Annotated in this window: 48 protein-coding genes, 1 tRNA gene and 3 pseudogenes (2 of these 52 only partly in view); 28 read left to right on the top strand and 24 right to left on the bottom strand. The window is 72.1% G+C overall.

Going from position 1 to position 56,846, the window contains the following annotated elements:
• Together LHJ74_RS27055 and LHJ74_RS27050 are read right to left on the bottom strand one after the other, a co-directional pair.
• A protein-coding gene (locus tag LHJ74_RS27055; RefSeq protein WP_260220882.1) for a peptidoglycan-binding protein crosses the window boundary here: on the bottom strand, positions 1-774 show its 5' portion. Its footprint begins 372 nt before the window's first position; only the first 774 of its 1,146 coding nucleotides appear in the window; the start codon lies at positions 772-774; its stop codon lies beyond the left edge, outside the window.
• Positions 741-1,193 (bottom strand): hypothetical protein, encoded by a 453-nt coding sequence (locus LHJ74_RS27050; RefSeq protein WP_260220881.1) that lies wholly within the window; start codon positions 1,191-1,193, stop codon positions 741-743. Before LHJ74_RS27050 ends, LHJ74_RS27055 begins: the two co-directional genes overlap by 34 nt.
• 289 nt (positions 1,194-1,482) lie before the next feature.
• Here LHJ74_RS27050 and LHJ74_RS27040 point away from each other — a divergent pair, with 289 nt between their 5' ends.
• Positions 1,483-1,980, top strand: coding sequence for a sensor histidine kinase (locus tag LHJ74_RS27040; RefSeq protein ID WP_311203357.1), 498 nt, complete (start codon positions 1,483-1,485; stop codon positions 1,978-1,980).
• Positions 1,981-2,264: 284 nt separating this feature from the next.
• Here the strand turns inward: LHJ74_RS27040 and LHJ74_RS27035 are convergent.
• The 11 genes and pseudogenes from LHJ74_RS27035 to LHJ74_RS26985 all read right to left on the bottom strand — a co-directional run bounded on the left by LHJ74_RS27035 (position 2,265) and on the right by LHJ74_RS26985 (position 15,107).
• Positions 2,265-2,352: transfer RNA gene (locus LHJ74_RS27035), tRNA-Leu, on the bottom strand.
• A gap of 269 nt (positions 2,353-2,621) precedes the next feature.
• Positions 2,622-3,668, bottom strand: a complete 1,047-nt coding sequence (locus LHJ74_RS27030; protein WP_260220879.1) for a sugar phosphate isomerase/epimerase family protein — start codon at positions 3,666-3,668, stop codon at positions 2,622-2,624.
• Between the two features lie 231 nt (positions 3,669-3,899).
• Positions 3,900-5,270, bottom strand: a complete 1,371-nt coding sequence (locus LHJ74_RS27025) for a ThuA domain-containing protein (RefSeq protein WP_260220878.1) — start codon at positions 5,268-5,270, stop codon at positions 3,900-3,902.
• A gap of 86 nt (positions 5,271-5,356) precedes the next feature.
• Positions 5,357-6,829, bottom strand: a pseudogene (locus LHJ74_RS27020) (PQQ-dependent sugar dehydrogenase); the annotation flags it as partial.
• A 266-nt stretch (positions 6,830-7,095) separates the two neighbouring features.
• Positions 7,096-8,106, bottom strand: a complete 1,011-nt coding sequence (locus LHJ74_RS27015) for a sugar phosphate isomerase/epimerase family protein (protein WP_260220877.1) — start codon at positions 8,104-8,106, stop codon at positions 7,096-7,098.
• A 14-nt stretch (positions 8,107-8,120) separates the two neighbouring features.
• Positions 8,121-9,329 carry a Gfo/Idh/MocA family protein gene (locus LHJ74_RS27010; protein ID WP_260220876.1) on the bottom strand — a complete coding sequence of 403 codons (1,209 nt, stop codon included), beginning with the start codon at positions 9,327-9,329 and terminating at the stop codon, positions 8,121-8,123.
• 29 nt (positions 9,330-9,358) lie between these two features.
• Positions 9,359-10,429: a substrate-binding domain-containing protein gene (locus tag LHJ74_RS27005; RefSeq protein ID WP_260220875.1), complete on the bottom strand. Its 1,071-nt coding sequence runs from the start codon at positions 10,427-10,429 to the stop codon at positions 9,359-9,361.
• A complete protein-coding gene (locus LHJ74_RS27000; protein ID WP_375546851.1) occupies positions 10,426-11,430 on the bottom strand; it encodes an ABC transporter permease in 1,005 nt (334 codons plus the stop codon). The genes LHJ74_RS27005 and LHJ74_RS27000 overlap by 4 nt, the downstream gene beginning before the upstream one ends.
• Positions 11,427-12,962 carry a sugar ABC transporter ATP-binding protein gene (locus LHJ74_RS26995; RefSeq protein WP_260220874.1) on the bottom strand — a complete coding sequence of 512 codons (1,536 nt, stop codon included), beginning with the start codon at positions 12,960-12,962 and terminating at the stop codon, positions 11,427-11,429. The genes LHJ74_RS27000 and LHJ74_RS26995 overlap by 4 nt, the downstream gene beginning before the upstream one ends.
• Before the next feature lie 264 nt (positions 12,963-13,226).
• Complete coding sequence (locus LHJ74_RS26990) at positions 13,227-14,408, bottom strand: ROK family transcriptional regulator (RefSeq protein ID WP_260220873.1); 1,182 nt, start codon at positions 14,406-14,408, stop codon at positions 13,227-13,229.
• Between the two features lie 213 nt (positions 14,409-14,621).
• Positions 14,622-15,107 (bottom strand): phosphatase domain-containing protein, encoded by a 486-nt coding sequence (locus tag LHJ74_RS26985; protein ID WP_260220872.1) that lies wholly within the window; start codon positions 15,105-15,107, stop codon positions 14,622-14,624.
• 192 nt (positions 15,108-15,299) lie between these two features.
• On the opposite strand from LHJ74_RS26985, the gene fdhD reads away from it, so the two are divergent.
• Positions 15,300-16,154, top strand: coding sequence for a formate dehydrogenase accessory sulfurtransferase FdhD (fdhD, locus tag LHJ74_RS26980; RefSeq protein ID WP_260220871.1), 855 nt, complete (start codon positions 15,300-15,302; stop codon positions 16,152-16,154).
• A 29-nt stretch (positions 16,155-16,183) separates the two neighbouring features.
• Here the strand turns inward: fdhD and LHJ74_RS26975 are convergent, their stop codons facing one another.
• Positions 16,184-17,098, bottom strand: coding sequence for a sulfotransferase family protein (locus tag LHJ74_RS26975; RefSeq protein WP_260220870.1), 915 nt, complete (start codon positions 17,096-17,098; stop codon positions 16,184-16,186).
• A gap of 449 nt (positions 17,099-17,547) precedes the next feature.
• Here LHJ74_RS26975 and LHJ74_RS26970 point away from each other — a divergent pair, with 449 nt between their 5' ends.
• The 3 genes and pseudogenes from LHJ74_RS26970 to LHJ74_RS26960 all read left to right on the top strand — a co-directional run.
• Positions 17,548-19,374, top strand: coding sequence for an AMP-dependent synthetase/ligase (locus LHJ74_RS26970; protein WP_260220869.1), 1,827 nt, complete (start codon positions 17,548-17,550; stop codon positions 19,372-19,374).
• A 95-nt stretch (positions 19,375-19,469) separates the two neighbouring features.
• Positions 19,470-20,309 carry an aldo/keto reductase gene (locus LHJ74_RS26965; protein ID WP_311203356.1) on the top strand — a complete coding sequence of 280 codons (840 nt, stop codon included), beginning with the start codon at positions 19,470-19,472 and terminating at the stop codon, positions 20,307-20,309.
• Positions 20,310-20,397: 88 nt separating this feature from the next.
• Positions 20,398-20,726, top strand: a pseudogene (locus LHJ74_RS26960) (sigma factor); the annotation flags it as partial.
• A gap of 19 nt (positions 20,727-20,745) precedes the next feature.
• Here the strand turns inward: LHJ74_RS26960 and LHJ74_RS26955 are convergent.
• Positions 20,746-21,051 carry a 4a-hydroxytetrahydrobiopterin dehydratase gene (locus LHJ74_RS26955; protein WP_260220868.1) on the bottom strand — a complete coding sequence of 102 codons (306 nt, stop codon included), beginning with the start codon at positions 21,049-21,051 and terminating at the stop codon, positions 20,746-20,748.
• Positions 21,052-21,351: 300 nt separating this feature from the next.
• Between LHJ74_RS26955 and LHJ74_RS26950 the strand changes: the two genes are divergently transcribed.
• A complete protein-coding gene (locus LHJ74_RS26950; RefSeq protein WP_260220867.1) occupies positions 21,352-22,227 on the top strand; it encodes a helix-turn-helix domain-containing protein in 876 nt (291 codons plus the stop codon).
• Between the two features lie 207 nt (positions 22,228-22,434).
• Here the strand turns inward: LHJ74_RS26950 and LHJ74_RS26945 are convergent, their stop codons facing one another.
• The 4 genes from LHJ74_RS26945 to LHJ74_RS26930 all read right to left on the bottom strand — a co-directional run bounded on the left by LHJ74_RS26945 (position 22,435) and on the right by LHJ74_RS26930 (position 24,927).
• Entirely contained in the window at positions 22,435-22,605 is a 171-nt protein-coding gene (locus LHJ74_RS26945) for a hypothetical protein (RefSeq protein ID WP_260220866.1), read from the bottom strand.
• Between the two features lie 33 nt (positions 22,606-22,638).
• Positions 22,639-22,995, bottom strand: coding sequence for a PRC-barrel domain-containing protein (locus LHJ74_RS26940; RefSeq protein WP_260220865.1), 357 nt, complete (start codon positions 22,993-22,995; stop codon positions 22,639-22,641).
• 128 nt (positions 22,996-23,123) lie between these two features.
• A complete protein-coding gene (locus LHJ74_RS26935; RefSeq protein WP_260220864.1) occupies positions 23,124-23,489 on the bottom strand; it encodes a nuclear transport factor 2 family protein in 366 nt (121 codons plus the stop codon).
• 169 nt (positions 23,490-23,658) lie between these two features.
• The gene (locus LHJ74_RS26930) at positions 23,659-24,927 is read right to left on the bottom strand and encodes a hypothetical protein (RefSeq protein ID WP_260220863.1); all 1,269 of its coding nucleotides are present in this window, start codon (positions 24,925-24,927) and stop codon (positions 23,659-23,661) included.
• A 126-nt stretch (positions 24,928-25,053) separates the two neighbouring features.
• Here LHJ74_RS26930 and LHJ74_RS26925 point away from each other — a divergent pair, with 126 nt between their 5' ends.
• The 13 genes and pseudogenes from LHJ74_RS26925 (at position 25,054) to LHJ74_RS26865 (ending at position 40,457) form a co-directional block, all read left to right on the top strand.
• On the top strand, positions 25,054-26,037 hold the full coding sequence (locus LHJ74_RS26925; protein ID WP_260220862.1) for an ABC transporter substrate-binding protein: 984 nt from the start codon (positions 25,054-25,056) through the stop codon (positions 26,035-26,037).
• 8 nt (positions 26,038-26,045) lie between these two features.
• Positions 26,046-27,119: a FecCD family ABC transporter permease gene (locus LHJ74_RS26920; protein WP_375546847.1), complete on the top strand. Its 1,074-nt coding sequence runs from the start codon at positions 26,046-26,048 to the stop codon at positions 27,117-27,119.
• Positions 27,116-28,135, top strand: coding sequence for a FecCD family ABC transporter permease (locus LHJ74_RS26915; protein ID WP_260220861.1), 1,020 nt, complete (start codon positions 27,116-27,118; stop codon positions 28,133-28,135). Before LHJ74_RS26920 ends, LHJ74_RS26915 begins: the two co-directional genes overlap by 4 nt.
• Positions 28,136-28,180: 45 nt before the next feature.
• Positions 28,181-29,006: pseudogene (locus tag LHJ74_RS26910) on the top strand (ABC transporter ATP-binding protein).
• Between the two features lie 59 nt (positions 29,007-29,065).
• Positions 29,066-29,185 (top strand): streptamidine family RiPP, encoded by a 120-nt coding sequence (amiA, locus tag LHJ74_RS26905; RefSeq protein ID WP_260220860.1) that lies wholly within the window; start codon positions 29,066-29,068, stop codon positions 29,183-29,185.
• Positions 29,186-29,267: 82 nt separating this feature from the next.
• Positions 29,268-30,182: a hypothetical protein gene (locus LHJ74_RS26900; protein ID WP_260220859.1), complete on the top strand. Its 915-nt coding sequence runs from the start codon at positions 29,268-29,270 to the stop codon at positions 30,180-30,182.
• Positions 30,179-31,810 carry a CocE/NonD family hydrolase gene (locus LHJ74_RS26895; RefSeq protein ID WP_260220858.1) on the top strand — a complete coding sequence of 544 codons (1,632 nt, stop codon included), beginning with the start codon at positions 30,179-30,181 and terminating at the stop codon, positions 31,808-31,810. Before LHJ74_RS26900 ends, LHJ74_RS26895 begins: the two co-directional genes overlap by 4 nt.
• Positions 31,807-33,189 carry a YcaO-like family protein gene (locus LHJ74_RS26890; protein WP_260220857.1) on the top strand — a complete coding sequence of 461 codons (1,383 nt, stop codon included), beginning with the start codon at positions 31,807-31,809 and terminating at the stop codon, positions 33,187-33,189. Before LHJ74_RS26895 ends, LHJ74_RS26890 begins: the two co-directional genes overlap by 4 nt.
• 10 nt (positions 33,190-33,199) lie before the next feature.
• Positions 33,200-34,537: a nitroreductase family protein gene (locus LHJ74_RS26885; protein WP_260220856.1), complete on the top strand. Its 1,338-nt coding sequence runs from the start codon at positions 33,200-33,202 to the stop codon at positions 34,535-34,537.
• Positions 34,534-36,318: an ABC transporter ATP-binding protein/permease gene (locus LHJ74_RS26880; protein WP_260220855.1), complete on the top strand. Its 1,785-nt coding sequence runs from the start codon at positions 34,534-34,536 to the stop codon at positions 36,316-36,318. Before LHJ74_RS26885 ends, LHJ74_RS26880 begins: the two co-directional genes overlap by 4 nt.
• Positions 36,315-38,150, top strand: a complete 1,836-nt coding sequence (locus LHJ74_RS26875; protein WP_260220854.1) for an ABC transporter ATP-binding protein — start codon at positions 36,315-36,317, stop codon at positions 38,148-38,150. The genes LHJ74_RS26880 and LHJ74_RS26875 overlap by 4 nt, the downstream gene beginning before the upstream one ends.
• Before the next feature lie 182 nt (positions 38,151-38,332).
• Positions 38,333-39,073 (top strand): VOC family protein, encoded by a 741-nt coding sequence (locus tag LHJ74_RS26870; RefSeq protein ID WP_260220853.1) that lies wholly within the window; start codon positions 38,333-38,335, stop codon positions 39,071-39,073.
• 292 nt (positions 39,074-39,365) lie between these two features.
• Positions 39,366-40,457 carry a fatty acid desaturase family protein gene (locus tag LHJ74_RS26865; protein ID WP_260220852.1) on the top strand — a complete coding sequence of 364 codons (1,092 nt, stop codon included), beginning with the start codon at positions 39,366-39,368 and terminating at the stop codon, positions 40,455-40,457.
• A gap of 117 nt (positions 40,458-40,574) precedes the next feature.
• On the opposite strand, the gene LHJ74_RS26860 is transcribed toward LHJ74_RS26865, so the two are convergent.
• Positions 40,575-42,677, bottom strand: a complete 2,103-nt coding sequence (locus tag LHJ74_RS26860; RefSeq protein ID WP_260220966.1) for a phage holin family protein — start codon at positions 42,675-42,677, stop codon at positions 40,575-40,577.
• Between the two features lie 310 nt (positions 42,678-42,987).
• On the opposite strand from LHJ74_RS26860, the gene LHJ74_RS26855 reads away from it, so the two are divergent.
• Complete coding sequence (locus LHJ74_RS26855; protein ID WP_260220851.1) at positions 42,988-43,764, top strand: MBL fold metallo-hydrolase; 777 nt, start codon at positions 42,988-42,990, stop codon at positions 43,762-43,764.
• Complete coding sequence (locus tag LHJ74_RS26850) at positions 43,761-44,432, top strand: DedA family protein (RefSeq protein WP_260220850.1); 672 nt, start codon at positions 43,761-43,763, stop codon at positions 44,430-44,432. The genes LHJ74_RS26855 and LHJ74_RS26850 overlap by 4 nt, the downstream gene beginning before the upstream one ends.
• 46 nt (positions 44,433-44,478) lie before the next feature.
• Here the strand turns inward: LHJ74_RS26850 and LHJ74_RS26845 are convergent, their stop codons facing one another.
• Positions 44,479-45,357: an alpha/beta fold hydrolase gene (locus LHJ74_RS26845; protein ID WP_260220965.1), complete on the bottom strand. Its 879-nt coding sequence runs from the start codon at positions 45,355-45,357 to the stop codon at positions 44,479-44,481.
• 220 nt (positions 45,358-45,577) lie between these two features.
• Here LHJ74_RS26845 and LHJ74_RS26840 point away from each other — a divergent pair, with 220 nt between their 5' ends.
• Positions 45,578-47,611 (top strand): AfsR/SARP family transcriptional regulator, encoded by a 2,034-nt coding sequence (locus LHJ74_RS26840; RefSeq protein ID WP_260220849.1) that lies wholly within the window; start codon positions 45,578-45,580, stop codon positions 47,609-47,611.
• Positions 47,612-47,766: 155 nt separating this feature from the next.
• On the top strand, positions 47,767-48,411 hold the full coding sequence (locus LHJ74_RS26835) for a dihydrofolate reductase family protein (RefSeq protein WP_260220848.1): 645 nt from the start codon (positions 47,767-47,769) through the stop codon (positions 48,409-48,411).
• 317 nt (positions 48,412-48,728) lie between these two features.
• Here LHJ74_RS26835 and LHJ74_RS26830 read toward each other — a convergent pair whose 3' ends face one another.
• The gene (locus tag LHJ74_RS26830; RefSeq protein ID WP_260220847.1) at positions 48,729-49,889 is read right to left on the bottom strand and encodes an aminotransferase class I/II-fold pyridoxal phosphate-dependent enzyme; all 1,161 of its coding nucleotides are present in this window, start codon (positions 49,887-49,889) and stop codon (positions 48,729-48,731) included.
• Between the two features lie 280 nt (positions 49,890-50,169).
• Between LHJ74_RS26830 and LHJ74_RS26825 the strand changes: the two genes are divergently transcribed.
• Positions 50,170-52,626, top strand: coding sequence for a ThuA domain-containing protein (locus LHJ74_RS26825; RefSeq protein ID WP_260220846.1), 2,457 nt, complete (start codon positions 50,170-50,172; stop codon positions 52,624-52,626).
• A 24-nt stretch (positions 52,627-52,650) separates the two neighbouring features.
• Here LHJ74_RS26825 and LHJ74_RS26820 read toward each other — a convergent pair whose 3' ends face one another.
• Complete coding sequence (locus LHJ74_RS26820) at positions 52,651-53,151, bottom strand: ribonuclease FAU-1 family protein (RefSeq protein WP_260220845.1); 501 nt, start codon at positions 53,149-53,151, stop codon at positions 52,651-52,653.
• Positions 53,152-53,240: 89 nt separating this feature from the next.
• Between LHJ74_RS26820 and LHJ74_RS26815 the strand changes: the two genes are divergently transcribed.
• The gene (locus LHJ74_RS26815) at positions 53,241-53,597 is read left to right on the top strand and encodes a VOC family protein (RefSeq protein ID WP_260220844.1); all 357 of its coding nucleotides are present in this window, start codon (positions 53,241-53,243) and stop codon (positions 53,595-53,597) included.
• A gap of 97 nt (positions 53,598-53,694) precedes the next feature.
• Here the strand turns inward: LHJ74_RS26815 and LHJ74_RS26810 are convergent, their stop codons facing one another.
• Positions 53,695-54,477: a PaaX family transcriptional regulator C-terminal domain-containing protein gene (locus LHJ74_RS26810; protein WP_260220843.1), complete on the bottom strand. Its 783-nt coding sequence runs from the start codon at positions 54,475-54,477 to the stop codon at positions 53,695-53,697.
• Positions 54,478-54,564: 87 nt separating this feature from the next.
• Between LHJ74_RS26810 and LHJ74_RS26805 the strand changes: the two genes are divergently transcribed.
• The 3 genes from LHJ74_RS26805 to LHJ74_RS26795 all read left to right on the top strand — a co-directional run.
• Positions 54,565-56,241, top strand: coding sequence for an acyl-CoA dehydrogenase family protein (locus LHJ74_RS26805; RefSeq protein ID WP_260220842.1), 1,677 nt, complete (start codon positions 54,565-54,567; stop codon positions 56,239-56,241).
• Positions 56,201-56,476: a hypothetical protein gene (locus LHJ74_RS26800; RefSeq protein ID WP_260220841.1), complete on the top strand. Its 276-nt coding sequence runs from the start codon at positions 56,201-56,203 to the stop codon at positions 56,474-56,476. Before LHJ74_RS26805 ends, LHJ74_RS26800 begins: the two co-directional genes overlap by 41 nt.
• 348 nt (positions 56,477-56,824) lie before the next feature.
• Positions 56,825-56,846, top strand: the beginning of a protein-coding gene (locus LHJ74_RS26795) for an SseB family protein (RefSeq protein ID WP_260220840.1). Its footprint extends 251 nt past the window's final position; 22 of the gene's 273 nt are visible here — the first part of the coding sequence; it begins with the start codon at positions 56,825-56,827; its stop codon lies off the right edge, out of view.

Raw genomic sequence — 56,846 nt, 5'->3', positions numbered from 1 at the left:
GGCCGCGTCGGGCAGCGTGACGGTGACTTTGTCGTTCTTGTGTACGAGCTTCTGCTTCTTGGTATCGAGGTCGATGCTGATCTGCCGCTCGGTGCCGGTGTACTGCATCACGGTGGCGCCGGGCTGCAGGGTCTGGCCGGGCTGAGCCTCGAGGCTGACCACGCGCACTTTTCCCCGGGCGACGACCGCATCACCGGCGTCGAGGGTGCCGGTCTCCTTCAGGCCGAGATGCTTCTGCCAGCGCTTGAGTGCCTGAGCGGTCTTGAAGGTGTACTCGTCGTCGACGGTGAAGCCGACGTAGCCGAGTCGGGACAGGCTGGACTCGAGCTGCCGCACATCGGGTCCCTCGACTCCGGGCTTCAGCTCACGGAAGAGAGGAGTGCCGCCGTACAGCAGCGGCACCTTACGGCCGTCGACATTCAGCACGGGCTCGCCGATGCTGATCGTGGCCCCCGGGCGCGGCAGCCAGGTCACCGTGCCGGCGGCCCCGCCCGGCAGGGGCTTGGCGTCGCCGTAGCCGAGGGTTCCGGGGACGGATTCCTGCTGGGCGAGGTCGGTCCTGGTGACAACGGCGGTGGCCGGCGGCAGATCGCTGCGCCTACTCTCCGTCTCCCGCTCCCCGCCGAAGCCGACGGTGGCACCACCGGCGGCCAGCACGACCAGGATGGCGACGACAGCCAAGGTGCGCCCCCGGCGGCGCGGGCGGGGAGGCCCCTCGCCGCTCAACTCCTCGGCACCCATCACTTCTGGTTCGCCGGGTTGAGGTCGCGGCACTTCTCGCTGGCCGCCTTGAGCTTGTCAAGGTCCCCCATGTCCCCCTGGCCGACATCCAAGCCGCCGGTCTCAGGGTCGGGGTCCGGGGCGTCGTAGCCATTCTTACGCAGGCACTGCACGTACTTGCGGCTGTTCTCCAGTTCACCGGCGGTGGGCTTCTGGTTCCGGCCATCCGCCACGGTGGGCGCATAGTCCTTGCATGCCTTGAGCGCGGCCTCGACCTCCTCTTCGGAGGCCGTCTGCTCGGGTACGTCTTCGCCCACCTTGCCGCTCAACGGGGCCACACCGCGCTCGGCCAGGCATGCCTTGTACTTCTTGGCCTTCTCCTCGCCGCTGAGCTTCTTCCCGCTGCTCTGCTTGTCGCCGCCGGCCGAGGCGACCGAGTCCTCGTTGCCACTGTCGCTCCCGCCGCAGGCCATGAGGGCGAGGCTCAGCAGTGCTACAGCTGCCGACAGGCGCCGATTCCCACGCATAGTGTCCTTTCCGCTCCGGGGCTCTCCCGGTGCGGGGCCAACTAGACGGGCAGCGGGGTATCCGCCGCGTAACCGATTCTGGTTACGCCCCGGTTATGCCGTCCCTGCGAGCCTGTGGGCCGGACAGTTGTACGACGGGGGGCAAGGATCGTCATGCGTGTACTTGTTGTGGATGACGAGCGGATGCTCGCCGACGCCGTGGCCGAGGGCCTGCGGGACGAGGCGTTCGCCGTCGATGTCGTCCGGCGACCGCGAGATCCGCGACCGCTCCACGGTCGACCTCGCCCACATCGCCGGTCACGTCGCGGAACTGCGGCTCGGGGAGGCGAATGACGTCGGCATACAGCTGCGGCTCTCCCCCGGGCCGGCCCTGACGAGCGGTGACCCTGTGATGCTGGAGCGGATCGTGCACAACCTGCTGGAGAACGCCATCAGCTACAACAATCCGGGCGGCTGGGTGTCCATGACGACAGCGGCCGAACCCGACGGAACGGCAGTCCTGGCTGTCACCAACACAGGCCCCACCGTGCCCGGTTACGACATGGAAGCGATTTTCCAGCCCTTCCGCCGGCTACAGGCCGACTGGGTCGACTCCGAACGAGGCTCGGGCCTCGGCCTCGCGATCGTCCGCAACATGGCCCGCGCGCACGGCGGCGATGTGACCGCTGTTCCACGCGAAGGAGGAGGCCTGGTGGTCACTGTGTGGCTGCCGCCCGATGCAGCCACACAGTGACCACCAGAGCAACGTCAGGTTGCCCCGGCCGCTCTTCACGCCCTGCGGTGAATCCGTCAGAGGCCGCTGTCGCTGATGAGTCACGGGTGATCGTTGCACGCTCGCACATGGAGCGTGGAGGGGCACCCGCGCACAAGGCACAGCGAAACAGACAGCACATGCGCGGGGCCCCGCTCGAGGGTTCCGAACGGGGCCTGAAGCAAGATCGCTGACGTGTTGGTCACGCGGTTGGTCACGATGACCTGCGATCCAGTAGGAACCTGCAGGTCAGAGACCTCTTTAGGTGGTGTCCGAGGGGGGACTTGAACCCCCACGCCCGATAAAGGGCACTAGCACCTCAAGCTAGCGCGTCTGCCATTCCGCCACCCGGACAGGTGTTGTCTCACGGCGCTTGCCGTGGCGACGAGAACCACCATATCAAGACTTCGGAGTGGTTCTCACCTGCATAAAAGGTGGGTGAACGTGTGGTGCCGCGGTGTGTGTGAGCGGACACGCGGTGTGAGGGGCGCGGCGGGCGAAGGGTCGGCGTTCCCCTCGCCCGCCGCCGGTGTCGCCGCGGCCCCCCTCGGGCCACGGCGACGTCTCGGTGGCGGCGCGCTGCAGTGCGGGGGCTGGGTCGCCCGCGGGCACGGCGCCGCCGGTCAGCAGCCGGGGGCGCGGAGCGAGCGCAGGTGCCTGCTGGAGCGGCGTGCGGTGCTCAGGGATCCGGCGGGGTTGGTCTCCGGGTCGGGGGCGCCGTCGTGTTCGACCAGCCAGTGGTGGCGGCGGCGCTGGCCGGGGACCTTGCCGACCTCGTGGAGGAAGCGGCGGTAGTCGATGTCGCCGTCGCCGACGTCCACCATGCGGTAACCGTCGGTGGCGGATTCGTCGTGCTCGCCGTCCTTCACGTGGAAGAGCGGGAAGCGGTCCGGTGCGGCAGTTACGTAGTCGAGGGGCTCGAAGGGTGCCGGAGTGCCGTCGGGGCGGGTGCTGAACCGGTACTGGGCGACGAACGCCCAGTAGATGTCCAGCTCCAGGAACACCAGCTCGGGGTCGGTTTCGGCGAGCAGCACGTCGTAGAGGCGTACGTCCGGCTGGTCCTCGGCGAAGCCGAACTCCTCGGCGTGGTTGTGCTGGTAGAACTTGATCCCGCGCGCACGGGCGGCGGCGCCGTAGGTGTTGAACTCCTCGGCAGCGCGCTTCCAGGCGTCGACAGTGTTGCCGTACCTGTTGGGACTGGCGGGTGTGCCGACGTGCGGCAGCCCCATCGCCTGCGCGTCGTCCAGCACCTTTTCCAGCTGGGTGGCGAAGGTGTACGCGCCGGGGTCGCCGCCGTCGGCGTGGTAGCCGACGTGGCTGCCGATACCGCGGAGGCCGTTGTCACGCAGGAGCCGGCGCAGCTGCCGCAGGCTGATGTCGCCGGTGCCCTGGGTGTATCCGGCGAACTCGACCTCTTCGTAGCGGTAGCGGGCCAGTTCCTCGAAGACGCGGGCGAAGCCGATGGACTGCACCTGGTCGCGCAGGGTGTAGAGCTGGATGCCGAGCCGTCCGGGCGGCAGGACGGGGCGCCCGCGCCCGCCGTGCCCGGCTTCGGCTGCCGTGGCCGGTGCGGCGGTGGCGCCCAGCAGCGCGGCGGCGGTGGTCCCGGCCGCGACGCCGAGGAAGCCGCGACGGCGCAGCCTGCGGTCGAGTTCGGGATCCTGTGTCATGAGATCTCATCTCCTTGGGGCGGGTGGTGCGGTGGCGGGTGAGGGTCGGCGTTCCCCGCACCCGCCACCGCGCCGCCGGCGGCCCCCTCGGGCCGTCGGCGACAAGTGGGGGGATCCGGCCCGGGTGGGGGCCGGACCGGACCCCCGGGGTGGTGGTCCGGGCTGGATCAGGCGTCGGAGTCGGGGCGTGATCAGAGGACGGGATCAGGGGACGGGATACGGGGGACGGGATCAGGGCGCGGGAGGCGTCAGGTCCTTGAGCTGGACGTCGCGGAACGAGACCTCGTCCGCGTCCCCGTGGTTCTGCAGGCCGATGTAGCCGTCGGTCAGGCTGCGGGCGGGATCGGTGTTCGTGTACTCGTTGATCAGTTCGCCGTTGAGCCACACCTGGAGCTGTTCGCCCTCGACCCGGATCTCGTAGGAGTTCCACTCGCCGGGGGGATTGAGCGCGGCGTCGCGGGCCTCGAGATCGGCGGACTGGAAGCCGTAGACGGAGCCGGTGGTCCGGTCCGGGGTGTCGGTGGCGTCGATCTGGATCTCATAGCCGTTGTTCACGGCGCTCCAGGGGTCGTCGGAGGCCGGGAAGCCCACGAAGACGCCGGAGTTGTCGTCGCCTGCCATCCGCCAGTCGAGCTTCAGGGAGTACGAGGACAGTTCTCTGGCCTCGTACCAGAGCATGCCCATGCCGCCGGTCGAGGTGATCGTGCCGTCCTCTTCGCTGAGTTCGAACGACCCCGGTCCTGCCTGGGACCAGCCCTCCAGTGAGGTGCCGTCGAAGATCGGTGTGTACTCCGGTTCCTCGCCGTCCTCCCCTGGTGCGCACTCGGCGGCGACGGCGCCGGTGGCGTACTGGATGCCGCCGAGCAGGTGCTGCTGGTACTCGGGCTCGGTGAACGACTCGTTGGTGTGCCCCAGCCCGGTGTAGAACGACCGGCCGCCTTCGAAGTCCTGGCACCAGGTGATGGGGTGGTCGCCCATGTTGCCGCCGGTGTAGGTGCCTTCGTCCAGGGTGGCCAGTACCCGGGTCTTCTCGCGCGGGTTGGACTTGTAGTTGTAGAGCTCGTCCTCGCGCTGCCAGGTGTCGCCCAGATGGGCGGTCGCCGGGTGGTCGTGGTCCTCCACGTTCACCGTGACGCCCTGGATCTCCGGGTGCGAGTCGAACCACGCACCGGTCAGTTCGCCGTACCACGGCCAGTCGTACTCCGTGTCGGCAGCCGCGTGGACGCCGACATAGCCGCCACCGCTCCGGATGTACTCCTGGAACGCGGTCTGCTGGGTGTCGTTGAGCACGTCGCCGGTTGTCGACAGCCATACGACCGCGTCGTAGCGCTCCAGGTTCTCCGGGGTGAACCGGGAGGCGTCCTCTGTCGCGTCGACCTTGAAGCCGTTCTGCTTGCCCATCCGCTCGATGGCGGCGATTCCGTCCGGGATGGAGCCGTGGCGGTAGCCCGCGGTCTTGGAGAAGACCAGTACGTTCTCGCCTTTCATCGGCTTCTTCTCGCCGTGCGGGCGGTCGTCCTGTGCGGCGTACCCGGAGGGGATCGCGGACGAGCCGAGGAGCAGGGCACCCGCGAGAATTGCCAGGCGTGCGGTGCGCTTCATGCGTTCCTCCCTATCGCTCTGATCTCTGCGTCTCTGATCTGTGCGCCTCTTGCCTGCGCCTCTGACCTCGGGGGCTACTGGGAGGCTTCGATGCGGTAGAGGGCGGAGTTCTCGTCGCCGCCGAAGTAACCGGTGCCGTAGTCGAGTACGTAGAGGGCGCCGTCCGGGCCGAACTCCATGTCCATCACCTGGGTGCCCGTCCAGGGGAAGTCGTTGATGGACTGCACGTTGCCCCTGCGGTCCTGCTCGATGCGCTTGATCCAGCCGCGCGCGAACTCACCGGCGAAGTTGTCGCCGTCGAACGCCTTCGGGAACTTGACGGACGAGTCGAGCTTCTTGTCGTAGCGGTAGACCGGGCCGCCCATCGGGGATTCGGCGCCGTCGCCGAACTCCGGTACGGAGGGGCCGTCGTAGGCGATCCAGGCGGGCTTGGCCGAGGGCAGCCACTTGCGGCCGGTGTTGTGCGGCGACTTGTTGACCGGGCGCGCGCAGTTGAACTTCTCACCGGAGGTGCCGTCGGCGAAGTCGTAGTCGGTGTAGGCGTCGTTCTTGCCGGTGCAGTACGGCCAGCCGTAGTTCCCGGCCTCGGTGATGCGGTTGAACTCGACCTGTCCGCCGGGTCCCCGGGCGGGATCGGCAGCGGCGGCGTCGGGGCCGTAGTCACCGACGTAGACGGTGTCGGTCTTCTTGTCCACCGACATCCGGAAGGGGTTGCGGAAGCCCATCGCGTAGATCTCCGGGCGGGCCTTCTTGCTGTGCCGGTGGAAGAGGTTGCCCCTGGGGATGTCGTAGGTGCCGTCCGCGTCGACGTCGATGCGGAGGATCTTCCCGCGCAGGTCGTTGGTGTTCGCCGACGAACGCTGGGCGTCGAAGGCGGGGTTGCGGTCGGCGCGCTCGTCGATCGGGGTGTACGCGTCCGACTGGAAGGGGTTGGTGTCGTCCCCGGTGGAGAGCAGCAGGTTGCCGCGGGAGTCGAAGGCGATGTCACCGCCGACGTGGCAGCAGAGACCGCGGTTGGCGGGGACGTCGAGGATCTGCTTCTCGCTGCCGAGGTCGAGCTTTCCGTCCTTGCCCAGGACGAACCGGGACAGGCGGTTGAGGCCGTCGAAGGGCTCCCAGTCGGCCGGCTTCCCGGTCTCGGTGACGTCACCCTCCGGAGTGTCCAGCGGGGGCGCGTAATAGAAGTAGACGAAGCGGTTCTTGACGAAACCGGGGTCGATGCCGACGCCCTGGAGTCCCTCTTCGTCGTGGGTGTAGACCGGGATCTCGCCCGCTACGGAGGTGTTGCCGGCGGCGTCGGTCAGGCGGACCGTGCCGTCCCTGGAGGTGTGCAGTACGGAGCGGTCCGGCAGCACGTCCAGGGTCATCGGCTCGCCCATCTCGGGCTCGCCCTTCGCCATGGTGACCTGGGTGAAGTCGACCGCCGAGGCTGCGTCGGCGGGGGTGCCGGGTGACGGTGCGGCCTGGGTGGGAGGAACCCCGACCGCGAGACCTCCGACCAGCACACCGCTGGCGAGAACAGCTACTCGGGTGCGGAGCCTGTGGGTTTTCCTGTGCACGCTTGTCCTCCTGGGACGTAACGGTGGTTGACGACATGCCGTCGACCGTCGTGCCTGGAACAGGCGCGCGCCGCCGCGCCGGGGTGGCCCCCCGAAGCGGGCCGGGATGTGTACGGGCACGGAGAACGAGGGGGAAGATCATGGCCCGTACACATCAAGAACCGTAGCTAGCTTCGTTGAATTCGAAAACCCCTTTCACAAAATCCGGGTCGGCTTCATCCATTGACTGGACGAAGTCGCGCCTGACTCCCTGCCCTGGCCGCCGGTCAGGCGTCCTCCGCCCCGCCGAAAGCGGCGTCGAAGGAGGTGGAGGGAGGTTCGTAGTCGTACGCCTTCAGGCGCCGCAGCGCCTCCGGCGCGCCCTGGAGCCGGTCCATCCCGGCGTCCTCCCACTCCACCGAGACGGGGCCGTCGTAGCCGATGGAGTGCAGCATCCGGAAGACGTCCTCCCAGGCGACGTCGCCGTGACCGGCCGAGACGAAGTCCCAGCCACGGCGCGGGTCGCCCCAGGGCAGATGGGAACCCAGCCTGCCGTTCCGCCCGTCCAGGCGGCGGCGGGCCTCCTTGCAGTCGACGTGGTAGATCCGGTCCCGGTAGTCGTAGAGGAAGCCCGCGGGATCGAGGTCCTGCCAGACGAAGTGGCTGGGGTCGAAGTTCAGCCCGAACGCGGGCCGCCGGCCGACCGCCTCCAGCGCGCGCTGGGTCGTCCAGTAGTCGTACGCGATCTCGCTGGGGTGGACCTCGTGCGCGAAGCGCACGCCCTCCGCGTCGAAGACGTCGAGGATCGGGTTCCAGCGATCGGCGAAGTCCTCGTAGCCACGCTCGATCATGTGCGGGGGTACGGGCGGGAACATGGCGACCAGGTGCCAGATGGAGGACCCGGTGAAGCCCACCACCGTACGCACCCCGAACGCCGCCGCCGCCCGTGCCGTGTCGGCCATCTCGGCCGCCGCACGCTGACGTACGCCCTCCGGGTCGCCGTCACCCCAGATCCGGGCGGGCAGGATCGCCTGGTGCCGTTCGTCGATCGGGTTGTCGCACACCGCCTGTCCGACCAGGTGGTTGGAGATGGCCCAGCAGCGCAGCCCGTACCTCTCCAGCAGCCGGTGCCTGCTCTCCAGATAGTCCGGCTCGTTCAGCGCGCGGTCGACCTCGAAGTGGTCGCCCCAGCAAGCGAGTTCGAGCCCGTCATAGCCGAAGTCGCGGGCGTGGCGGCAGACCTCCTCCAGTGGCAGGTCCGCCCACTGCCCCGTGAAGAGCGTGAAGGATCGCGGCATCGTGCACTCCTAGTTCAGGCCGGTGAGCCCGGGATGGGGGTGTAGACGGAGTTCTTCTCGGCGCTCTCCTCGACTGCGGCGAGCACCCGCTGGACCCGCAGGCCGTCCTCGAAGTCCGGCTGGGGGCCTTTCCCTTCGGCGACCGCGTGCACCAGATCGCGCGCCTGGTGCACGAAGGTGTGCTCGTAGCCGAGCCCGTGGCCCGGCGGCCACCACGCCTCCAGGTAGGGGTGGGCGGACTCGGTGACCTGAATGCGGCGGAAGCCCGCCTCGGCCGGGTCCTGCGTGTTGTCGTAGAAGTTCAGCTCGTTGAGCCGCTCCAGATCGAAGGTCAGCGAGCCGAGCGTCCCGTTCAGCTCCACGCACAGCGCGTTCTTGCGGCCCGCCGCGACGCGGCTGACCTCGAAGGAGGCCATCGCACCCGAGGCGAGGCGGCCGTGGAAGACCGCCGCGTCGTCGACCGTGACCGGGCCCCTCGCCCCGCTCGGGGCGTCGTTGCGCGCCCCGGCCCGGACGCCGGACTGGCCGTCCAGCAGCGGGCGTTCGCCGACGAAGGTGACCGACTGCGCGGACACCCCGGCCAGCGGCTCGCCCGCCAGATGCTGGGCGAGGTCGACGGCGTGGGCGCCGAGGTCGCCCAGCGCGCCCGAACCGGCCGTCTCCTTGCGCAGCCGCCAGGTGAGCGGGAAGTCCGGGTCGACCAGCCAGTCCTGCAGGTAGGTGACCCGGACGTGCCGCAGGGTGCCCAGGCGCCCTTCCGCCACCATGCGGCGGGCCAGCGCGAGCGCGGGTGTACGGCGGTAGTTGAATCCGACCATCGCCAACTGGCCGCGCTCGCGGGCGGCTCGGGCGGCCTCGACCATGGCCTCGGCCTCTTCGACCGAGTTGGCCAGCGGCTTCTCGCAGAGCACATGCTTGCCCGCCGCCAGTGCGGCGATGGCGATCTCGGCGTGGCTGTCGCCGGGTGTGCAGATGTCGACGAGCTGGACGTCGTCGCGCTCGATCAGTGCCCGCCAGTCCGTCTCGGCGGCCGCCCATCCCAGCCTGCCGGCCGCCGCCTTGACCCCCTCCGGATCACGACCGCACACGGCGCTCATGACGGGGCTCAGCGGCAGGTCGAAGACCCTGCCCACGGTGCGCCAGCCCTGCGAGTGGGCGGCGCCCATGAAGGCATAGCCGATCATGCCCACGCCCAGAGCGGGCGCGGAGTTGTCGTACGGCATGTAGCTCCTCCCTGTCGGGGACGTACCTGTCAGCTGAAGCCGGAGGGCAGGTACTCGTCGACGTTGTCCTTGGTGACCACGGCGGAGTAGAGGGTCAGCGAGGCCGGAATCTCCAGCGACGCGAGACCGCTCACCCCTTTGCCCTGGCCGAGCGCGCGGGCCAGGTCGATGGCCGAGGCAGCCATGGTGGGGGGATACAGGACGGTGGCCTTGAGCACCGTGTTGTCCGCCTTGATGGCGTCCATCACGTGCTTGGAGCCCGCGCCGCCGACCATGATGAACTCGTCGCGGCCGGCCTGCTTGATGGCCCGCTCGGCGCCGACGCCCTGGTCGTCGTCGTGGTTCCACAGCGCGTCGAACGAGGACTCCGCCTGGAGCAGTTCGGCCATCTTCGACTGGCCGGACTCCACGGTGAACTCGGCCGACTGCCGGGCCACCTTCTTGATGTTGGAGTAGTTCTTGAGGGCGTCGTCGAAGCCCTTGGTCCGCTGCCCGGTCAGCTCCAGGCTGTCCGTGCCGGCCAGTTCGACGACCTTGGCGTTCTTCTTGTCCTTGAGCTGCTCACCGATGTAGTGCCCGGCGTTCAGGCCCATGCCGTAGTTGTCACCGCCGACGTAGCAGCGGTACGCCTGGGGCGAGTTGAAGACCCGGTCCAGGTTGATGACGGGGATGCCCGCGCGCATGGCCTTGAGCCCGACCCGGGTCAGGGCCTTGCCGTCGGCCGGGAGGATGACCAGGACGTCGACCTTCTTGTTGATGAGGGTCTCGATCTGGCCGATCTGCTGCGCCGTGTCGTTGGAGCCCTCGGTGTTGACGAGGGTGACGTCCTCGTACTCCTCGGCGCGCTGCTTGCCCTGGTCGTTGATGGCGTTCAGCCAGCCGTGGTCGGCCTGCGGCCCGGCGAAGCCGATCGTCACCTTCTTGCCCGGCTTCTTGTCGTCGGTGTCCGCGGCCTGCTTGTTCTCGGAGTCCGACTCGTCGTTGCTCTCGTTGCTGGTGCACCCGGTGGCCAGCAGCGCGCCTGCGGCGGCGGTTCCGAAGATCAGTCCTCTTCGGGAGGAGAGCAGCGGGCTGGACGGGGTCCGCGCGATCTTTCTCATGGTGTTTTACGACCCTTCTGGATCAGTACGGCGGCGACGATGATGGCGCCCTTGGCGATCTGCTGGACGGCGCTCTCCAGGTTGTTGAGCGCGAACAGGTTGGTGATGGTGGTGAAGACGAGGACGCCGAGCACGGAGCCGGTGATGGTGCCCCGGCCGCCGCTGAGCAGCGTGCCGCCGATGATCGCGGCGGCGATGGCGTCGAGTTCGTAGAGGTTGCCGTTGCTGTTCTGGCCGGAGCCGGTCAGGACGATCAGCATGAAGGCGGCGATGCCGCAGCACAGGCCGGAGAGCAGATACAGCATCAGCCGCTGCCGCTTGACCGCGATGCCCGCGAGGCGGGACGCCTCGGGGTTGCCGCCGATGGCCACGGTGCGCCGGCCGAACGTGGTGCGGTTGAGCACCAGCCAGCCGATGATGCTGACGGCGGCGAAGATCATCACCAGCGGCGGCACACCGAGCACGTAGGCGTCGGGAAGCCCGAGGTCGAGCACCGAGTTCACGGTGACGATCTGGGTCTTGCCGTCGCTCATCTGCTCCGCGAGACCGCGTGCGGAGGCCAGCATCGCGAGGGTGGCGATGAAGGGGACCATCGGCCCGTAGGCGATGAGCATTCCGTTGATCAGCCCGCAGCCGACGCCGACGAGCACGGCGCAGCCCAGGATGCCGAGGAGTCCGTACTCCTGGGTGGCCACCGTGGTGGCCCATACGGAGCAGAGCGCGACGATCGCGCCGACGGACAGGTCGATGCCGCCGCCGATGATCACGAAGGTGACCCCGACGGTGACCACGCCGATGACCGAAGCCTGGGTGAGGATGAGCTGGAGGTTGTCGGTGCTCAGGAACTCGCTCGGTTTGGTCAGCCCGCCGACCAGGGTGAGGATTGCCAGAACGGCGACAAGGGAGACGTGGCCCAGGTCGAGGCGGCCGACCGCCACCTTGGCCCGGGACTTGGCCGGCGGCGGCGGACTCCCCTTCCCTGGACTGGTCGTGGTGCTCAGCACGTCGGGTTTCCTTCCATGACGAGGTCGAGTACCCGATGCTCGTCGAGCTCCGGGGCGGGGGCCGTGTGGACGATCCGTCCTTCGCGGATCACCAGCACCCGGTCGGCGAGGCCGAGGACCTCGGGGACTTCGCTGGAGACCATCAGGACGGCGACGCCCTCGTCGGCGAGACGGCGGATCACGGCGTACAGCTCGGCACGGGCACCGACGTCGACGCCGCGGGTTGGCTCGTCGAGCAGCAGTACACGGCACTTGCGCAGCAGCCAGCGGGCGAGGACGACCTTCTGCTGGTTGCCGCCGGACAGGGTGCGGACCGGACGGTCCGGGTCGTCGGGACTCAGCGACAGGTCGCGGGTGCCGGCGAGGGCGGCGCTGCGCTCAGTCGAGCGGTCCAGCCATCCGCCGGTGGAGAAGCGGGACAGGGAGGAGACGGAGACGTTCCGGGTGACCGACTCCAGCATCAACAGGGCCTGGGCCTTGCGTTCCTCGGGGGCGAGGCCGATACCGGCGCGGACGGCGGCCGGTACCGAACCGAGGCGCAGCGGCTCGCCGTTGATGAAGATGCTGCCCGCGGTGGGACGGCGGGCGCCGTAGAGGGTCTCCAGGATCTCCGATCGTCCCGAGCCGACGAGCCCGGCGAGTCCGACGATCTCGCCCGCGTGCAGCTCCAGGTCGAAGGGGGCGAACTCGCCCTCGCGGGTGAGCCCTTCGGCGCGCAGCAGCGGGGTCGGCGAGGCAGCGGCGGGCACGGGGTCCGCGTCGGCCGCGGGCTGGGGACGCCGCTCGGGGAAGACGTACTCGATGTCCCGGCCGGTCATGAGTGACACGACCTTGCGGGTGTCGGTCGTGCTGGCGGGCAGGCCGCTGGCGGCGACCCGGCCGTCCTTGAGTACGGAGACCCTGTCTCCGATCCGGCGGATCTCCTCCAGACGGTGCGAGATGTAGACGACGGCGACCCCTTCGGAGGTGAGGTCCTCGACTATCCGGAAGAGGTTGTCGACCTCGTCCGGGTCGAGGGCCGCCGAGGGCTCGTCCATCACGATCAGACGCACCTCGTGGGAGAGGGCGCGTGCCATGGACACGATCTGCTGCCCGGCGGCGGGCAGTGAGCCGACCAGCGCACCGGGGTCGATCTCGGCGTGGCCGAGCCGGGCCAGGAGCTTCGCCGTACGGTTGCGTGCCTCCCGGGGGCGGACGAAGCCCCGGGTGGCTATCTCGTGTCCGAGGTAGACGTTCTCGGTCACCGACAGGTGCTCCACCAGGTCGAGTTCCTGGTAGATGGTGGCGATTCCGAGGCGCATGGCGGCCACCGGGTCGGTCAGCCGCACCGTCGAACCCTGCCAGGTGATCTCGCCCTCGTCGGGCTGGTGCGCGCCGGAGAGGACCTTGATGAGCGTGGACTTCCCGGCGCCGTTCTGGCCCAGGAGACAGTGGACTTCGCCCGGTTCGACCTCGAGGTCCACCCCGTCGAGTGCGCGCACGCCGGGGAAGGACTTGGTGATTCCGGACATCGTGAGCAGTGGTGCCATCAGTCTCCTCGCGAGGGGACCACCGGCTTCAGTCGGTGGGGGAGTCGATTCCCTGGCTTCTGGTGATTTTCAGCTCGTCCCGCTGCGGATCAGTTCGGGCTGGACCGCGACCTCCGGGTGGGAAGCCCCCCGCTTTCAGGTGGAGGAGCGAGTCACGGCGATGCCTTCGTGCAAACGGGCAGGGCGGAGCTTCATGGGCGGTATGGAGTGCTCGGGGCACCGGTCCGGTCAGGACCGGCGCACCGGGGGTGCGGGGCCGACCGGTCAGGCCGGCGAGAACAGGTGGTCGCTGATGAGGCGGGTCGCGCCGGTCACCCCGGCGGCCTGGCCCAGCTCACCGAGCACGATGGGAAGGTTTCCGGTCGCCAGTGGCAGCGACCGGCGGTAGACCTGGGTCCGGATGCTGGCGAGCAGGGTGTGGCCGAGACCGGTCACGCCGCCGCTGATCACCACCAGTCCGGGGTTGAAGAAGCTGACGAGTCCGGCGATCACTTGTCCGGTACGGGCGCCGCCCTCGCGGATCAGATCAAGTGACGTGGCGTCACCGGCCGCTGCTGCCCCTGCGACATCGGCGGCCGTCAGCCGTCCGGCCCGCTCCAGCCTGCTGGAGAGCTCGGGCGAACGTCCGTCCCGCGCCGCCGACTCGGCGTCGCGGGCGAGCGCCGCGCCGCTGAAAGTCGCCTCCAGACAACCCCGGTTGCCGCAGGCGCACCGGCGCCCTTCGGGGTCGACCTGGATGTGGCCGATGTCGCCGGCACTGCCGGTGGTACCGCGGTGGACCTCGCCGCCGACCACGATGCCGCAGCCGATGCCGGTGCCGATCTTCACGCAGAAGAAGTCCTGCACGGAACGGGCGACCCCGGCCTGCTGCTCGCCCATGGCCATGAGGTTCACGTCGTTGTCGACCCGGACGGGGCAGCCGAGCTCCTGGCTGAGCGCTTCCCGCACGGGAAAGCCGTCCCAGCCGGGCATGATCGGCGGCGCGACCGGCACCCCTTCGGGGAAGCGGACGGGGCCGGGGACGCCGATGCCGGCGCCGTCGAAGCCCTCCGCGAGACCGGAGTCGCGCAGCTTCCCCACCATCGTCAGGACCTCCTCGAAGACCGCGACCGGGCCCTCGCGTACGTCCATCGGCTGGGTGAGGTGCCCCAGGATCTCCAACTCGGCGTTGGTGACGGCAACATCGACCGAGGTGGCGCCGATGTCGATGCCGAGGAACCGCAGGCCGGGAGCGAGCCGGATGTTGTGCGACCGGCGTCCGCCACGGGAGGCGGCGAGCCCGTCGGCCACCACCAATCCGGTTTCCAGCAGCCGGTCCACCTCGACGGCGAGTTTCGACCGCGAGAGGTCGACCTCGTCGCCCAGCCGGGCACGGGAGTTGGGCCCGCCGTCACGCAGCAGCCGTAGCAGCCGCGCCTGGTGTGCGTTCGCGGGCCGAGCTGTCATTCGCCTCACTCCACCCCTCCCTCCCCTGACCGCCGGCATGGGGAAACCGGTCCTCGGCTTCGGCTCCCGGTGCGTGGAGCCCAGGCCGGGAATTCACCAGGAACCTAGCAGTGGCGAGCATGACTGGGAAGAAGTTATGCAGAAATCATTCAGACTTTCTCCAGCGCCAGGACAAAGACGGGACAGATGCCCAACGGAGCCGAGCGGGCCGGGTCAGGTACGCCCGTGCTTTTCCTGGGCCTCCCCCAGCGTCCCGGACTCGGGCATCCAGTCGGCCCGTATCACCCGGAAGCCCGCGCGGCGGTACACCTCACAGACCTGCCGGTCGTCGTCCACGACCACCGCGACCGTGCGCTGCGCCGCGAGCCGCTCCAGCAGCTTCAGCTTCGTGACACGCGCCGGACGCCGGTCGTCCGCGCCCCGCATCCACAGGTCACCGGCGGGAAGCCCCTGCGCGGCGATCCAGCGGGCGGTGGCACGGCGGCACCGCTCGGGGCGGCCGGTCACATAGCCGAGATCGCACTTCTTCGCCCACTCCAGCGCCATCGCCACGCCCGCCTCCAGCGGTAGGTCGTCGTCCGCGGCGCGGAAGAACGCGTCCCAGTCCCGGGGCGCGGTCCGTACATGGTGGAGGCGGTGGCGCGTGTCGGACAGCGTGCCGTCCAGATCGAACACAGCCAGCGGCAGCCCGCGCGCCATCCCTCGCACCTTCCGTCGTACATCATGGGCCAAGGTGAACACCGGGAGCCGGTGCCGGCCCGTCCAACCAGCGTATCGACCTCGCCCTGTCGCGGGGCCGTAAGCCGGACACCACGCGGGTTGTGCGCGAGAATGGGCACGGCCAGCCAGCAGCCGGACAAGCAGCCAGCCAGCGAGCGAGGAGTGAACACCATGGGCCGTGTCACCGCGCGCCGCCCGGTCATCCGCGTAAGGGACGGTGCGGTCTCGGAGCGACCGGACACACTCGTCGCCGAGGAGCCGCTGGAGATACGGCTCAACGGCAGCCCCCTCGCGATCACCATGCGCACTCCGGGGGACGACTTCGCGCTCGCGGCGGGCTTCCTCGTCAGCGAAGGGGTGCTCGGCGCCGCCGAGGAGGTGGCGCGCATCGCGTACTGCGCGGGGAACACGCCGGACGGCTCCAACGCGTACAACGTCGTCGACGTCCGGCTCGCCACCGGTGTGGCGCTCCCTGACATCACGCTGGAGCGGCATGTCTACACCACCTCCTCGTGCGGGCTGTGCGGCAAGGCCAGCCTCGACGCGGTGCGGACGCGTACGCGCTGGCCGTCCGTCGTCGCCGCCTCCGCGCCCGGCTCGCTCGGCATGGAGATGCTCAAGGAGCTGCCCGACCGGCTCCGCCGCGAGCAGCGGGTCTTCGACAGCACCGGCGGACTGCACGGTGCGGCGCTGTTCACCAGCGACGGGGAGCTGCTGGACGTACGGGAGGACGTCGGCCGGCACAACGCCGTCGACAAGCTGGTCGGACGCGCGCTCCAGCAGGGACGCCTCCCGCTGGGTGACACCCTGCTGCTGGTCTCCGGGAGGGCGTCCTTCGAACTGGCGCAGAAGGCGGTGATGGCGGGGATTCCGACGCTGGCCGCCGTCTCGGCGCCCTCGTCCCTCGCCGTGGACCTGGCCACGGAGACCGGTCTGACGCTTGTCGGGTTCCTGCGCGGCGCCTCGATGAACGTGTACGCGGGCGCGGAGCGGATCAGCCTTTACGGGGCGGCGACGCGCGCCTGAGCGAGGGCGGGACGGGGCTTAGTCGAGGCTTAGTCGGGCGCGGTCTCGTACCCCCACGCGTCGGCGATCCGGGCGAGCGGTGGCGGTAGCTGCCTGGCTTCCGTCTCCTGCCGGGCGGGCTGGATGCGGCCGGACTTGATGTTGCTGCTCCAGTCGCCGATGTGCGGACGGAACGTGCCGTGGTCCTGCTCGCCGTAGTCGAGCATGTCCGGATCCCATGGGAGCCCGAGGTGGTCGCAGATCTCCCGGGTGGCACGGGCCGGTTCGGCGGTGAGCTCCTCGTAGCTGACGGTGTGGCCGGCGAGCGCGTGCCGGGCCTCCTCCAGGTGCTCGGCGTAGCGCAGAACCTCGGCGTGGATCTGGTCGAGGTCCGGATCCTGTCTGCGGTTGACCAGTGAGGTGACCACGGCGGCCGGATGCCGGAGCAGGAAGAGATAGCGGGCCCGGGGCCAGCAGCGGTGCAGCCGCGGCCAGATCAGGGTGTTCGGCGGTGTCTTGTCGACGATCAGCTGCTTGCCGCTGCGCTCCAGTTCGAGATGGAGGATCCGGTCCCAGAGCAGGTGCTCCAGCTCCTCCTTGTCGAGCTCCAGCTCGCGCATGGCCTCCCCGGTGAAGTCGCGGTCCATCCGCACATGCACCGTGCGCAGATGCATCTCGTGCGGGGCGCGGATCTGCGGGTGGCTGTTGAGCAGCACGCGCAGCAGGGTGGAGCCGGAGCGCACCGGGGAGAGCAGGAAGACGGGCGACGGGACGAGCCGGGGGGCCGACGGGGCGACATAGCGCTCCCCCGGCCCGGCGGGCTCCTCGTCGGGGCCGCTCCCGGGGGCCCGCCCGGATGCGTCCGCGGGGACGACTCCCCCGGCGGGCGGGCGCAGGGCCTCGGCGATCAGTCTGCCTCTGCGCCGGATTCCCTTGCCGACAGCTTCCACGCGCGGGTCCCGCATCGGTGACGCCCTCTCTCGTACAGCGGCCGTACACGGCTCCGGCCTCACGGACCGCTCCGGGCCGCACGGACCGCCTCCTCACGGAGCGCTCCGGCCCCCGGCCCTGGCCCCCGCCGGTCGCCGACTGCCATCCCAGAGGACGGACACGAACAGACAGTGTCCCGGAGGCGACGCAGCGGCGTCCTCCACCAGTCGCCGCAGTGTCGTGCACGGGCTCCGTCCCTGGTCCCGGCCCCTCCTGTCGACGGGACTCTTCGAGGAGGTTCGGTGCAGGTATCACGCCCAGGCTGCAACAACCGGGCGGATGTCTGCCGAAGTGAGCGCAATTGCCCTACTGGTCAGTAGTCTCGGCACTCCCCCTCCCCCTCCCCATCCGATACGGTCGCGGCACTGTGCCCCGCATGACGGTGCCGTGCCCAGCGGCGCCACGCACACAGGAGCGGAACCCATTGCACGAGTTCACCGTCCCCGCCGAGGCGACGGCGCCCCAGGTAGGCGGACTGGCGGACGCCGTGTTCGACAACGCCGCCGCCGATCCGGGCCGGGTCGCGCTGGCCCGGAAGGACGCCGCTGGGACCTGGCGGGACGTGAGCGCGGGTGAGTTCCGGGACCAGGTCCTGGCGCTCGCCAAGGGGCTCCTCGCCGAGGGTGTCCGCTTCGGCGACCGGGTCGCCCTGATGGCCCGGACGCGCTACGAGTGGACGCTCTTCGACTTCGCGCTCTGGACGATCGGCGCCCAGCCCGTGCCCGTCTATCCGACCTCGTCCGCCGAGCAGGTGTGCTGGATGCTGCACGACGCCCAGGTCTCGGCCGCCGTCGTGGAGCACGAGGACCACGCGATGACCGTCGGCTCGGTGATCGGACGGCTGCCGTATCTGAAGCGGCTGTGGCAGTTGGACGCCGACGCGGAGCGGGAGCTGACGGCCGCGGGTGTCCACATCGACGACGAGGTGGTGCACCGGCACCGGCTCGCGCTCACGCCCGACACGGTCGCCACCGTCATCTACACCTCCGGGACGACGGGCCGCCCCAGGGGCTGCGTGCTCACCCATGCCAATTTCATGGCCGAGACCGACAACATCGTCCGGCGCTACGAGCCCGTCTTCCGCTCCAAGCCGGGCGACGAGGCGTCCACACTGCTCTTTCTCCCCCTCTCGCATGTCTTCGGCCGCATGGTGGAGGTCGCGGCGATCCGCGGCCGGGTACGGCTCGGCCACCAGCCCCAGCTGAGTTCCGCCGTGCTGCTGCCCGACCTGGCCTCCTTCCGGCCGAGCTTCGTGCTCGCCGTGCCGTACATCTTCGAGAAGATCTTCGCCTCCGCCCGCCGCAAGGCGGAGCTGGCGGGGAAGCTGGGACCGTTCGACAAAGCCGTGGAGGCGGCGGTGCGCTACGCGGAGGCCACCGAGCACAAGGCCTTCGGCACCGGTCCGGGCCCGGGGACGGCCCTGCGGATGCAGCACCAGATGTTCGACAAGCTGGTCTACGGCAAGCTGCGCGCGGCGATGGGCGGCCGCTGCCGGCACGCGATGTCCGGCGGCAGCGCCATGGAGCGGCGTCTCGGGCTGTTCTTCGACGGCGCGGGCATCCGGGTGTTCGAGGGGTACGGGCTGACGGAGTCGACGGCTGCGGCCACCGCCAATCCCCCCGAGCAGACACGTTTCGGCACCGTCGGACGCCCGGTGCCGGGCACCACCGTGCACATCGCGGACGACGGTGAGGTGTGGCTGCACGGAGGCCAGATCTTTCACGGCTATCTCAACAACCCGCAGGCGACGGCGGAGTCGCTCCGTCAAGGATGGCTGGCCACCGGCGACATCGGCACCCTCGACGAGGACGGTTATCTGACGATCACCGGCCGCAAGAAGGAGGTCCTGGTGACCTCCAGCGGCAAGACCCTGTCACCCGCGGCGCTGGAGGAGCGGGTGCGCGCCCATGCCCTGGTCTCCCAGTGTCTCGTGCTGGGCAACGACCGGCCCTACGTCTCGGCCCTGATCACGCTGGATCCGGAGGCCGTGGCGCACTGGCTGACGGTGCGTGAGAAGCCCGGGCCGAGCCCGGCGGAACTGGTGCGGGACGCGGACCTGGAGGCGGAGATCCGGCGGGCGGTGGTGGCCGCCAACACTCAGGTCTCCCAGGCGGAGTCGATCCGCACCTTCCGGATACTGGCCGCGCAGTTCTCCGAGGAGCACGGGCTGCTCACCCCTTCGCTCAAACTCAAGCGGAGAGCCATCGAGGAGGCGTACAGCGCGGAGATCGATGCGCTGTACCGTGCCTGAACCGGCAATTCAGACGGTACGGAATGAATTGATCACCGTGATCGTTGTGTGTTCCGGAGTACGTTCCCTCGATCAGCACGTAAGGACCGATCTCAGTGAGTCACGTCCCCGCCATCACGCTCAACAACGGCGTCACCATGCCGCAGCTCGGCTTCGGCGTCTGGCAGGTGCCCGACGACGACGCGGCGAGCGCGGTGGGCACCGCGCTCGAGGCCGGATACCGCAGTATCGACACGGCCGCCGTCTACGACAACGAGAAGGGCACCGGGCAGGGCATCGCCGCCTCCGGAATCCCGCGTGAGGAGTTGTTCGTCACGACGAAGCTGTGGAACAGCGCCTCCGAAACGTGGACCCGGGACAGCGTCTTCCGCGAGTTCGACGCCTCACTCGCCCGTCTCGGCCTGGATCACATCGATCTGTACCTCATCCACTGGCCGCGGCCGATGCGGGATGACTACCTGACCATCTGGCGTGCCTTCGGCGAGCTGCTCCAGTCGGGCCGCACGCGGGCGGTCGGAGTCTCGAACTTCAAGCCCGAGCATCTGCACCGCGTGATCGAGGACTCCGGGTCCATCCCCTCGGTGAACCAGATCGAACTGCACCCGCGCCTCCAGCAGCCGGTGCCCCGGGCCTTCCACTCCGACCACGGCATCGTCACCGAGGCGTGGTCACCCCTGGGCCAGGGCGGAGACATCCTCGCGGAAGAGAGGATCGTCGCCCTCGCGGAGAAGCACGAGCGGACTCCGGCGCAGATCATCCTGCGCTGGCACCTCCAGCTCGGCAACGTCGTGATTCCGAAGTCCGTGACACCCGCGCGGATCAGGGAGAACTTCGACGTGTTCGGCTTCGAGCTGGCCGACGCGGACATGGCGTCCATCGGGGCCCTGAACACCGACACCCGCCTCGGCGCGGACCCGGACGTCGCCGACTTCTGACGGCCGGCCGGCCGGCGCCGACGGCGACGCCCCGCCCCCGCCTGCCGTACCGCGCGAGGTGGGCGGCAGCAGCCAGCGGGGCGCGCCCATGAGGCAGTCCGCACGACTGGCGGGCCCGCAGGAGCCCGGCCCCGACCTGCGGGAGCTGCTGGTCCGGGTCGCCCGGGGTGACCACGAGGCGTTCGCCTCGGTCCTGCGCAGTCCGAGGAGGTCGCACAGGAGGTGCTGGTGGAGGTGTGGCGGTGCGCCGCCCGCTTCCGCCCGGACCGCGGACCCCGGCAGCGCGATGTCGTGGGTGCTGACACTGGCGCACCACCGCGCGGTGGACGGGTCCGCTCCGCGCAGGCCGCTGCCGACCGTGAGCACAAGGCCGCGATGCTGGCCCGGATGCCCGCTTTCGACCACGTGGCAGAGCAGGGGAGGCCGTCCTGCCGGGTCAGCGCACGCCGTGGCCCGCCGCGATCTCCTCGATCCGGCGGGCCAGGGCGACATCGAGCTCGGTGATCCGGCCGCCCACGCTGTGGGTGTTCACCGTGATGCCCAGCTTGTTGTAGCTCAGCAGCTGGTCCGAGTGGTGGCCCAGCTCCTCCTGGATCGCGGCGACGTGGATCACCATCGCGGCGGCCGGAAGATGGCCGTGGAAGGAGTACTCCCGGGCGAGCGCGCCCTCGGCCACGCTCCAGCCGGGCAGTTCCGCGAGGGCGTCTTCGGTCTGCTGCGCGGAGAGCGGTTCGGGTGCCATCAGTCTCCTAGCGTGGGGACCACCGGCCTTGGCCGGTGGGGGAATCGCTTCCCTGGTCTCTGGTGATGTGTGCGCGTCCCGCAGGGGATCGGTTGGGGCTGGACCGCAGCCTTCGGGTTGGAAGCCCCCTCCTTCAGGTGGGGGGAGCGGAGTCACGGCATTGCCTTCGTCCCCTTCGTCGGTGCGAGATGCCGGGGCCTTGGTGCCGCTGCGGCACCAAGGCCCCGCACTCCCACCACACTGCCACGCCGCCGGGCAGATCCGGGCTAAGGGCTGCCCAGTAGGCATATATTCGAGTCCATGAGGACCGTCCAGAAAGAGCCCACCGTCCAGAGAGATGCCACCGGTCAGAGGGAAGCCACCGGTCAGAAGAAACTCCCGGTGGGCCGGCTGCTGCGCGACTGGCGGACCCGTGCCGGGCTCAGCCAGCTGGAGCTGGCGCTGCGCGCCGACTCCTCCGCCCGCCACATCAGCTTCATCGAGACGGGCCGCTCACGTCCCAGCCCCGAGATGGTGCTGAAGCTGGCGGAGCGGCTGGACGTGCCCGTGCGGGAGCGCAACACGCTGCTGGTCTCCGCCGGTTACGCGCCCCGCTACGCGGAGACCTCGCTCACGGACCCGGCGATGTCCGCCGTACGGGAGGGGCTGGAGCGGATGGTCGCGGCATACGAGCCGTTCCCGGCGCTGGTGATGGACGGCACCTACCACGTGATCGCCGCCAATCGGGGCATCGCGCTGCTGCTGGACGGCGTGTCCCCGCATCTGCTGGAACCGCCCCTGAACGCCATGCGGATCACTCTGCACCCGGAGGGCCTCGCCCCGCGCATCCGCAACTTCCGCGAATGGCGCGGCCATCTGCTGGAGCAGATGTCCCGGCAGCTGGCGCTGGTGCGTTCGGCCCCACTGCGCGCGCTGTACGAGGAGGTCGCGGCGTATCCGTTCCCCGGCTCGTCCGCGGAGCCCGTACTCCCGCCGCAGTCCGCGGAGTCGGACTCACCGTGGATGTGCTTCGCGCTGCCGATGGTGATCGAGCACGAGGGGCGGGTGCTGTCGTTCTTCTCGACGATCGCGACGTTCAACACGCCGATGGACGTGACGGTCTCCGAGCTGGCGGTGGAGACCTTCCTCCCCGCCGACCCGGAGACGGCCGAGAACCTTCAGCTGCTGGTCCCCTAGGGTCTCGTTCGGATCCTGCTGGGTCAGTGAGCGGGGTCTGGTGCTTGGGGGTCTCCCCGCCGCAGGCAGGGGACGGATCGCAAGGCGGAGGAGGGAGCCGACGCGGAGCGTCGGCGACTGACGACAACGCGGCGGGGTGCGGCACCAGGGCACGCGAGCCCAGCAGGATCCAATCGACAGACCCCAGGTCTGTCCAGGAGGCAGCCCTCAGGCGCGTCCGCGCCGGCCACGGCCCCGGCCCAGCAGCGCGCCGAAGAGCACAAGATCGGCCATGAGCACGAGCACGCCGAGGACGAGCAGCCACGCCAGCCCCTGGGCGAGCCATCCGACGAGGCCCAGCACGATTGCCGCGAAGAGCAGCAGGAGAACGAGCAGCATCGGATCTCACTCCGTCCCGGACAAAAGGCGGTATCAGCGGCGGGCGAGCCGGCGCTCTTCTCCCGCGCGGTTCTCATAGGGCAGGTCGTAGTGTGCGAAAACCGCCTCTTCGGCCCCGGCGAGCAGTTCACCGTCCACGTCGATGGACGGCGAGTCCTTCACGATTTTCCGGTCGTGGTCGACCTTGAGATAGCCGGGTCCTACGGTCGATCCGACGAGGGGCACGAATACCAGGCGGCGGCGCGTCGGCACTCCGACGGTCACCGTGCCGAAAAGCGGCTGGTCGGTTCCGGTGTCCACATAGATCGACTCCAGGGTACCGATCTTCCGGCGGGCGCGATCGACGACATCGTGCCCCAGCCATTCCCGGATGTCTTCCACCTCGAACACGGCGCTCGCCTTTCCCTGCCGGTGCTACGGCAATGGATCGTGGATTTCCGCGGGCCCCTCACCGTAACCGGCCCCTCACCGTAACCCGCGGAACGGCGCAGGACCCGCGGAACACCCCACCGCATTGCTCAGGCGGCCGGGACCCGGTCCAGGAAACCGAGAACGGAGCGGATACGCCCGTCCTCGGCCAGCGTGACCGCGTCGAATCCGGCAACCGGAGCCGAGCCGTCGGGCGCGCGCAGCTCCCAGCCGAACCGGGCTATGTGGTGATGTGCGTCGACCGTTCCCAGAAGCACGAACGAGAAGCCGGGGAACTGCTGCTGCGCTCCGGCTATCACCGTGGCCAGCCCGTCCTGCCCCTGGACGTCGGCGACGGGGTCGGTGTAGGTGACGTCCTCGGTGCACGCCTGGGCGACGGCGGTCGCCCGGCTGGCCGCGTCGGTCGCGTTCCATGCCTCGAAGTAGCGGGTGACGGCGGTCTGGTAGTCGGTCATGGCGAGTGCCTCTCTGCAAGAACGTGCTGGTCAAGGGCCGAGCCCCGGCCGGAGTGCGCCGGCCGGGACCCGATGGCTCCACTCTGCCGGGCACCGGTGAGGGGGTCGATTACCGCAGAGGTAACGGCCGCCGGAGCGACGCGGCGTCGGCCGCCCCGCCGCATTCTGTTCAGCGGCCGACCTGGTCGGCCTCCGCGCCGTCGTCCGGAGCGAGCAGCGCCAGGCCACCGCCGTGGTCCAGTGCGGTGCCGATGTGCAGCAGCCGCGATCCGCCCGGCTCTTCGGCGTCGAAGAGGTGGACCTCACCGTGCCCGCCCCGGCTCACGGCGACAAGGGACGCGCCGGGCGACGCGGCGACCGCGCGGCGCTGCACCCCCTCCCAGGGGCCGGCCCCCGGGCGCGGTGCGCCGTCCATCGGGGGCAGGGGTGTCCGTGCGGCGACGGCGGGGGATTCGAGGTCCGTGCGCACGAGTATCAACTCGTCACCGTCGGGGTGCACACGGGTGAACGCGGCGCGGTCGCGGGCGACGGCCATGCGGAAGACCAGGCCGGGGCCGAGCGGCAGGCGGCCCGTACGCCCCGAGCCGAGGTGGTGCCACCAGGCGTCGTTCGTCCACTCGGGCCAGCGCGGCGGGTCCGCGGGTCCGCCGCGCAGGGAGGACCACAGCGTGCGGTGCCTGGGGTCGAGCCGCAGGTAGTAGCCGCGGCCACCGGTGCGGCCGTCCGCCGACCAGGACAGCGGCTCCTCGGCCACGAGCCGGTCGCCGCGCAGCCGGGCGCGGTGCACGCCCTCTCCCGTCGCGGCGAACACTCTTCCGGTGCCGGCGTCCGCGGCGTCGCCGTGACCGTCGTCCGGGAGTGGCAGTTCCGCGTACGGGGTGACGGCGGGGCAGCCGGGTGGTGCGGCGAGCAGGTCCGCGTGGCGGTGGGCGGCGAGGCGGCCGGGGGCGCGCTCGCGCAGTACGACGACGGGGTCGGGGCCGCCGTGCAGGGTAACCCCTGGCTCGCCGGTTCGGGTGCGCACCCGTACGGCGTCGGGGCGGTCGGGGTTGCCGAGGTGGCCGGGACCGCCGGGATCGGGGAGGTCGACGACCGTGAGCAGGTCGCTCCACGGCTTGGTGGCCCGTCCCAGGCCGGTGGTGACGGCGAGGCGCCGCCCGGTCCGGTCGGCGGCCAGGTGCTCCGCGGGTACGGCCACCGGCACCCGTGTCTCGATCAGGGGTCCGCCGGAGGCCGCCACGAACGGGGCGAGTACGAGCAGTTCGCCGGCGCGGTCGTCCACACAGGCGACGCGGCCGTGCGGGAGGGCGAGGAAGCCCGCGTGCTCGGAGAGGTGGCGACCCTCCAGCCGGGCGACGGGCGTGCCGCCGGGGAGGGCCAGCACCTGGCAGACGCCCGCGACATGGTCGGCGACGAGCAGCAGGGGAGCAGCGGTCATCAGGAAGTCCTCACGCGATGCAGGCCGGCAGTAGTTGGTAATGATTATCATGTGTATGCTCGCTCGCGGAGCTGCCGGGCCCGGCGTCTCCGCCGCCGAGTCCCCGAGAAGAACTGAGAGTCCGCGATGTCGCTCATATCCGCCCGGCCCCTCCGGTACCGGCTTGCCGCCGTTCTGACGGGGGCGCTGCTGGTGGGCTGCGGTGCGTCCGCAGACAACTCCGGCGAGGAGGACGAGAAGAGCGGCGGAGGCGGGCGCACGAGCGTCGATGTCAAGCCGCTCGAACCCGCCCGGAAGATCACGGATGCGCAGGGCAAGACCCTCAGCACCAAGAAGGAACCGAAGCGTGTCGTCTGCCTGGTGGGCCTCTGCGACGACATGCTGGCCGAACTGGGCCTCACCCCCACCGCCACCAACAACGCGCTCCTGGCCCATCCGGACTTCCTGGGCAAGAAGAAAGCCGCGGACATTCCCGTGATTCCCGGAGGGTTCGTCGCACCCGAGATCGAGTCGATCCTCTCCCACAAGCCCGACCTGGTGATCGGACTCGAGGACACACACGGAAAACTCGCACCCGCACTCAAGGGCGCCACGACCTTCTGGGCCGTCCAGCCCACCACGTGGCAGGAGAGCGTCGGCTATCTGCGGAACCTGGGTGCACTGACCGGGCGCACGGAAGAGGCCGTCGCGGCGGAGAAGCGCTTCCGCACGAAACTCGCTGCGGCCGAGAAGACGAAGAGCGAGAAGACCTCGCTCATCATCTACGGCAGTGACGAGAACTTCGGCGTGGCCACGCCCGGAATCGACGTGGCGGCCGGATTCTTCCCCCGGATATCCGACTACCCCTGGAAGTCCCGTGGAGTCGGCGGGAGTTACAGCATGGAGGAGATCCTCGCCCGCGAGGTCGAGGTGCTCTTCGTGGAAACCCTCACCTTCGGCGGCGAAAAGGGGAAGCTCTCGGAGAAGCTGTCCGAGAATCCGCTGTGGAGCCGTATCCCCGCCGTGAAGAACGGCGAGGTGCACGAGGTGAATTCCGAGGTGTGGGCCAAGGGACGCGGCACCCGCTCGCTCGGCATCGTCCTCGACGAAGCCACCGCCGCGCTGCGGTGAGACCCTCCATGACCGGCCGACCGGGTGCCCGGCTCCGGCGCCCGACCGCCGTCCGCCAACTCCTGGTGTTCACCGCCCTGCTGACCGCCACCGCGCTGTGTGCTCTGACCCTGGGCACCCCGGTGGTGCCGCTCTCCGAGCTGCCCGCCGCACTGACCGGCGGGGACGAGGGGCTGGCCGGAGTCGTCGTCACCGAACTGCGGCTCCCCAGGCTGACCCTCGCGCTGCTGGCCGGTGCCAGTCTGGGCGCCGCGGGGCTCGTACTCCAGGAGGCGCTGCGTAACCCGCTGGCGGTGCCCGAGATGCTCGGCGTCTCCTCCGGCGCGGCGCTCGGGGTCGCCGCGCCGCTCGTGCTCGCCGTCTCCGTTCCGGCGGCGGTCGAGCCGCTGCTCGCGCTCGGCGGAGCCGCGCTGGGCGGCGTACTGACCCTGCTGGCGGCCGGATTCGGCCGCAGTCCGTCCGCGGTCCTGCTCACCGGAGCGGCGGTGGCGGCGGCGCTGCAAGCCGCCCTGCTCGTCCTCATGGTGATGGCGGATCAGCTGGATCTTCAGATCATCTACCGCTATCTGCTGGGTTCGCTCTCCGCGCGCACCTGGGACGAGGTGACCAGGCTGTGGCCCTGGCTGCTGATCTCCCTGCCGGCGCTGGTGCTGTGCGCGCCCGTGCTGGCGGTGCTGCGGCTCGGTGACGACGACGCGCAGGCGCTGGGCGTGCGCGTGCACCACGCGCGCTTCGCCGCGCTGGCGGTGGCCATCGTGCTGATCGCGCCGGTGATCGCGGTCTGCGGCCCGGTGGCCTGGGTCGGCTTCCTCGCGCCCCAACTCGCCCATCGTCTGCTGCCGTACGCGGACGCGGTGCGCCGACTGCCCTGGGCGGCGGCCTGGGGTGCGCTCACCGTCGCCGTCGCCGACCTTCCCGCCCGGCTGGCCCTGGCCCCGACGGAGACACCCGTCGGCGCGTGGACCGCGCTGCTGGGCGTGCCCGCGGGCGTGGTGCTGCTGCGCGCCCGTCGTCGCCATGACCCCAGCGACGGCGGCCCGACGAAGGGGACAGACGCCCCGGTGCGAACGGTGAAGCCATGAAGCCGCGTACGGGCATGCGCCTCGTTCTCCTCGCGCTGCTCGCTCTGCTCTGCGCCGTTGCCGACCTGCTGGCCGGACCGGCGCTGTCACCGTCCGGCGTATGGGAGGTCCTGACCGGCGGCGGCGGGACGGTGGAGCGGCACCTGGTGCTTCAACTGCGGCTCCCCCGGCTGCTGGTGGCGCTCGGGGCGGGCGCCGCGCTGGGCGTGGCCGGACTGGTCCTCCAGTTCGCGCTGCGCAATCCGCTGGCCGGGCCGGAGGTCACCGGCGTCACGCCCGGTGCGGTGCTCGGTGCGGTGACCGCGAGCGGACTGGGCCTGGCGGGCTGGGAATCCCCGGCGGCGGTCACCACGGCGGCCTGCCTCGGCGGCTTCGCCGGTGCGGGGCTGCTGTGGCTCCTCGCGGGCCTCTCGCGCGGGGACGCGGCGACGACCGCCGTGTACGGAGTGCTGGTCTCGGCGGTGCTGGGCGGGCTCACGGCAATGATGCTGACGGCCGCTCCGGGCCAGCTGGGCAGCGTGGTGCAGTGGCTGATCGGCACCACCGAGGGCCGGGTCTGGGAGCACTGGCACTTCCTGTGGCCGTGGACACTGCTGTGGATCGTGCTCGCCGGTCTGCTGGCGGGCCCGCTCACACTGCTGCGCTGCGGCGACGAACAGGCGAGCGCCGCGGGTCTGGCGCCGGGACCGGCGCGCGGCGCCGCGCTTGTGTGCTCCGTCGCCCTGACGGCGGGCGCGGTGTCGGCGGTCGGGGCGCTGGGGTTCGTCGGACTGCTGGTGCCGCATCTGGCGCTCGCCGTCTTCGGAGCCGATCTGCGGGTGGCGCTACCGGGTGCCGCGCTGACCGGGGCGGTGGTGGTGTGCGGCGCGGACGCCGCCGCGCAGCTTCTCTCCAGGGCGCTCGCGGACCTGCTCGACTCGGACCGGCTGACCCTGCCGGTGGGCGCGCTCACCACCTGCGTCGGTGCGGCACTGCTGCTCCTGGTGGTGCGGCGGCGGCCTGGCGAGACGCACTGAAGCGCAGGGCGACGGAGAGAAACCCGGACAACGGAGAGAAGTGACATGAGCGAGCCCGAACCTCTGGGTATCACCGCGGAGGGCGTCTCCTTCGGCTACCCGGGGCGGCCCGTGCTGCGCGGGGTGGATCTGCGGATCGAGCCCGCGCAGTTGGTCGCCATGATCGGCCTGAACGGATGCGGCAAGTCCACGCTGCTGCGGTTGTTCGCCGGCCTGCTGCGCCCGGAGGGCGGGCGCGTGCTGGTCGGCGGCCGGGACGTCGCGGAGCTGAGCCGCCGGGAGGCGGCCCGAAGAGTCGCGCTGCTGCACCAGGCGGCACCCCAGGTGCCGGGGATGACGGTGCGTCAACTCGTACGCCAGGGGCGGTATGCCGCACGCGGCCCGCTGGGCATGCTGCGCGAGGGGGACGACGCGGTCAGCCGCCGGGCACTGCGCGACGTCGGTGTCGAGGACTGGGCGGACCGGCCGGTCGACGCGCTGTCCGGCGGTGAGCGGCAGCGCGTGCGGCTGGCGATGGCCCTCGCGCAGGACACCCGGGTGCTGCTGCTGGACGAGCCGACCACCTATCTCGATCTGCGGCATCAGCTGGATGTGCTGCAGACGGTGGTGCGGCTGCGCGAGGAGCGCGGTCTGACCGTGGTGATGGTCCTGCACGATCTCGCGCACGCGGCCCGTTTCGCCGAGCGGCTGATCGCGTTGCGCGACGGGCGGGTGGTCGCGGACGGCCCTCCGCAGACCGTGGTCACGCCGGAACTGCTGGCCGGCGCGCTGGATGTGGCCGGGCGGGTGGGGCGGGACCCGGAAGGCGGCTGGCCCGTCTGCTATCCCGACCACCCCCTGCCTATTGAAAAATGACAATCATTTTCATTAATATGAACGTGCGACATCCGAACGGATGTCGCATCGCCCGATCCAAGGAAGGTTCCTCCCATGGAGCTTGAGCAGGACAAGGTGTTCACCCCGATCGCCGACCCGGGCCAGCTGGCCCACGACTCGGCCTCCCACTCCAACGCCCTCGTCGAGAACCCGTTCGACGACGGCGAGGAGTAACTGCCCTCCAGGGCCCGCCCGCAGCCGCGGGCGGGCCCGTCCTCCCCGCCGCCGCTCTTTCCCCAACCCGACAGGAGCATTCGTGTCCCGCAGTCAGCTCGCTCCGGGCATCGAGGTCGTCACCGTGCCGGGAGAAGGCGGCGGTCTGGCCCTCCGCACCGCCGACGGCGAGTTCCTGCGCGTCGGGACCGGCGGCGTCAGCCAGGACGCCCTGCTGGCACGCCTCACCGCAGGCGCGGGGCAACGCTCGGGCGACGCAGCACTGGACCAGATCATCGAGGCGTTCCACGAGGCCGGATATCTGCGCGCCGAGGCGGCGGAACCCCGCTGGCCCTCGGCCCGTCGCGACGTCTGGCTGCTCGGCGCACCCGCGCTGACCGCACCGCTCACGGCACATCTGGAGCCGTTGGGTGCCGTACCGCGCCAGGTCGCGCCCGATCGGCTCGCGGCCTTCCTCGGCCGGCAGCCGTCCCCCGGCGAGCGGCGCAGCACCAGCGGCCCGGACTCCCCCGCAGCCGTGGTCTGGTGCCTCGACGAGCCGGTCTCCGACGGACTCTGGGACGGCGCCGACCACCTGCCGTCCCTCGGCGTCTGCTGGCTCCGCTGCCACCGGGAGGGCTGGCAGATGTGGGCCGAACCACCCGCGGCGGGACCCGGCGACGTCACCTCCGCGCATGTCCGCGCCCGTCGGCTCGCCGCCACCCCGGCACACCGGGAACTGGCCGCCTACTGGAGCGGCGCGCGCACCGCCGGTGCCCCGGCGCAGCTGTCCACCACGGGTGCGGCGCTTGTCGCCGCCCTGCTCTGTGCCGACCTCACCGACTGGGCCACCGGCAGCACGCAACCGGATCACGGCCTGCCCGCGCACCGGCGGCTGCGCCGTATCGACCTGCGGGATCTCACCGTCAGCGAGCACCCCGTCCTTCCCGTACCGGACGTGGCGCCGCTGCCGCCTCCGCGCCACCCCGTACCCGCCGGGCAGCGGGCCGGGCAGTGACGGCGGCCCCGCGTACGGCGGCCGTGGCGGCGTCCGACGGCTGCCTGCTGGCCACCGACATCTGCCTGCCCGCGGGGGCGCACGGCTCCGGCCCCTTCCCTGCCGTCCTCCTGCGGACGCCCTACGACCGCCGCGCCCACCTGGCCGAACTGCGCGCCTGGGCGGACCGTGGATTCGCCGCCGCCGCCCAGGACGTACGGGGCAGACACGGCTCGGCGGGCAGCTGGCATCCCTACCGGAACGAGGCCGCCGACGGCGCCGCCGCCGCGCGCTGGGTGCGGCGACAGCCATGGAACGACGGCACGGTGGTCGCCGTGGGCGCCTCGTACGCCGCGCACTGCGCGCTCGCTCCCACGCTCGCCGTCGGCACCGGCACCGGCACCGGCACCGGCACCGAGGAGGACGACGGGCTCCCCGACGCCGTGATCGCCGCCGTGCCCGCCCTGGGCCTCGCGGAGACGGCGCGCGAACCCGGCGGCCCGGAGCGCCTGTACTCCCGCGCGGGCTGGTGGGCCGCGCACGGAGACCGCTCCGACTCCGACGAGGAGGCGCTGCGTACGGCCCTCGCCGCGGATCCGCTGCTGCTCGAGCACCTGCCGCTCGCCGGCCTGCCCCGCCGCTTGGGCCGCGACCTCCCCTCCTGGTCTGGTCTCTGGCGCGACCACGGACACGGCCGACTGCCCGACCGGGCGCCCACCGCACGGATGCCGCTGCTCGCCGTCGGCGGCAGTCATGACGCCTTCGCGGACGACACCCTGCGGCTGTGGCGGCGCTGGGGCGGGACCAACGCCCGTCTGCTGCTGGGCCCGTGGGGACACGGCCTGACCAGCGACCCCGGGCCCGACGCACAGCCCCAGCACCGACTCCGGGGCGGGCTCGGCGAGTTGTACGTCCGCTGGGCGCGTGCGGCCCTCGCCGGGCGGCTCGCCCCCGGCCGCACCGGAGCGGTCGCCCTCGGCGGCAGCCCCGCATGGCTGCCTGCCGCACGGCTCGACCCCCCGGGCGTCCGTCTGGAGTTCGGCGCCGCAGACGGGCTCCGGCTGCTGCACGGGGCCGAGTTCACCGCGGACCCCTCCCGCCCGGCGGCCTCCGACAGCCTCACCATCCCCCGAATGGGCGAACCCGACCGCTGCGTGCTGGCGACCGGCCCGCTCCCGGAGCCGATGGACCTGTTCGGCACCGCCGAGATCCGGCTGCGGGCCGCCGCCGGCACCGCTCACGCCGACTGGGTGGCACGGCTGGTCCTCCTCACCGGCAGCGGCGACGCCGAAGCGCTCGGCGTCTGCGCCCTCCGCACCCGGGGCGAGCCGGGACGCGCAGCCGGGCACCGACTGCGCATCGGTCCGCTCGCCCGCCGCATCCCGGCCGGAGCGAGGCTGCGGCTGGAGCTCGCGGGCCATCACTTCCCGGCCCACGCCCGTCAGCCGCACACCGGTGCCGATCCCGTCACGGCAACGGACCTGCGGTGCTCACGGCGCACGGTGCACCCGGCGGGCAGCGCGCTGCTGCTGCCCGTGCTCGCGCCCGGACCGTCGCCCAACCCGTCGCCCAACCCGTCGCCCGGATCGCCGCCCAGCCGCCCGCCCGAGACCGAACCCCTCGATCCCGTACAGGAGATACTCCGGTGAACCGCCCGCCCCTGCTGTCGCTCGAGGCACTGATCGACCCCGTGTGCGGCATCGTGCGCAAGGTCGAGCCCGTCACCCGCCCGCCGGGCGCGCCACCCCGCTACACGGCGCTGACCGCCGAGGTCTCCGACGCCCGGCGGCTCGGCGCCTGGCCCGCGGACCGGGTCTCCCTCGGCACCACCTTCGGTGACCCGGCGGGCGCCCGCACGGCCGCCGTCGCCGAGGCCGTCGAACGCTACTGCGGCAACCGCGTCCCGCCCCCGGGCCACCCGGACGAACCCCGGCGGGCCACCGCAGCCGAACTGGCCGCCGACGGGCACCGGTTGTACGGTCCCGACGCGCTGCCGCGCTACGCCGACTGGCAGTACGCCCGCGACCGCTTCCCCTACCAGCCCCTCACCGGCACCACCCCCGCACTGTGGACCAGGGGCACGGAGCGCCTGCCCGGCGGCGGTACTCGGGAATGCTGGGCACCCGTCGCACTGACACATCTCAACTGGCGCCAGGGCGAACTGCGTTCGCTGCCGCGCACGCACCATCTCAACTACGCGGGGATCGCCACCGGTCAGGGTCTGGACGACGCGGTGGAGCGGGGTCTGCTGGAGGTCGTCGAGCGTGACGCGCTGGAACAGTGGTGGCATCTGGACGTGCCCGCGCGCGGCATCCGACCCGACAGCGTCCCCGGCCTGACCGCCGATCTGGCGGGCTCGGGGCTGCGGGTGTGGATCGTCGAGATGCCCTCGCAGTTCGCGCCCTGCATGGCCGCCCTGGTGCACGATCCTGAACGGGGCATCCGTGCCGCCGGGTTCGCCTGCCGCTTCGACCCGGCCGAAGCGGCCCGCAAGGCGGTGCTGGAGGCCGTGCACACCTGGGTGTTCACCCAGGGCGTCACCGAAGCGGACGGCTGGGTCTTCCAGGCGGTCGAGGCCGGGCTGCTCGCACGCGGCCTGTATCTGGAGCACCGCCCCGACGGCCGCTATCTGGACGACTGCGGTGAGGACTTCGCGGCCGTACGCGATCTGGGCGCCCATGTGCAGGTGTGGCTCGACCCCCGAATGGCACCGCTGAGCCGCCGGTTCACCGCACCCGCCCAGGGGCTCGCCGACATCACCGAGGTGGAGCCGGGCAGCCGGGCGCGGCTGGATTCAGGACTGCGCGAGGGCGGGCACCGGGTGCTGAGCTTCGACCTGACCACGGAGGACGTCGCCGAGACGCCGCTGCGGGTGGCGCGGGTGCTGGTCTCCCAACTGATACCCAACGCCCCCGTCGCCTTCGGCTACTTCGGCTGCCCGCGCTTCGCCGAGACCGCGGCCCGGCTGGGCCGCCCCGCACCCGACGGGCCGGGCGGCTTCACGCTGGCCCCGCCCCCGCACATGTGAGGGCGGCACGATGACCGCTTCTCACGAAGCAGACCTGGTGCGCGCGGCGTTGGCGTGGGCCCGGTCGGACGAGACACCCGCCGCGAGTCCCGTGGTCGCGGCAGCCCCACGTCCCCGCGCGCCCCGCTCCGTCCGGTCGGCGGGCCACGCCTGCCCCGAATACGGGCATGGCGGCCTCGCGTTGGGACGGATACTCACCCTCTCCCTGCGGGCGCGGCCCCCAGGTGACAGGCTGCGCCCGGCACCCTCGGCCGGTGCGCTCTCCCCCGTCACCGCATACCTGCTCATCGGCCGCGACGGGCCGCTGCCGCCCGGTGGTTACGCGTACGATCCGCGCACCCACCGCCTGCGCGCGCACCGCCCCGCACCGACCGGCCCGCCCGCCGGGGTCTCCGTCGTCCTCGCCGTCAACCCCCGCCGCACCGCCGCGCATTACGGTCACCGCGCCTGGCCGCTGCTGCTGCTGGACGTGGGGCACGCGGCGGCCGCGCTGTGCCTTGCCGCGCGTGCGACGGGTGCGGAGGGCCGGGTCTGTTTCGACGCGGACTCCGCACTGCTCGAGTCCGCCGTCGGCGGCGGACTCGCCACCGGTGAACTGCCGCTGGCCGCAGTGCTGCTCACGCCCGCCGACGCCCCCGCACCGTACGGACAGCCACTGAGCGGCTGGGCACAGGATCCCGCCCCGCCCGCCTGCTGCCCCGGCCGGGGCAGCATGACTGCCGGCTCCGTACTGTGCGCGCTGGGCAGGGCCGCCTCCGCACACCCCGGCTGGCGGCAGCCGCCCTGGCCTGGTGCCGCACCGGCCGAGCGGCTGCTGCTGGGACGGCGCAGTGCCGCTCCCCCGATTCCGGGAACTCCCCCGGCGGAGCGGCTGCATGAGGTGCTGGCGTCGGCGTCCGCCGTCGGCCGGGCCGTGCTGTCCTGGTGCGTGGCGGTGGGCGGCGCGGAGCCGGGTCTGCTGGCCCTCCCGCCGGGCTCGCCGGGAGACGGTGAGCCGAGCGACCCCGGCACCCCCAGCACCGGCTTGCACCGGCTCGCCGCCGGAGACGCCCGCCCCACCCTCGCCGTCTGGGCCGCCGGACAGGGCTGGCTCGCCGGTTCCGGCGCCGTACTGCTGGGCTACGGCTGCCCCGCCGACGCCGCGCCCCGCGACGTACGGGCGGCCCATCTCGACGCCGGTGCCGCCGTCGGCACCGCACAGGTGGTGGCGGCCGGACTCGGGCTGCGGTCCCGCCCCGTGGGCTCCTGGCAGCTCGCGGACCTCGGAGCGGCGACCGGCGGACCACACGGACGCGACTGGATCGTCCACGGGCTGGCCCTGGGCACGCGGAAGGGCGAAGAGACATGATGCTGCATCCGGAACTCCTGCGGGCCGCGCGCGACGCACGCCGCCCGCTGATCATCGCCACCGCGCTGCTGACGGGCGTGGCGGCCACCTGGCTGGTGCAGGCGGCTCTGCTGGCGCTGTCCCTGTCGGCGATCGCGCGCGGAGCGAACGGCGAACTGCCGCCCCTGCTGGGCGGTGTGCTGGCGGTGGTGCTGCTGCGCGCCCGGCTCGGCTGGTGGCAGCGCCGTGCGGCGCAGCGGGCGGGCGCCCTGGTCCGGGTACGGCTGCGGGACCGGCTGCTGGTGCAGCTCGGGCGGCTCGGTGACGCGCATCTGACGTCGGCCCGCGCCGGAGCCGTACGGGCAACGCTGGTGGACGGGGTGGAGGGAGTGGACGCCTATGTGTCGCGCTATCTCCCGCAGTTGGTACTCACCTGCGCCCTGCCCCCGCTGCTGCTCGTGGCGGTCGCGCTGACCGAGCCGTACGCCCTGCTGGGGCTGGTGCCCGCGCTGCTGCTCGCCCTGCTGGGGCCGCGCTGCTGGGACCGGCTGCTGGAGCGCCGGGGCCGGGAGCACTGGGACACCTACGAGGGTCTCGGCGCGGACTATCTGGAGGCGCTCCAGGGCATGCCCACGCTGCGCGCCGCCGGGGCCGTGCCCCGGACACGGGAGCGGCTGGAGCGCCGGTCCGCCGCGCTGCACCGGGCCACCGTCGCCAAGCTGCGGATCTCGCTCGTCGACACCGGGCTCACCGACCTCGCGGTACAGGGCGGGACGGTGGCGGCGGCACTGCTGGCGTGTGCCTCGGCCACCTCCGGGCGTACGGAGGCCACCGGGACGTATCTTCTGCTGCTGCTCGCCTCCGAGTGCTTCCGGCCGGTACGTGACCTGGCCCGGGAGTGGCACGCGGGCTATCTCGGCGTGTCCGCCGCAGACGGCATCGGCGCTCTGCTGCGCGCCGAGCCCGCCGTACGGGACACCGGCAGTCGGCCGGCCCTGTCGCGGACCGCGCCCGCCATCCGCTTCGAGGGCGTCGATTTCGGCTACGGCCGCGGCGGCGGCCGCGACACCGGCCCCGACAGGGGGCACGACAGCAGCCATGGGGCGCTGGCCCTGGAAGGCGTCAGCTTCACCGCCGAGGCCGGGCGTACGACGGCGATCGTCGGCCCCTCGGGCGCGGGCAAGTCCACGCTGCTGGCCCTGCTGACCCGGCGGTGCGAGCCGGGGCGTGGACAGGTGACGGTGGCCGGCGCGGAGGTCGCCGCGTACACGCTCGCCGCGCTGCGGGCGGGGATCGCCGTCGTCTCCCAGGAGGTCTCCCTCTTCCACGCAACCGTCGCGGAGAACCTGCGGCTGGCACGGCCGGATGCCGACGACGGCGAACTGGTCCGCGCCGCCCGTGCCGCCGGTGTCCACGACGAGATCGCCGCGCTGCCCGACGGGTACGCCACCGTGCTGGGCGAGCGCGGCGCCACCCTCTCGGGCGGGCAGCGGCAGCGCCTCGCTCTGGCCCGCGCGCTGCTCTCGGACGCGCCGGTGCTCGTGCTGGACGAGGCGACCAGCGCCGTCGACGAGCGGCGGGAGGCCCGTATCACCCGCGAACTGCTGGACGCCGCGCACGGCCGAACCTGTCTGGTGGTCGCGCACCGGCTGGACGCCGTCCGGCACGCCGACCGCATCGTCGTCCTGGACGCGGGGCGGGTGGAGGCCGTCGGCACCCATGACGAACTGCTGCGGAGCGGCGGTACCTATGCCGCGCTGGTCGCGGCGGGACACACCGGAGAGGGAGAACTCGTCGCATGATCACAAGCCGCGCGCACCCGGACGCGCCGCACCCGGAGGCGCCGCCCCCCGGCGCGCTGCGTGCGCTGCTGCCCGCACTGGCGGGGCAGCGCGCCAAGGTGATCCGCACCTGTGCGGCGGCCCTCGTCGACCAGGCGGCCCTGGTGGTGCTGGTGACCCTGGCCGCGCACACCGTCGGTGCCGCCGTGTGGGACCAGCGGGCCCCCGGCCCCTGGACGGTGGCGCTGCTGGCCGGGCTGGTGCTGCTGCGCGCGCTCTCCACCTGGCGCGAGATGGATCTGTCGCACGATCTTGCGTACGGCGTGCTGGCGGCGCTGCGGGTGCGGGTGTTCGACGGGCTGGCCCGCAGCGCCCCGGCCCGCGTCGCGGGGCGGCGCAGCGGTGATCTCGCGGCGACCGCGATGGGCGATGTGGAGGCGCTGGAGTTCTTCTACGCGCACACGCTCGCCCAGTTCCTCGCCTCGGGCACGGTGTTCGGCGCGGGCACCGCCGTGCTGGCCGTCGCGCAGCCGGAACTGCTTGCCGTGGTGCTGCCCGCGGCGGTGCTGCTGGTGCTGATCCCGGTGCTGGAGGGCCCGGGGCAGGCGGCGCGCGGTGCCCTCGCCCGCCGGGAGTCGGCGGCCCTGTCGGCCGAGACGGTGGAGACGGTGGACGGGCTGCGGGAGCTGCTGGCGTTCGGCGCGCTGGCCAAGCGCCGGGAACTGCTGGCCGACCGCGGCCGTGCGCTGGGGGACGCACAACGCGCCGAGGTGTCGCGGGAGGCGGCGGGCGCGGCCGTACGGGACCTGCTGGTGGTCGCGGCCGTGCTGGGCGTGGTCGCGCTGGCCGGACGGTCCGTCGCCGCCGGAGGGCTGAGCGGCGCGTGGGCGCCGGCCGCGATGGCGCTGGCGCTGGGCGTGCTGGCTCCGGTGGCGGAGGCGGCGGCCGCCGCGAGCAGGGCGTCCGGGCTGCGGGCGGCGGCGGCGCGGGTGGACGCGGGGATGTCCGCGCCCGCGAGTGCCCCGGTGCCCGTCGCGCCGAGGCCGTTGCCGCCGGGGCCGCTGGGGGTGCGGCTGCGGGCGGTACGTTTCGGCTACGGCGCCGCACACGGCGCCGCCGGGCTGGACCAAGGTGTGCGGGGCGGGCGCGTACCGAACAGCGGCGTGCTGAACGGGGTGGACCTGACCGTGTCCGCCGGGGAGACCGTCGCCCTGGTCGGGGCCTCCGGTGCGGGCAAGTCGACATGCGCGCATCTGCTGGCCCGGTTCTGGGACCCAGCCGACGGCGCCGTGGAGCTGCTGCCGCCGGACGCGGCACCCGTCGGCCTGCGGGAGCTGGCGGACCCCGAGCTGCGGGCGGCCGTCGCCGTCGTCGGGCAGGACGCCCCCCTCTTCCACGGAACCCTCGCCGAGAACCTGCGCCTCGCCGCGCCCGGAGCGGACGCCGCGCAGGTCGCCGAAGTGGCCCGTACGTGCGGCGTGGACCGTATCGCCGAGGCGCTGCCCGAGGGCCTGGAGACCTTGGTGGGTGAACGCGGCGCCACCCTCTCCGGCGGTCAGCGCGCTCGCGTCGCCCTGGCCCGCGCGCTGCTGGCACGGCCGCGGGTGCTGGTCCTCGACGAGACGACGGCGCAGTTGGACACCGCGAGCGACGCGGAGCTGGCGGCCGCCCTCGCCCGTTCGGCGGCGGAACGGGCAACCGTGGTGATCGCGCACCGGCAGGCGACGATCCGGCGGGCCGGTCGTATCGCGGTACTGGAAGGGGGACGGATCGCGGAGGAGGGGACCTGGTCGGAGCTGCTCGCCCGTGACGGCGCGCTGAGCAGGGTGCTCGCGGCGGAACGGCGCCCCTGACCCGCGGGCACGGCGCGCGGAGGTGCGACGCGCCGGGCTCCGGGCGCCGGGCTGCGGGTGGTCCCGGTGAGTGGCAGAGTGAGCGGGGGGCGGGCCCCGCGCAGCGGCCGGGGCCCACCAGCAGGGAAGCGAGGCGAGCACAGGTGTCCGAGAATCGGCCGGTGTACGGGGCTCCGTGCTGGGTGAGTCTGGCGACACGGGAGCTCGCGCCCGCCCAGGAGTTCTACTCGACGGTGCTCGGCTGGACCTTCCGTCCCGACGAGTCGCTCGGCGAGGAGTTCTCCGTCGCCATGGCCGACGGGGAGACCGTCGCCGGGGTGGCGGCGGTGACGCCGACGATCGGCGTCGCGGTGGCCTGGACGCCCTACTTCTATGTCGACGGCGCGGATCCGGTCGCGGCCCGCATCTGGGAGCGGGGCGCCACGATGGCGATCGGGCCGATGCGGCTCGGGAACGGCCGCGTGGCCCTGGCGGCCGACCCTGCCGGGGCGACCTTCGGCTTCTGGCAGGGTCAGGTGCGCCACGGATGGCGTGCGGAGGACAGCCCGCCTCCCGCCCAGCTCGAGCTGCGCACCCGCGACGCCTTCGCCGCGGCGATCTTCTACGGCGAGGTCTTCGAGTGGGCCGCGAACCGGCCGGACCACTGCGACGTCGACTACCAGCACGGAGCCGTCGTCGTACGAGTCGGCCAGCACACCGTGGCGACGCTGCGCGGCGGCGGTGTCGAGTCGGCCCCCGACCCGAAGATCCGGCCGCGCTGGCATGTCTGCTTCACGGTGGACGATGTGGAGGCGGCGGTGCGCGCCGCCGTCAAGGCGGGCGGTACGGTCACCGAGGAACCCTCCAACGGCCTCGGCGGGCGGTCGGCCGGTCTGCGGGACCCCGACGGCGGACTCTTCACCGTAGCCACACCGTTGGAGTAGTCCCGCCCGCGGCCCGGCGCACTCACCTCACCCGGGCAACCGGACGATGACCGAATTGCGTGCGCGCTACAGATCACACGAAAAGCTTCCCGCGTTTCCGGAATAGCTCCGGGACCGTGGCAGTTGACGCTTTCGGCACGGGACGGTCTGCACGGCCTCGCGCCGGGGGCTGATCCCTTGGGAAATCAAGGGGGTGTAGCCAGCACCCCCTTGCACCGGGGAGTGCACCCCCGGGCGAAGAGACGTGCTGCGCGGCTGTCGCACCGGGGGTCCTCCAGGCGACGCTGAAGGCATGACGACAAGCATTGAGGCACCGCCCGATCCCTCGCTGCCCGCCGCGCCCTCCGGAGTGGCACGCGACGGACAGGGCAGCGACTTCGCCCGGCTCTCCCGGCGGATCAGCGAGGCCGGGCTGCTCAGGCGGCGCCCCGGCTACTACACACTTCGGTTCAGCCTCATCGGGCTGGCCTTCGTCGCCACCTGGACGGCGTTCTTCGCCCTGGGCGACAGTTGGTGGCAGCTGGGCGTGGCGGTGCTGCTCGGTCTGGTCTTCGGCCAGGGCGCGCTGGTCGCGCACGATCTCGCGCACCGCCAGGTGTTCAGCAAGCGGCGTCCCAGCGAGATCGGCGGCATGATCGTCGGCAACGTCGGCATCGGGATGTCCTACGGCTGGTGGATGAACAAGCACACCCGCCACCACGCGAACCCGAACCACGAGGAGCTGGACCCGGACGTCTCGCCCGACATCCTCGTGTGGTCCCAGGACCAGGCCCGTGCGTCCAAGGGCCTGCCGCGCTTCATGGGGCGGCACCAGGCCAAGCTGTTCTTCCCGCTGCTGACCCTGGAGGGCTTCAACCTCCACATCTCCAGCGTGCGCGCACTGCGTGCCCCGCACATGAAGAAGCGGCTGCTGGAGGGCGGGCTGCTGCTCGCACACATCGCCGGCTACCTGACCGCGCTCTTCATGGTGATGCCGGTGGGCATGGCCTTCGCCTTCCTCTTCCTCCACCAGGCGGTCTTCGGCGTCTACCTCGGTTCGATCTTCGCGCCGAACCACAAGGGCATGCCGATGCTGAAGGGCAACGCCCGGCCCGACTTCCTGCGCAAGCAGGTGCTCACCTCGCGCAACGTACGCGGCGGATGGTTCGTCGACAACGCGATGGGCGGGCTCAACTACCAGATCGAGCACCACCTCTTCCCGAACATGCCCAGCCCGCACCTGGGTCAGGCGCAGGTGATCGTGCGCGACTACTGCGCCGAGATCGACGTGCCGTACCACGAGACAGGGCTGATCGAGTCCTGGCGCGAGGCGCTGCGGCACCTCGACGAGGTGGGTGCGCCGATCCGCGAGGGCGACAGCGAGCCGGACCGCGTCGCGGCCTGACCGTTCTCCACGTGACCGTGCCGCGGGCTGGGTGACCGGCCCGCGGCACCGGTGTCTCCGGCACCGGCCCGCGGCACCCGTGTCTCCGGCACCGGCCCGCCGGACCGGCTCGACCGGTCAGCTCACCCGCTCGCCGGGCACCGGCTCGTCCTGCTGGTCGGGGCGACGAGACCCGGAGCCCCAGCGGCTGCCGGACGCCCGCCCTTCCCTGAGCCAGCGCCGCAGCACACCGTGCACCTGCTCCGCACCGACCAGCTCACCCTCGGACACCGGCGGCGACAGCCGCAGGGGCGACAGCAGGAACGCCTGGTTCTGCTCACCGCCCAGCCCGCCGTGCGAGCCGATCTGCTCCTCGAAGGCGTGTATCTCGCCGGAGGCCGGGTCGACACAGGAGTTGACCATGATGTCGGCAGCGTGCGGAAAGCCCGCCGTACGGCGCACCGCCGCGGCGGCCCCCGGTCCGAAGACGGCGAGCGGGTCGGTTTCCCCCAACGTCTCCCCCGTCGCCAACCGGTGCTCGCACGCTCCGGCACCTATCACCACCGGCCCGTGCCGCTCGCTGTGGACCAGCAGGAAGCCGACGCCCGGATGATCGGCCAGCGCCCGCAGCAGCGCCGGGTGCCGCGCCTCGATAGCCTCGCGCGACATGCGGCCCGGCACGTCCGGGAAGGAGATCAGCCCGAGGTTTCCGGAGGCGAGCACCACCGGCCCAGCGCTGCGCGGCGGCTTGCGGGGCACCTCCTCGTGGCGGCCCGCCTCCTCGGGACGGTGCAGCGCCACCCTCGCCGCGGCCCGCGCCTCCGCGCCGCTGGGCGTACGCCCCGCGCGGCGCGGTACGGGCAGGCCGCACCCTGCCCGTACGAGATCCTCCAGGGTCAGCCCGTAGGCGCCCGCGAAGGTCTGCCCGGCACTCTGCCCGTGGTCGGAGAGCAGCACGATGCGGTACGGGCGCGGCGCGTGGTCGGCCGCCTTGACGATCAGCCGTACGGCGCGGTCGAGGCTGCGGAGCACCTGCCGGGTGTCCCGGCCGCGCGGTCCGGAGTGGTGCGCCACCTCGTCGTACGCCACCAGGTCGGCGTAGACGGCGGTACGGCCGCCGAGGATGTCGCCGATCACCGCCGCTACCACCACATCGCGCTGCACGACGGTGGCGAAGGCGCGTACCAGCGGGTAGAGCCCACCGCGCCGCACCCGTGGGGCGTCCCCGCGCAGCCGGGCCCGGACGGACTGGGTCAGCTCGCGGAAGATCTCGGCCACGAAGGAGACGGCGGTGCGGGTGGCGTTCGCCGGGTCCGCGAAGTAGGCGAAGTATCCGGCGCGGGAACGGGTGTCCCGGCCGCGCCGGGCGGCGACCGACAGCACCAGGGCGAGCTGTCGCGCGCCGCCGCTGAAGAGGTTGCCGCGGCTGGCTCCGTCGCGCTCCAGCAGTCCGTACCCGCCGGTGCGGGCGACGGCCCGGCGCTGGAGTTCCGCGGCGCCGCTGGGGCGGTTGCTGACCAGCACCTCGCCGGTCTCCTTCTCGTACCAGCGGAAGGCGGGCACGTCCTCGTTGCTGCCGTGCAGGATGCCCAGCTGGCTGGCGCCGGTCTGGCTGGACCAGTCGGTGCGCCACGGGGTGAGCCGGTGGGTGTCGCCGCACATCCCGGCGAGGGTCGGCATCAGCGGGTTGTCGCCCTCCATCGCCTCGCGCAGCACCGCGTGCCCGACCCCGTCCAGCTGGAGGAAGACGGTGCCGGGCGTGTCCTCGGGCGGGCCCGCTCCGGCCCGGCGGCGGCGCCGGTCGGCGAGGCGGGCGAGCCTGCGGCGGTAGGCGCCGTCGTCCCGTACGGCGAGGAAGGTGCTCGTCGCCGAGGAGGCGGCGGACATCACCGCCGCCACCACCACGGCCGTCTCGGGATTCACCTCGCCGCGTTCGGGGACGAGCCGCAGTGCGATCCACAGGAGTGAGCCGTTGAGGAAGAACACCAGCAGGCCCAGCACCAGCGCGGGCACCAGCAGCAGGGCGCGCACGAGGACCGGCCACACCAGGGCGCTGAGCACACCGAACGCTCCGGCGCCGATCCCGGCCGTGACGGCTATCCGGGTGGCGGTGTCGCCGTCGGCCGACTGCAGCCGGAAATCGGGCAGTCCGCCCGCGAGCAGCAGCATGGTGAGGGTGCTGACCGCCCACACCGCGAGCACCCGCAGCACGGTGCTGCCCACGGCGCGCCAGGGAGGCATACGCACTCGCACTCTCGGGTCTCCTCGTCTCCGCCGAAGCCGCGGTGTTCCGGTCGCGCCGCGCTCACGAGGCGCACGGCGGCCGGGACACGCACCGCGTCCGCGCACGCCATCCGGCACGCGGGACATCCTCCACTTTCACACAACGGATGACCGTCCGGACGCCCTTCCCCCGGAGCGGACGGCGGACGGGACGGCGGAGCGGGCCTTGCCAGGTCGTAGGGTCGGAGGCGAGCGGCTCCGCGTCGGCGCGGAGCGGCCGGATAGAGGGCCGGACACGCGGCCGCGTCCGCGATCGGGAGGAGCGCCCGTGCCGGTGGAGGTCACGTGGTGGGGACATGCCACCGCCACGGTGCGGGACTCGGGTGTCACCGTGCTCACCGATCCGCTGCTGGTACGGCGCATGGCACACCTGCGCAGGCGCCGCGGAGCACTGCCCCCCGTCTCCGCGACTCGCGCCGACGTGGTGCTGGTCTCCCATCTGCACGCCGACCATCTCCACATCCGCTCGCTCTCCAAGCTCCCGCCCGGCACCCTCGTGCTGGTGCCGCGCGGGGCGCCCGACGCGGTGCCGGGGCTCCGGCGACTGACCGCCGTCCTGGACGTAACTGAGGTGGCACCCGGCGACGAGACGCGGGTCGGTGCGGTGCGGATACGGGTGGTCCCCGCCGCGCACGACGGACGGCGGCTGCCCTACGGCTCACACCGCGCGCCGGCGCTCGGGTTCGTGCTGGAGGGCGAGGCCCGTACCTACTTCGCCGGAGACACCGGCCTGTTCGACGACATGGCGCGGGCCGTCGGGCCGGTGGACATCGCGCTGCTGCCGGTGGGCGGCTGGGGCCCCTACCTCGGCGAGGGCCATCTGGATCCCGGCCGTGCGGCGGAGGCGCTGGTACGGCTGGGTGCGCACAGCGCCGTCCCCGTGCACTACGGCACGTACTGGCCGATCGGCATGGACGCGGTCCGGCCGCACGAGTTCCACTCCCCCGGTGACGAGTTCGTCCGGCTGGCGGGGCTGCGCGCGCCGGGCGCCGTGGTGCACCGGCTGCGGCACGGCGAGACCGCCCGTCTGGAGCCACCGGAATGATCGACCGCATCACGGACGAAGTGCTCGCCGCCGCGCGGGCCCTGCCGACGGAGTCGACCCAGCAGGCCGTGGGCTACCCGTCGCTCTTCCTGCTGGTGGTCTTCGGATCGCTGGTGCCGGTGGTGCCGACGGGCGCGCTCGTCAGCGGGGCGGCGGTTGTCGCCTTCCACCAGAGCATGCCGCTGGTGTCCCTGCCGCTGGTCTTCGGGGTCGCCGCGCTGGCCGCGTTCCTCGGCGACCTGGGCCTGTACTGGCTGGGCCAGCGCGGGATGGGCTCCCGCAACGGTTCGCGCTGGCTGGAGCAGTTGCGGGAGCGGGCGGCGCCCGAACGGCTGGCCCAGGCACAGGAGAAGCTGGAGCGGCACGGGGTGACCGTACTGGTCATCTCGCGGCTGGTGCCCGCCGGCCGGATCCCGGTCATGCTGGCCTGCCTGATGTCCCGGATGCGGATGCGGGACTTCATCCGGGGCGACATCCCGGCGTGTCTGGCGTGGGCCGCGACCTACCAGCTGATCGGCGTCGCGGGCGGCTCCCTCTTTCCGGAGCCCTGGCAGGGCGTCGCGGCAGCTGTATTGCTGACCCTCCTGCTCAGCGCCGCCCCCGCCCTGACCCGCCGCTTCCGCCGCCGCGGTCCCCGCGGCACGGGGCCCGACGACACCGCGGAGTGATCCGCCCCGCGGCCGGGCGGTGGGCCCCGCGCCGCGGCCCGCGCGGCTACCTCTCCAGGAGTTCCCGCAGCGCTGCGGCGATGTCGGCGGGAGCCTCCTCGGCCATGAAGTGGCCGCAGGAGACGGTGGAGTGCCGCAGGTCGCCCGCCCACGCGCCCCACAGTGCGGCGGCCTCATAGCCGAGGGCCGCGCCCCAGTCCTGCTGGAGCACGGCCACCGGCATCGTCAGCAGGCTGCCCGCCGCGCGGTCGGCCAGGTCGTGCTCGACGTCGATGCCCGCCGAGGCGCGGTAGTCGGCGACGATCGAGGGCACGGCCGCACGGCAGGCCCGCAGATAGGCGGCACGGACCTCGCCCGGGACGGCCTTCGGGTCGAGGGCCCAGACGTCGAGGAAGTGGCCGAAGAACGCGTCCGCGCTTGCGGTGATCATCTGTTCGGGCAGGCCGGGCGGCTGCGCCATGAGGTACAGGTGGAACCCCACCGCCGCGGCCGTGCCGTTCAGGGCCTCCCACATGTCGAGCGTGGGCAGTACGTCGAGGCAGGCCAGGTGGGTGATCGCGCCGGGGTGGTCCAGCCCGGCGCGGAAGGCCACCAGCGCTCCGCGGTCGTGACCGGCCAGGGCGAAGCGGTCGTGCCCCAGGTTCTTCGCCAGTGCGACGATGTCGTGTGCCATCGTCCGCTTCGAGTAGGTGTCGGCGTCCTTCTCCGCGGGCTTGTCACTGTCCCCGTAACCGCGCAGATCAGGGCAGATGACGGTGTGGTCGACGGCGAGATCGGCCGCGACATGGCGCCACATCAAGTGGGTCTGCGGGAATCCGTGCAGCAGGACGACCGGAGGGCCGGAGCCGCCGACGGCGGTGTGGAGAAAGACGTCCTCGGCCACTTCCACTCGCTGGTGGTCGAATCCGGTGAGGGTGGGCTGCATGGCTGAGCTCATTTCGCTGAAGTGAATTTCTGTCGGGGTGCGTGGGGGCGGCCGGTCCGCTCACCCGATGCGTCCACAGTGCGGGGCCTCAATGAGCAGCCGATGAGCGCGCGGTACGTTGGGGCCTGTCCGGCCGGGATGGAGCGCCGGGATGGAGCGCAGAGCCCACGGACCGGGACTCAGGGACTCAGGAACTCAGGACGCGAGGACGGACGCCGGCGTGCAGGTGGACTTTGGGGTCCTGGGCTCCGTTACCGCCTGGGACGAGGCGGGCGACACCGTCCCGCTCAAAGGGCCGCGGCACCGCGCCGTGCTGGCCCGTCTCCTGGTGGCCCGCCGGCGCGTCGTTCCGGTCGCACGGCTGGTGGACGACCTCTGGGAGGAGCCTCCCGCAGACGCGGTCAGCACGATTCGTACGTTCGTCTCCGCGCTGCGCCGCTCGCTCGAACCCGACCGGGCGCCACGGACACCGGCCCGGCTCCTCGTCACCGAAGGCCCCGGCTACGCGCTGCGGGCCGCGCACGACGAGGTCGACGCCTGGCGGTTCGAGAAGGCCGTCGACGCCGCCGCGGATCTCCGTCCTGCAGCACTGGTCGCCCGGCTCACGGAGGCGCTGGCGTCATGGCGGGGACCTGCGTACGCCGACTTCGCCGACGAGCCGTGGACCCGCACGGAACGCTCCCGGCTGACCGAGCTCCGACTCCAGGCCGTCGAACGCCGCGCCGAAGCCCGCATCGCGCTGGGCGTGGCCGCTGAGGCCGTACCGGATCTGGACGCGCACGTAACGGAGCATCCGTGGCGCGAGGACGCCTGGCACCTGCTGGCGCTCGCCCTCTACCGGTCCGGACGGCAGGCGGACGCGCTGTCCGTGCTCAGACGCGCACGGCGGATGCTCGGCGAGCAACTGGGGGTGGACCCCGGCCCGAGGCTGAGCCGCCTGGAAGCGGACGTGCTGCGCCAGGCGGACCATCTGGACCCCGGTCCCGGCGGATCGGCGGCCCAGGTCTGGGCCCAGGCCGCAGCGGCGTACGAGTCCGCCGTTCCCGCCCGTGCCCGGACGCGGCTGGAGTCCACGGCCGGTCTCATGCGCGATCTGGCCGTGACCGGAGGCGGTGGGCTAGAGGCCTCCCGGCGCCACCGGGTGGCGGCCGTGGCCGCGGCGGAGCAGCTGGGCGACCCCGAACTCACCGCGCGGGTCATCGGCATCTACGACGTGCCCGCGATCTGGACCCGGTCGGACGACCCGGCACAGGCCGAGTGGCTGGTGGGAGCCGCGGAACGGACGCTGCGGCTGCTGCCGCCCGAGGAACACGACGCCGCGCGCGGGCGGCTGCTCGCCACCATCGCCGTGGAGTCCCGCGGCACGCTCCCGGCCGAGCAAGGGCCTTCGGAGGCGGGGATGCGGGCGGGGGCGGGGATGCGGGCGCGGGCGGGGATGCGGGCGTTCCAGGCCGCGCGGCAGGCGGAGCAGATCGCGCGGCGCCTCCATGACACCTCTCTGCTGGCCTTCGCCCTGAACGGCGTCTTCATGCAGACCTTCCACCGGGCGGGCCTGGCCGCCCGGCGCGACGGTATCGGGGCCGAGATCGTGTCGCTGTCCGCGCAGAACAACCTCGTCACCTACGAGGTACTGGGCCATCTCATCCGCCTGCAGTCCCGCTGTGCGCTGGCCGACTTCGCGGGAGCCGAACGGCATGCGGCGGCTGCCGACAGGCTGTCCGAACAGCACGAACTCCCCCTCGTGCCGGTCTTCACCACCTGGTACCGCGCGCTGCGCACCTCCCTGACGGAGCCAATGGGCGCAGCCGAATCCGCGTACGAGGAGGCTGCCGCCTGCCTGGACGGGGCCGGGATGCCGGGGCTCACGCAGGGGCTGCTGCCGCTGGCCCAGCTGAGCCTGTACGTCCGCCACGACGACCCGGCCCGCATCGCCGGGATGGCGGGGCGGGGCGGCTGGGGTCCCTACGAGCCCTGGGTGCGGCCCCTCCTGCACGCCTCCCTGGGCGACGACGACGGGGCCCGCGCAGCCCTGCGGGATGTGGCTTCCCCGCCGCGCGACCTGCTGTTCGAGGCGCTCTGGTGCCTCCTGGCGCGGGCAGCCCTCCTCGTCGGCGACCGCACGGTGATGCGGCGCGCCTCCACGCAACTGGCGCCCGCCTCCGCCGAACTGGCCGGAGCGGGCAGCGGCCTGCTCACCCTGGGCCCGGTCTCCGGCCACCTGAAGGCCCTCACCTCGGCGCTGTCCCACCCGTAGCACCCGGCAGGTCAGGTGCGGGATTCAGCTCTTCGGCGCGACGCGGCCTCGGATCCCGCTCCAAGCCCAGCCTCCGAAACCGGTCACGGACGCAGCGATGAGTTTTCCCGGCCGGGAGAGTCTCACCACTGTTAGCGACAACGCAGGAGGAACACATGGCTCAGCTGCTGAGGGTCCAGAACTTCAATGTCTCGAGTGACGGAATCGGTGCCGGTGAGGACCAGACCCTGGAGAGTCCGTTCGGCCACGCCGACCCCGGGAAGCTGTTCGCCTGGGCCGGCGCCACGGCGAGCTGGCCCATGCGTACCGACCCCGGGGGGAGCCGGGGCCTGGACGACTACCTCACGCGGGACTACGCACGCAACATCGGTGCCGAGATCATGGGCCGCAACAAGTTCGGTCCCCAGCGCGGGCCCTGGCAGGACCACGAGTGGCAGGGCTGGTGGGGGGACGAACCCCCCTTCCGCACCCCGGTGTTCGTCCTGACCCACCACAAGCGTCCTTCGTTCACGCTCTCCGACACCACGTTCCACTTCGTCGACGGCGACCCGGCCACGGTTCTCGACCAGGCGCGAGAGGCGGCGCAGGGCAAGGACGTCCGACTCGGCGGTGGGGCTACCACCATCCGGCAGTTCCTCGACGCCGACCTCGTCGACACCCTGCATGTGGCGGTCTCGCCGGTGAAGTTCGGTACCGGAGTGCGGCTCTGGGATTCCCCCGACGAGCTGCTCGACCGCTTCCACCTGGACGTCGTGCCCAGCGCGAGCGGCGTGACGCACCACCTGTTCTGGCGCAAGTGACGCGCGAGCCCACCCGTTTGTGCACTCGTCCGCGCCGTCGGCCGGTCACCGGAAACGACTGCGTACGGCCCGCCGCCCACTCGGCTTCCCCCTGACTCGGCGAGAAGAACAAGTGCAGTTCACACGCGGTGATCAGCCGTTCGACCGGCGGATACGCCGTCTGCTCGATCGAGGTCACGCCCCACCCCACCCAGGTGCCAGAAGCCGTCGCCAGACCGACGGCCTTGCGCCAAACGGGTGAGGGGCCTCCACGGGATCAGGCCACTGCGGACGACCTGAGCGGGCGGCTCCCCGCGCGGACGGGGAGCCGCCCGGCGTCAGCCGGCGGTCAGCGCGGCCAGCGCACCCCGTACGGCGTCCAGCGCCTCGGGCACGCCCGGCAGTTCCAGCGGGCGCGCCTCCGCCTCGGCCGGCACGACCGGCCCCAGCAGCCCGGTCGACAGCCGCACCCGGAGTGCGCGCGGGTCATCGCCGAAGCGGTGGCCGCCGCGCACGTGCGAGCCCAGCCGCCGTACCAACTCCGCTTCCAGCCCCGGCGCGTCCTCGATTCCGTGCGCCGCGAGACGTGGGCGCAGCTCCTGCAGGTCGGCATACAGCGCTCGGCCCACCTGCGGGGGCCGGCACACGGCCCCCGCCTCGGTGAGGACTTCGTGCAAGGCGGCGGCGAACGCCCCGTGCTGCGCGGCCTCGGCGGTGCGCCGCTCCCGTACGGGGCCTGGTTCGGCCAGCACTTCGGCCACTGCCGCGTCGTCGGGGCCGCGCAGCTCCGTGTCCAGGGCGTCCAGGATCTCTCGTACCCGATCGCCGAGTTCGCGTCCGTGCTCGGTGTCCTGGAAGCGGGCGATGCCCGCGCGGACGCCGGGGTGCGGGAGGGCGACGTCGACTCCCGCGAGCACGACCACCGATCCGGTGCGGCCGGACCCGAGCATCTCCGCCGGGCTGACGATCACCGTGTGGTGCGGGTCGTGGCAGGCGTCCCGCCAGCTCTCGTCACTGACGATCAGCAGTCCCTCGTCCGATGCGGCCTCACACACCTCGTGCAGCAGTTCGGGGGGCGCAGCGGTGCCGGTGGGGTCATCGGCGACCGAGAGCAGCAGCACCCGGGGGTCGACTCCGGCTGTACGGGCGCGGCGCGCCGCCTCCCGCAGGGCGACGGGGTCGGGCACGCCGCCGCACTCGGCGGGCACCGGTACGGGGTGCAGCGGGCGGCCGAGCAGCCGCGCCTGGGGGGCGTACCAGGCGGCGCTGGGGCGTGGCAGCAGCACGCCGCCGCCCACGCCTCCCCGGCCTCCGCTTGCCGCGTTTGCCGCGTTTGCCCGCCCCGCCGTCTGGTCCGCCGCCGCGCGGTCGGCCGCCGCGAGCACGGCGAGCAGCAGCAGCGGTGCGCCGGGGGCGGTGACCGCCTGTGCGGGGCGGGTCGGCAGTCCGCGCCGATGCCAGTAGCCGCAGGCGGCCGTCGCCGCGTCGGTGTGCCGCATCCGAACCCGCCTCCACCGCTCCGCCCTCGCAGTGCTCGCACCCGTGCTCACACCCGTCCCCACTGTCCCAGAGAACTCGGCGTCGGCGGGCCGACACCACCTCCGACACGACCTCCGGCACTCCAGCGGTACACCACCGCCACGTGCTGCCGAGGCCGCATCCGAGTTTGACCACTACAGGGACAAAGTTCGGCCGTTTCCGGTGATAGCCATTGGCGCCTCGTCAAAAGTCGTTTAGCTTCCATGGGCGTTGCAGTCACCTACGAGAGGTGTACGCGCCATGCGCAGACGCAGGTACGTCTTAGCACTGACCGCCACCGTGATCGGATCACTGATGGCGGGGGTCCCCTCCGCCGCGGGCGCCGACGACGATGGGGGAGACAGCGGGCAGCAGGCCCAGGCACTGAAGCAGGCACGGAAGAAGGCGCCGGGTACGGCCGACCCGCGGGTGCTCGTCTTCCACGGCCCGGACGCGCCGGGCGAGGTGACCGAGGCGGGCATCGCCGCGATCACCGAGATCGGGTCGGAAGCGCCGGCAGGCGAGGGCTTCCGTACCGAAGTGACCGACGACCCCGGCACGTTCACCCCGGACCAGTTGCGCTCCTTCAACGCCGTCGTCTTCCTCTCCGCCGGCGGCGACCTGCTCAACGCGGGGCAGGAGGCCGCGTTCACGGAGTACATCCGCTCCGGCGGCGGTTTCCTCGGTGTGCACGACGCGGCACGCGCCGAACCGGACAGCTCGTGGTTCACCGGGCTCCTCGGCGCACGCCCGGCGGACGGCGGACCGGACGGAGCGCAGGAGGCGGTCGTGGAGGTGGGCGACCGCGTCCATCCGGCCACCAGCGGCCTCCCGCTGGAATGGGAGCGTGACGACGTCTGGTTCAACTGGACGGACAATCCGAGCGGCAAGGTGCACACCGTCGCCCGCGTACGGGAGAGCACGTACGAGCCCGGAGCGGGAGCCAACGGCTGGGATCACCCGGTGTCCTGGTGCCGCGACTACGACGGCGGCCGGTCCTTCTACACCGGGATGGGCGGCACCGTCGCCGGTTTCGGCGAGGACGACTTCCGTCAGCACCTGCACGGCGCCCTCCTGTGGACGACCCGCCTGGCCCGAGCCGACTGCCAGGCGACGATCTCCGCCAACTACGACGCGCAGCGGGTGACTCAGCCCAACCAGCCCGGCGAGCTGGACCAGATCGGCGAGCCGCACGGCATGGACATCGCCGAGGACGGCCGGGTCTTCTCCATCGGCCGCGCCGGAGGCATGCCGGGCTCGCCGGTGGTCACCGACTGGGACGACCCGCGCATCGGCCTCGGCGAGGGCACCGTGCACATCTGGGACCCGGAGACCGAGCAGTCACACCTCGCCGGCACTCTCGACGTCTTCGGCGACAAGGGCAGCGGCGGCGAACTGACGAAGACCGAGGAAGGGCTGCTGGGCATCGCGCTCGCCCCGGACTTCGCCGACAGCGGCTGGATCTATCTGCACTGGACGCCGCACTCGAAGATCGACCGCTCCGCCCACACCGCCGAGCGCCGGGTCTCGCGTTTCACCCTGGACCCCGACTCGGACAAGCTCGACCCGGCCTCCGAGAAGGTGCTGCTGTCCTGGCCCGTGCAGATCCACAGCTGCTGCCACGCGGGCGGCGGAATGGACTGGGACTCGAAGGGCAATCTCTACATCGCCACCGGTGACACCAACTCCTCCGGGTTCTCCGGCGGTTACTCGGGCAACAACCCCGAGCCGGTCTTCCGGGGCCTCTCGTTCGCCGATGCCCGCCGCACCTCGGGCAACACCAACAACCTCAACGGCAAGATCCTGCGCATCCACCCAGAGCCGGACGGGAGCTACACCGTCCCGGAGGGCAACCTCTTCACCGGCGAGGAGGAGGGCGGCGGCAAGACGCGCGCCGAGATCTACGTGATGGGTGTACGCAACCCGTCCCGTATCGCCGTCGACAAGGAGACGGACAAGCTGTACGCGGGCTGGGTCGGACCGGACGCCGGTCAGCCCAGCACCACCTGGGGGCCCGCGAAGTACGAGACCTTCGCCGTCATCACCTCGGCGGGCAACCAGGGTTGGCCGTACTGCATGGGCAACAGGCAGCCGTACCGCGACCGCAACCTGCCCGACCCCGACCAGCCGCTGGGCTGGTACGACTGCGACAACCTCAAGAACGAATCGCCCCACAACGACGGTCTGGTGAACATCCCGCCCGCCCGTGACAACAACCTCTGGTACTCCCCGCAGGGCGGAGCCCCGGACTTCCCCCGGAACGATGCGGGCGTCCCCAGCTACCGGCTGGACGAGCAGCAGCTGCTGCTCCCCTGGCTCAAGGGCGGAGTCCAGGCAGCCATGACGGGCCCCGTCTACCGCTACGACGAGGACAGTCAGAGCGACGGCAAGTGGCCCGCCTACTGGGACGGCAAGTGGTTCGCCGGGGACCACTACGACAGCGACCAGCCTCGCCACGCACTCCTGTTCGATCCCGCCAGCGAGGCGAGCGGCGGCCTCCCGGTGCACGCCGAGAGCCTGGACGCGATCATCCCACCGGGCAACGACGGCATCAGGAACCTGATGGGCTGGAAGTTCGGCCCGGACGGCTCGCTGTACGTCCAGGACTACGGGCGCGGGTTCTTCAACGCCGACGAGAAGTCCGCACTCTGGCGGGTGACCTACGAGGGCGGGCCGCCCACTCCGACCGGCCGGGACTTCCTCGGCGGCAAGCGGTGAGGAGCCCGCTCGCCGCCGCGGCCGTCAGAGCGCGGTAAGGGCCGTGAGGCCGTCCGTACGGGCCAGGGTGTCGAGCTCATCCAGAGCCCGGCGCGCCCGTGCGGCGGCCTCGGGGTCGGATTCGGTCAGACCGGCGGCCAGGAACTCGTCCTCGTCCAGCCGGAGCACCTGGCTGCCGTCGGCCGAGACCCACAGGTCGAGTTCCAGGTCGGTGACGACGAGGGACCCGGACTCGACACGGGCGGGGCGCGTGATGTCGCAGTACCAGCCCTTGAGCACGCCCTCCCCGTCGCGCACCTCCTTCACCGCGTACCAGCGGTCTCGCCAGTAGCACTCGGTGAAGACGTCGCCTCGCTCGAAGCGCACGAAGCCGAAGTCCCGCACCGGCGGCCCGGCCCAGGGCGCGCTGACCACGGCGCGGGTGCCGTCGTCGCCGAGCACCGTCGCGGGGTAGCGCACCTCGGGGCGCTCGTGCTTGAGCAGCGTGACCGTCACCCGGTCACCTTTGATCAGCCTGGAGTCCATGGGCCCATCCTGCCGCACCGGCCGTCGCGAACGCATTGGCGTTTCCGGCGTGGCTGCGGGCACGGCGGCACCCAACTACGCTGCTCGGCATGGAGATTATGGGGACTGCGCTGCGGGTCTGTGTGGACGATCTGGACGCCGCGATTCCGGTGTACGAGAAGCTCGCGGACGCGGAGGCGGCCCGGTTCGAGATGGGCCCCGTCTCGGTCGCCGCCGTCGGACCGTTCTTCCTGATGAGCGGCCCCCCGGAACATCTGGACGTGCTGCGCAGGATCGCCGCCACGCTCGCCGTGAAGGACGTGGACGAGGCGCTCGCCGACCTGCGGGCGGTGGGTGCCGAGATCATCGCGGGCCCGAAGCCGGGTCCGGCCGGGCGCAATGTGGTCGCCCGGCACCCCGACGGTTCGGTTTTCGAGTACGTCGACCGCCAGGGCGCCGGGGGCTGACCCGCCCCTACCCGGAACCAGGGGCTCCGCCCCTGCGCCCCGTGCCCTGGGGCGGAGCACCGGACCGCCGTCCGGGCGGCGACGCGGCCCCCCGGAATCAGTCCGCGCCGCCACCGTCCGGGCTGACGTACGCGCGCAGCACCTCGTGCAGCTCGCGCTCCGAGGCGTCGTAGCTGCTCCGGAGCCGGGAGCCGGGCCAGTCGGGCGGCAGCAGCGCGTCCGGCAGCACGGGATCGGTCAGCAGCTGGCGCAGCACGGCCGCCGAGACGGTGAACTGTCCGGCCAGCCCCGTGTCGTCGGAGCGGACCCGGGCACGGACCCGCTCCAGCGCCGCCTCCAGGCTGCGGGCCCGGCGTGCCCAGCCGTCCAGGTCCCAGAGCAGCGCGGCGAGCGCGGCGGGGTCACCGTCCGGCGCCCCGGTCAGCCGCGTGCACTGCTCCCGTACGACGGGCAGCTGCGGGCGGTCCAGGTTCGCGGGCCGCAGCCAGCTGCCTTCCCGCAGCTCGGCGAGGCGCAGCCGCGCCATCGCCTGGCGCAGCGCGGCACGCTCGCCCGCAGCCCGGCGGTCGACGGTGACGACCGCGATCTCCCAGCTGCCGTCCCACTCGCGGGTGCGCGGTGAGCGGCTGTCGTCCTGGCGTGCCTGCCGCTCCAGCAAGCGCGCGGTGAGGCCGTACATGCCGTCGCGCTGCTCCAGGTCGCCCGCGGCGACCATCCGGGAGAGCGCGACCCGGATGGTGCCCTCCGCGACGGAGAAGAGTTCACCCACCCGGACCAGCGCCCGCACCGGCAGCCGGGGCGGGTGGTGACCGAGCAGCGTACTCAGCACGATGGAGCGTGCCGTGAGCGGCCGCAGCGTGAGGGTTCCGTCGTCGTCCATCTGTACGGAGATCCTAGTGCTTCAGGCAACGTTCACCCCGCTCTTACCACTTCTCTTCACGCATCCAGAAGGCGTAACGTTTCGGGTATGGCCACTCACGAAGTCCTCAACCAGGCGCCCCCGCTCACCGGCTTCAGCACGGCGGACGAGCCCGCTCTGCTGGAGGCGCTGCGGCGCGACGGCGCGGGCTGGGGGGAAACGGAGCTGCGGGAGCTGGGCGCGCGTGCCGGTTCCCCCCAGGTGCAGGAGCAGGCCCGGCAGGCGGAGGAGAGCCCGCCCCGGCTGCACACCCATGACCGGTTCGGCCACCGCGTCGACGAGGTGGAGTTCCACCCGGCCTGGCATGAGCTGATGCGGGCCGCCGTGGAACAAGGGCTGCACGCCGCCCCCTGGGCGGAAACGCGCGCGGGTGCGCATCTGCTGCGGGCCGCGAAGTTCTACGCCTGGTCCCAGGCGGAGGCGGGGCACGGCTGCCCCGTCTCGATGACGTACGCCGCCGTCGCCCCGCTGCGCGCCCAGCCCGAGCTGGCCCAGGCGTACGAGCCGCTGCTCGCGTCCCGTGCGTACGACTACGGGCTGCGTCCGCCGCTGGGCAAGTCGGGGCTGATCGCCGGGATGTCGATGACCGAGAAGCAGGGCGGCTCGGACGTCCGGACGAACACCACCCGCGCCGTGCCCGCGCCGGGCGACGGCGCGGAGGCGTACCGGATCACCGGGCACAAGTGGTTCACTTCGGCGCCGATGAGCGATGTCTTCCTCACCCTGGCGCAGACCGCCGAGGGCCCGACCTGCTTCCTGCTCCCCCGCGTCCTGCCCGACGGCACCCGCAACGGGCTGCGGCTGCAGCGGCTGAAGGAGAAGCTGGGCAACCACTCGAACGCCTCCGCCGAGATCGAGTACGAGGACGCGCTGGCCTGGCGGGTGGGCGAGCCGGGGCGCGGGGTCCGCACCATCGTGGAGATGGTCAACCTGACCCGGCTGGACTGTGTGCTCGGCTCGGCGGCGGGCATGCGGGCGGGGCTCCGTCTCGCCCTGCACCACACCCGGCACCGCCGCGCGTTCGGCGCCCGGCTGGCCGAGCAGCCGCTGATGCGCAACGTACTGGCCGACCTCGCGGTGGAGTCGGAGGCCGCGACTCTGCTCGCGATGCGGCTGGCCGCCGCCCTGGACCGGTCGCTGTCCGGGGACACGGGCGAGGCGGCGCTGCGCAGGGTGGGGCTGGCCGCGGGCAAGTACTGGGTGTGCAAGCGGGGCAGCGCACACACGGCGGAGTCGCTGGAGTGCCTGGGCGGCAACGGCTATGTGGAGGAGTCCGGCATGCCGAGGCTCTACCGGGAGGCGCCGCTGCTGTCGATCTGGGAGGGCTCGGGGAACGTCGCGGCGCTGGACGTGCTGCGTGCCCTCATGAAGGACCCGGGCACGCTGGACGCGTTCTTCGGCGAGGTGGAGCGCGCGGCCGGGTCCGACCGGCGGCTCGACGCGGCGGTGGACGCGCTCCGCAAGGACCTCGCCGAGGTTGCCGGTTCGGCCGATCCGGCGCAGGCGCAACTGCGTGCACGCGGACTGGCCGAGCGGATGGCGCTGGTGCTCCAGGGCTCGCTGCTGGTGCGCCACAGCCCGGCAGCGGTCGCGGACGCGTTCTGCGCCTCGCGGCTGGGCGGCGACTGGGGGCACGCCTTCGGGACCCTCCCGGCGGGTACGGACTTCGGCACCATCCTGGACCGTGCCCGCCCCGCCGATGCGGCGGGCACAGCCTCCGCGTGAGCGCGGCGGGCGGCGGCCCGTCACTCCGCCGCCCGCTGCCCCCTCACTCGCCTCGCTGATTCCGGCAGGCACCATCCGGAACGGGACGCGACGCTGCTTCGCGAACGCGCCGGTCCCCGGCGCACCGGCCGTACGGGCCCGCACCGGCGGCCCCGGGGTCGCACTGGCCTCGGCGGGCCTGGACTTCAGCCAGGCCGTCCGGCTCGGCACCTACCCCGTCGACGTCACACGCTGACCACCCCGTCCCACCCCGCCTCGCCCCGCCCCCGCGCAGCACAGCGCAGTACCAGTGGAATTCAGCCACTCGCCCCTCCAAGCGCAGCCGTCGCGATCGTGAAGCGTTACGGAACCAGGAACCGCGCGCGCAACTCTGCGGACACTTCACGGACATCACCCGGCTAGACTCGCCGTGATGCTCCTGGCCAGCAGGAAGAATGCAGTGCCACCAGAGCACCCGGGTGGCGCACACAGGGTGTTCAGCCGGTGACGACGCGGATCGGTGGGGGGAGAAGAGATGTCGTTGCATGATCTCGTCCGCAAGGAAGCGGCAGCGCGGATGTCTCATTCGGAACGTTTGGCGACTATGCGTTCCGCACGTCTCTACT

The sequence above is a fragment of the Streptomyces gossypii genome (assembly GCF_025165795.1).
GTDB classification, from domain to species: Bacteria; Actinomycetota; Actinomycetes; order Streptomycetales; family Streptomycetaceae; genus Streptomyces; species Streptomyces gossypii.
This window is presented reverse-complemented; position numbering and strand designations above follow the sequence as displayed.

Coding starts and splice junctions, on each gene's coding strand:
- LHJ74_RS27050 (WP_260220881.1), bottom strand. CDS start 1,193: ATGGCCTGCGGCGGGAGCGACAGTGGCAACGAGGACTCGGTCGCCTCG.
- LHJ74_RS27040 (WP_311203357.1), top strand. CDS start 1,483: ATGTCGTCCGGCGACCGCGAGATCCGCGACCGCTCCACGGTCGACCTC.
- LHJ74_RS27030 (WP_260220879.1), bottom strand. CDS start 3,668: ATGACACAGGATCCCGAACTCGACCGCAGGCTGCGCCGTCGCGGCTTC.
- LHJ74_RS27025 (WP_260220878.1), bottom strand. CDS start 5,270: ATGAAGCGCACCGCACGCCTGGCAATTCTCGCGGGTGCCCTGCTCCTC.
- LHJ74_RS27015 (WP_260220877.1), bottom strand. CDS start 8,106: ATGCCGCGATCCTTCACGCTCTTCACGGGGCAGTGGGCGGACCTGCCA.
- LHJ74_RS27010 (WP_260220876.1), bottom strand. CDS start 9,329: ATGCCGTACGACAACTCCGCGCCCGCTCTGGGCGTGGGCATGATCGGC.
- LHJ74_RS27005 (WP_260220875.1), bottom strand. CDS start 10,429: ATGAGAAAGATCGCGCGGACCCCGTCCAGCCCGCTGCTCTCCTCCCGA.
- LHJ74_RS26995 (WP_260220874.1), bottom strand. CDS start 12,962: ATGGCACCACTGCTCACGATGTCCGGAATCACCAAGTCCTTCCCCGGC.
- LHJ74_RS26990 (WP_260220873.1), bottom strand. CDS start 14,408: ATGACAGCTCGGCCCGCGAACGCACACCAGGCGCGGCTGCTACGGCTG.
- LHJ74_RS26985 (WP_260220872.1), bottom strand. CDS start 15,107: ATGGCGCGCGGGCTGCCGCTGGCTGTGTTCGATCTGGACGGCACGCTG.
- fdhD (WP_260220871.1), top strand. CDS start 15,300: ATGGGCCGTGTCACCGCGCGCCGCCCGGTCATCCGCGTAAGGGACGGT.
- LHJ74_RS26975 (WP_260220870.1), bottom strand. CDS start 17,098: ATGCGGGACCCGCGCGTGGAAGCTGTCGGCAAGGGAATCCGGCGCAGA.
- LHJ74_RS26955 (WP_260220868.1), bottom strand. CDS start 21,051: ATGGCACCCGAACCGCTCTCCGCGCAGCAGACCGAAGACGCCCTCGCG.
- LHJ74_RS26950 (WP_260220867.1), top strand. CDS start 21,352: ATGAGGACCGTCCAGAAAGAGCCCACCGTCCAGAGAGATGCCACCGGT.
- LHJ74_RS26945 (WP_260220866.1), bottom strand. CDS start 22,605: ATGCTGCTCGTTCTCCTGCTGCTCTTCGCGGCAATCGTGCTGGGCCTC.
- LHJ74_RS26935 (WP_260220864.1), bottom strand. CDS start 23,489: ATGACCGACTACCAGACCGCCGTCACCCGCTACTTCGAGGCATGGAAC.
- LHJ74_RS26930 (WP_260220863.1), bottom strand. CDS start 24,927: ATGACCGCTGCTCCCCTGCTGCTCGTCGCCGACCATGTCGCGGGCGTC.
- LHJ74_RS26925 (WP_260220862.1), top strand. CDS start 25,054: ATGTCGCTCATATCCGCCCGGCCCCTCCGGTACCGGCTTGCCGCCGTT.
- LHJ74_RS26920 (WP_375546847.1), top strand. CDS start 26,046: ATGACCGGCCGACCGGGTGCCCGGCTCCGGCGCCCGACCGCCGTCCGC.
- LHJ74_RS26915 (WP_260220861.1), top strand. CDS start 27,116: ATGAAGCCGCGTACGGGCATGCGCCTCGTTCTCCTCGCGCTGCTCGCT.
- amiA (WP_260220860.1), top strand. CDS start 29,066: ATGGAGCTTGAGCAGGACAAGGTGTTCACCCCGATCGCCGACCCGGGC.
- LHJ74_RS26885 (WP_260220856.1), top strand. CDS start 33,200: ATGACCGCTTCTCACGAAGCAGACCTGGTGCGCGCGGCGTTGGCGTGG.
- LHJ74_RS26880 (WP_260220855.1), top strand. CDS start 34,534: ATGATGCTGCATCCGGAACTCCTGCGGGCCGCGCGCGACGCACGCCGC.
- LHJ74_RS26875 (WP_260220854.1), top strand. CDS start 36,315: ATGATCACAAGCCGCGCGCACCCGGACGCGCCGCACCCGGAGGCGCCG.
- LHJ74_RS26865 (WP_260220852.1), top strand. CDS start 39,366: ATGACGACAAGCATTGAGGCACCGCCCGATCCCTCGCTGCCCGCCGCG.
- LHJ74_RS26860 (WP_260220966.1), bottom strand. CDS start 42,677: ATGCCTCCCTGGCGCGCCGTGGGCAGCACCGTGCTGCGGGTGCTCGCG.
- LHJ74_RS26850 (WP_260220850.1), top strand. CDS start 43,761: ATGATCGACCGCATCACGGACGAAGTGCTCGCCGCCGCGCGGGCCCTG.
- LHJ74_RS26845 (WP_260220965.1), bottom strand. CDS start 45,357: ATGCAGCCCACCCTCACCGGATTCGACCACCAGCGAGTGGAAGTGGCC.
- LHJ74_RS26835 (WP_260220848.1), top strand. CDS start 47,767: ATGGCTCAGCTGCTGAGGGTCCAGAACTTCAATGTCTCGAGTGACGGA.
- LHJ74_RS26830 (WP_260220847.1), bottom strand. CDS start 49,889: ATGCGGCACACCGACGCGGCGACGGCCGCCTGCGGCTACTGGCATCGG.
- LHJ74_RS26825 (WP_260220846.1), top strand. CDS start 50,170: ATGCGCAGACGCAGGTACGTCTTAGCACTGACCGCCACCGTGATCGGA.
- LHJ74_RS26820 (WP_260220845.1), bottom strand. CDS start 53,151: ATGGACTCCAGGCTGATCAAAGGTGACCGGGTGACGGTCACGCTGCTC.
- LHJ74_RS26815 (WP_260220844.1), top strand. CDS start 53,241: ATGGAGATTATGGGGACTGCGCTGCGGGTCTGTGTGGACGATCTGGAC.
- LHJ74_RS26810 (WP_260220843.1), bottom strand. CDS start 54,477: ATGGACGACGACGGAACCCTCACGCTGCGGCCGCTCACGGCACGCTCC.
- LHJ74_RS26805 (WP_260220842.1), top strand. CDS start 54,565: ATGGCCACTCACGAAGTCCTCAACCAGGCGCCCCCGCTCACCGGCTTC.